The 57,671-nt window shown below is 26.4% G+C and carries 66 protein-coding genes, 1 pseudogene and 1 riboswitch (2 of these 68 only partly in view); of the genes and pseudogenes, 50 read left to right on the forward strand and 17 right to left on the reverse strand.

The genetic code is table 4. The annotated features are described in order from the left end of the window. From ACOBME_RS09260 to ACOBME_RS09335, 16 genes are all read left to right on the forward strand, one after another. Positions 1-150 carry the final stretch of a hypothetical protein gene (locus tag ACOBME_RS09260; protein ID WP_338963648.1) on the forward strand. Its footprint begins 189 nt before the window's first position, so only the last 150 of its 339 coding nucleotides appear in the window; its start codon lies off the left edge, out of view; the stop codon is at positions 148-150. 159 nt (positions 151-309) lie between these two features. Then, entirely contained in the window at positions 310-618 is a 309-nt protein-coding gene (locus ACOBME_RS09265; protein WP_338965885.1) for a hypothetical protein, read from the forward strand. Further along, positions 618-1,664, forward strand: coding sequence for a hypothetical protein (locus tag ACOBME_RS09270; RefSeq protein ID WP_419335026.1), 1,047 nt, complete (start codon positions 618-620; stop codon positions 1,662-1,664). The genes ACOBME_RS09265 and ACOBME_RS09270 overlap by 1 nt, the downstream gene beginning before the upstream one ends. Further along, positions 1,654-2,010 (forward strand): hypothetical protein, encoded by a 357-nt coding sequence (locus tag ACOBME_RS09275; protein ID WP_338965887.1) that lies wholly within the window; start codon positions 1,654-1,656, stop codon positions 2,008-2,010. The genes ACOBME_RS09270 and ACOBME_RS09275 overlap by 11 nt, the downstream gene beginning before the upstream one ends. A gap of 12 nt (positions 2,011-2,022) precedes the next feature. After that, complete coding sequence (locus ACOBME_RS09280) at positions 2,023-3,747, forward strand: hypothetical protein (RefSeq protein WP_338965888.1); 1,725 nt, start codon at positions 2,023-2,025, stop codon at positions 3,745-3,747. 51 nt (positions 3,748-3,798) lie between these two features. After that, entirely contained in the window at positions 3,799-4,356 is a 558-nt protein-coding gene (locus ACOBME_RS09285) for a hypothetical protein (RefSeq protein ID WP_338965889.1), read from the forward strand. 30 nt (positions 4,357-4,386) lie between these two features. Further along, the gene (locus ACOBME_RS09290) at positions 4,387-5,175 is read left to right on the forward strand and encodes a hypothetical protein (RefSeq protein WP_338965891.1); all 789 of its coding nucleotides are present in this window, start codon (positions 4,387-4,389) and stop codon (positions 5,173-5,175) included. 81 nt (positions 5,176-5,256) lie between these two features. Beyond that, positions 5,257-5,550 carry a hypothetical protein gene (locus ACOBME_RS09295; protein ID WP_419335029.1) on the forward strand — a complete coding sequence of 98 codons (294 nt, stop codon included), beginning with the start codon at positions 5,257-5,259 and terminating at the stop codon, positions 5,548-5,550. A 78-nt stretch (positions 5,551-5,628) separates the two neighbouring features. Beyond that, the gene (locus ACOBME_RS09300) at positions 5,629-5,865 is read left to right on the forward strand and encodes a hypothetical protein (RefSeq protein WP_338963243.1); all 237 of its coding nucleotides are present in this window, start codon (positions 5,629-5,631) and stop codon (positions 5,863-5,865) included. A gap of 507 nt (positions 5,866-6,372) precedes the next feature. Next, positions 6,373-6,594 carry a hypothetical protein gene (locus ACOBME_RS09305; RefSeq protein WP_338963241.1) on the forward strand — a complete coding sequence of 74 codons (222 nt, stop codon included), beginning with the start codon at positions 6,373-6,375 and terminating at the stop codon, positions 6,592-6,594. Position 6,595: 1 nt separating this feature from the next. Next, positions 6,596-6,733 (forward strand): hypothetical protein, encoded by a 138-nt coding sequence (locus ACOBME_RS09310; protein WP_338963239.1) that lies wholly within the window; start codon positions 6,596-6,598, stop codon positions 6,731-6,733. 2 nt (positions 6,734-6,735) lie between these two features. After that, complete coding sequence (locus ACOBME_RS09315; RefSeq protein ID WP_338963237.1) at positions 6,736-7,437, forward strand: kinetochore Spc7 family protein; 702 nt, start codon at positions 6,736-6,738, stop codon at positions 7,435-7,437. 1 nt (position 7,438) lies between these two features. Next, positions 7,439-8,329 (forward strand): recombinase RecT, encoded by an 891-nt coding sequence (locus ACOBME_RS09320; protein ID WP_419335031.1) that lies wholly within the window; start codon positions 7,439-7,441, stop codon positions 8,327-8,329. Next, on the forward strand, positions 8,314-8,778 hold the full coding sequence (locus tag ACOBME_RS09325; RefSeq protein ID WP_338963404.1) for a hypothetical protein: 465 nt from the start codon (positions 8,314-8,316) through the stop codon (positions 8,776-8,778). The genes ACOBME_RS09320 and ACOBME_RS09325 overlap by 16 nt, the downstream gene beginning before the upstream one ends. After that, complete coding sequence (locus ACOBME_RS09330) at positions 8,768-8,971, forward strand: hypothetical protein (protein ID WP_419333849.1); 204 nt, start codon at positions 8,768-8,770, stop codon at positions 8,969-8,971. The genes ACOBME_RS09325 and ACOBME_RS09330 overlap by 11 nt, the downstream gene beginning before the upstream one ends. Further along, positions 8,964-9,173 carry a hypothetical protein gene (locus ACOBME_RS09335; RefSeq protein ID WP_338963231.1) on the forward strand — a complete coding sequence of 70 codons (210 nt, stop codon included), beginning with the start codon at positions 8,964-8,966 and terminating at the stop codon, positions 9,171-9,173. Before ACOBME_RS09330 ends, ACOBME_RS09335 begins: the two co-directional genes overlap by 8 nt. Before the next feature lie 19 nt (positions 9,174-9,192). On the opposite strand, the gene ACOBME_RS09340 is transcribed toward ACOBME_RS09335, so the two are convergent. The 4 genes from ACOBME_RS09340 to ACOBME_RS09355 form a co-directional block, all read right to left on the reverse strand. After that, entirely contained in the window at positions 9,193-9,531 is a 339-nt protein-coding gene (locus ACOBME_RS09340; RefSeq protein ID WP_338963556.1) for a hypothetical protein, read from the reverse strand. Between the two features lie 73 nt (positions 9,532-9,604). Further along, a complete protein-coding gene (locus ACOBME_RS09345; protein WP_338963398.1) occupies positions 9,605-10,231 on the reverse strand; it encodes a hypothetical protein in 627 nt (208 codons plus the stop codon). A gap of 16 nt (positions 10,232-10,247) precedes the next feature. Continuing rightward, a complete protein-coding gene (locus ACOBME_RS09350) occupies positions 10,248-11,429 on the reverse strand; it encodes a hypothetical protein (RefSeq protein ID WP_338963396.1) in 1,182 nt (393 codons plus the stop codon). Continuing rightward, on the reverse strand, positions 11,419-11,994 hold the full coding sequence (locus tag ACOBME_RS09355; protein ID WP_419335033.1) for a hypothetical protein: 576 nt from the start codon (positions 11,992-11,994) through the stop codon (positions 11,419-11,421). Before ACOBME_RS09355 ends, ACOBME_RS09350 begins: the two co-directional genes overlap by 11 nt. Before the next feature lie 323 nt (positions 11,995-12,317). Between ACOBME_RS09355 and ACOBME_RS09360 the strand changes: the two genes are divergently transcribed. After that, a complete protein-coding gene (locus ACOBME_RS09360) occupies positions 12,318-13,280 on the forward strand; it encodes an IS1/IS1595 family N-terminal zinc-binding domain-containing protein (RefSeq protein ID WP_338963247.1) in 963 nt (320 codons plus the stop codon). Positions 13,281-13,304: 24 nt separating this feature from the next. Here ACOBME_RS09360 and ACOBME_RS09365 read toward each other — a convergent pair whose 3' ends face one another. The 3 genes from ACOBME_RS09365 to ACOBME_RS09375 all read right to left on the reverse strand — a co-directional run bounded on the left by ACOBME_RS09365 (position 13,305) and on the right by ACOBME_RS09375 (position 15,358). Then, entirely contained in the window at positions 13,305-13,508 is a 204-nt protein-coding gene (locus ACOBME_RS09365) for a hypothetical protein (protein ID WP_419335035.1), read from the reverse strand. A gap of 395 nt (positions 13,509-13,903) precedes the next feature. Continuing rightward, entirely contained in the window at positions 13,904-14,881 is a 978-nt protein-coding gene (locus tag ACOBME_RS09370; protein WP_419335037.1) for a hypothetical protein, read from the reverse strand. A gap of 15 nt (positions 14,882-14,896) precedes the next feature. Next, positions 14,897-15,358 (reverse strand): hypothetical protein, encoded by a 462-nt coding sequence (locus ACOBME_RS09375; RefSeq protein WP_419335038.1) that lies wholly within the window; start codon positions 15,356-15,358, stop codon positions 14,897-14,899. 323 nt (positions 15,359-15,681) lie between these two features. On the opposite strand from ACOBME_RS09375, the gene ACOBME_RS09380 reads away from it, so the two are divergent. Then, positions 15,682-16,503, forward strand: coding sequence for a hypothetical protein (locus ACOBME_RS09380; RefSeq protein ID WP_419335040.1), 822 nt, complete (start codon positions 15,682-15,684; stop codon positions 16,501-16,503). 88 nt (positions 16,504-16,591) lie between these two features. Then, a complete protein-coding gene (locus tag ACOBME_RS09385) occupies positions 16,592-17,071 on the forward strand; it encodes a lipoprotein (protein ID WP_338963381.1) in 480 nt (159 codons plus the stop codon). A 27-nt stretch (positions 17,072-17,098) separates the two neighbouring features. Here the strand turns inward: ACOBME_RS09385 and ACOBME_RS09390 are convergent, their stop codons facing one another. The 6 genes from ACOBME_RS09390 to ACOBME_RS09415 all read right to left on the reverse strand — a co-directional run bounded on the left by ACOBME_RS09390 (position 17,099) and on the right by ACOBME_RS09415 (position 23,873). After that, positions 17,099-19,486, reverse strand: a complete 2,388-nt coding sequence (locus ACOBME_RS09390; protein WP_419335043.1) for a hypothetical protein — start codon at positions 19,484-19,486, stop codon at positions 17,099-17,101. A 249-nt stretch (positions 19,487-19,735) separates the two neighbouring features. After that, positions 19,736-20,356 (reverse strand): hypothetical protein, encoded by a 621-nt coding sequence (locus tag ACOBME_RS09395; RefSeq protein WP_419335045.1) that lies wholly within the window; start codon positions 20,354-20,356, stop codon positions 19,736-19,738. 3 nt (positions 20,357-20,359) lie between these two features. Further along, on the reverse strand, positions 20,360-21,751 hold the full coding sequence (locus ACOBME_RS09400) for a hypothetical protein (RefSeq protein WP_338963376.1): 1,392 nt from the start codon (positions 21,749-21,751) through the stop codon (positions 20,360-20,362). Beyond that, positions 21,744-22,022, reverse strand: coding sequence for a hypothetical protein (locus ACOBME_RS09405; RefSeq protein WP_338963373.1), 279 nt, complete (start codon positions 22,020-22,022; stop codon positions 21,744-21,746). Before ACOBME_RS09405 ends, ACOBME_RS09400 begins: the two co-directional genes overlap by 8 nt. Beyond that, on the reverse strand, positions 22,022-23,482 hold the full coding sequence (locus tag ACOBME_RS09410; RefSeq protein WP_419333852.1) for a PBSX family phage terminase large subunit: 1,461 nt from the start codon (positions 23,480-23,482) through the stop codon (positions 22,022-22,024). Before ACOBME_RS09410 ends, ACOBME_RS09405 begins: the two co-directional genes overlap by 1 nt. Then, complete coding sequence (locus tag ACOBME_RS09415; protein ID WP_338963249.1) at positions 23,475-23,873, reverse strand: hypothetical protein; 399 nt, start codon at positions 23,871-23,873, stop codon at positions 23,475-23,477. The genes ACOBME_RS09410 and ACOBME_RS09415 overlap by 8 nt, the downstream gene beginning before the upstream one ends. Before the next feature lie 320 nt (positions 23,874-24,193). Here ACOBME_RS09415 and ACOBME_RS09420 point away from each other — a divergent pair, with 320 nt between their 5' ends. The 4 genes from ACOBME_RS09420 (at position 24,194) to ACOBME_RS09435 (ending at position 27,506) form a co-directional block, all read left to right on the forward strand. Beyond that, positions 24,194-25,177, forward strand: coding sequence for an IS30 family transposase (locus tag ACOBME_RS09420; RefSeq protein WP_338963245.1), 984 nt, complete (start codon positions 24,194-24,196; stop codon positions 25,175-25,177). Between the two features lie 408 nt (positions 25,178-25,585). Further along, a complete protein-coding gene (locus ACOBME_RS09425) occupies positions 25,586-26,068 on the forward strand; it encodes a hypothetical protein (RefSeq protein ID WP_419335046.1) in 483 nt (160 codons plus the stop codon). A gap of 15 nt (positions 26,069-26,083) precedes the next feature. After that, complete coding sequence (locus tag ACOBME_RS09430) at positions 26,084-26,740, forward strand: hypothetical protein (protein WP_419335048.1); 657 nt, start codon at positions 26,084-26,086, stop codon at positions 26,738-26,740. A gap of 496 nt (positions 26,741-27,236) precedes the next feature. Further along, positions 27,237-27,506 carry a hypothetical protein gene (locus tag ACOBME_RS09435; RefSeq protein WP_338965899.1) on the forward strand — a complete coding sequence of 90 codons (270 nt, stop codon included), beginning with the start codon at positions 27,237-27,239 and terminating at the stop codon, positions 27,504-27,506. Between the two features lie 123 nt (positions 27,507-27,629). Here the strand turns inward: ACOBME_RS09435 and ACOBME_RS09440 are convergent, their stop codons facing one another. From ACOBME_RS09440 to ACOBME_RS09450, 3 genes are all read right to left on the reverse strand, one after another. Continuing rightward, the gene (locus tag ACOBME_RS09440; protein ID WP_338963247.1) at positions 27,630-28,592 is read right to left on the reverse strand and encodes an IS1/IS1595 family N-terminal zinc-binding domain-containing protein; all 963 of its coding nucleotides are present in this window, start codon (positions 28,590-28,592) and stop codon (positions 27,630-27,632) included. 166 nt (positions 28,593-28,758) lie between these two features. Continuing rightward, a complete protein-coding gene (locus tag ACOBME_RS09445) occupies positions 28,759-29,721 on the reverse strand; it encodes a transposase (protein WP_419335050.1) in 963 nt (320 codons plus the stop codon). A 188-nt stretch (positions 29,722-29,909) separates the two neighbouring features. Further along, on the reverse strand, positions 29,910-30,872 hold the full coding sequence (locus tag ACOBME_RS09450; RefSeq protein ID WP_338963247.1) for an IS1/IS1595 family N-terminal zinc-binding domain-containing protein: 963 nt from the start codon (positions 30,870-30,872) through the stop codon (positions 29,910-29,912). Positions 30,873-31,119: 247 nt separating this feature from the next. Next, positions 31,120-31,290: riboswitch (cobalamin riboswitch) on the forward strand. Between the two features lie 399 nt (positions 31,291-31,689). Here ACOBME_RS09450 and deoD point away from each other — a divergent pair. From deoD to ACOBME_RS09570, 24 genes and pseudogenes are all read left to right on the forward strand, one after another. After that, complete coding sequence (deoD, locus tag ACOBME_RS09455) at positions 31,690-32,400, forward strand: purine-nucleoside phosphorylase (RefSeq protein WP_338965902.1); 711 nt, start codon at positions 31,690-31,692, stop codon at positions 32,398-32,400. A gap of 18 nt (positions 32,401-32,418) precedes the next feature. Beyond that, positions 32,419-33,042 (forward strand): deoxynucleoside kinase, encoded by a 624-nt coding sequence (locus tag ACOBME_RS09460; RefSeq protein ID WP_338965905.1) that lies wholly within the window; start codon positions 32,419-32,421, stop codon positions 33,040-33,042. A gap of 45 nt (positions 33,043-33,087) precedes the next feature. Then, a complete protein-coding gene (gene tkt, locus ACOBME_RS09465) occupies positions 33,088-35,073 on the forward strand; it encodes a transketolase (protein ID WP_338965907.1) in 1,986 nt (661 codons plus the stop codon). Positions 35,074-35,076: 3 nt separating this feature from the next. Further along, positions 35,077-35,697 (forward strand): bifunctional 4-hydroxy-2-oxoglutarate aldolase/2-dehydro-3-deoxy-phosphogluconate aldolase, encoded by a 621-nt coding sequence (locus tag ACOBME_RS09470; RefSeq protein WP_338965908.1) that lies wholly within the window; start codon positions 35,077-35,079, stop codon positions 35,695-35,697. A gap of 2 nt (positions 35,698-35,699) precedes the next feature. Further along, the gene (locus ACOBME_RS09475) at positions 35,700-36,281 is read left to right on the forward strand and encodes a hypothetical protein (RefSeq protein ID WP_338965910.1); all 582 of its coding nucleotides are present in this window, start codon (positions 35,700-35,702) and stop codon (positions 36,279-36,281) included. A 137-nt stretch (positions 36,282-36,418) separates the two neighbouring features. Then, positions 36,419-37,381 carry an IS1/IS1595 family N-terminal zinc-binding domain-containing protein gene (locus tag ACOBME_RS09480; RefSeq protein WP_338963247.1) on the forward strand — a complete coding sequence of 321 codons (963 nt, stop codon included), beginning with the start codon at positions 36,419-36,421 and terminating at the stop codon, positions 37,379-37,381. 332 nt (positions 37,382-37,713) lie between these two features. After that, positions 37,714-38,112 carry a hypothetical protein gene (locus ACOBME_RS09485; protein WP_338965912.1) on the forward strand — a complete coding sequence of 133 codons (399 nt, stop codon included), beginning with the start codon at positions 37,714-37,716 and terminating at the stop codon, positions 38,110-38,112. Between the two features lie 119 nt (positions 38,113-38,231). Further along, the gene (locus ACOBME_RS09490) at positions 38,232-38,978 is read left to right on the forward strand and encodes a hypothetical protein (RefSeq protein ID WP_338965915.1); all 747 of its coding nucleotides are present in this window, start codon (positions 38,232-38,234) and stop codon (positions 38,976-38,978) included. Between the two features lie 38 nt (positions 38,979-39,016). Beyond that, a complete protein-coding gene (locus ACOBME_RS09495) occupies positions 39,017-43,114 on the forward strand; it encodes an FtsX-like permease family protein (protein ID WP_419335054.1) in 4,098 nt (1,365 codons plus the stop codon). Between the two features lie 13 nt (positions 43,115-43,127). Next, positions 43,128-44,087 carry a lipoprotein gene (locus ACOBME_RS09500; protein WP_338965917.1) on the forward strand — a complete coding sequence of 320 codons (960 nt, stop codon included), beginning with the start codon at positions 43,128-43,130 and terminating at the stop codon, positions 44,085-44,087. Positions 44,088-44,279: 192 nt separating this feature from the next. Continuing rightward, positions 44,280-45,017: a hypothetical protein gene (locus ACOBME_RS09505; RefSeq protein ID WP_338965919.1), complete on the forward strand. Its 738-nt coding sequence runs from the start codon at positions 44,280-44,282 to the stop codon at positions 45,015-45,017. 151 nt (positions 45,018-45,168) lie between these two features. Then, on the forward strand, positions 45,169-45,585 hold the full coding sequence (locus tag ACOBME_RS09510; protein ID WP_338965921.1) for a hypothetical protein: 417 nt from the start codon (positions 45,169-45,171) through the stop codon (positions 45,583-45,585). Next, complete coding sequence (locus ACOBME_RS09515) at positions 45,585-45,812, forward strand: hypothetical protein (protein WP_419335056.1); 228 nt, start codon at positions 45,585-45,587, stop codon at positions 45,810-45,812. The genes ACOBME_RS09510 and ACOBME_RS09515 overlap by 1 nt, the downstream gene beginning before the upstream one ends. A 214-nt stretch (positions 45,813-46,026) precedes the next feature. After that, positions 46,027-47,784 carry an ABC transporter permease gene (locus ACOBME_RS09520; protein ID WP_419335058.1) on the forward strand — a complete coding sequence of 586 codons (1,758 nt, stop codon included), beginning with the start codon at positions 46,027-46,029 and terminating at the stop codon, positions 47,782-47,784. A 23-nt stretch (positions 47,785-47,807) separates the two neighbouring features. Next, positions 47,808-48,842, forward strand: a complete 1,035-nt coding sequence (locus ACOBME_RS09525) for an ABC transporter ATP-binding protein (protein ID WP_419335060.1) — start codon at positions 47,808-47,810, stop codon at positions 48,840-48,842. A gap of 253 nt (positions 48,843-49,095) precedes the next feature. Then, positions 49,096-50,149: pseudogene (ilvA, locus tag ACOBME_RS09530) on the forward strand (threonine ammonia-lyase). A gap of 80 nt (positions 50,150-50,229) precedes the next feature. Next, positions 50,230-50,604 carry a RidA family protein gene (locus ACOBME_RS09535; protein ID WP_338965935.1) on the forward strand — a complete coding sequence of 125 codons (375 nt, stop codon included), beginning with the start codon at positions 50,230-50,232 and terminating at the stop codon, positions 50,602-50,604. A 3-nt stretch (positions 50,605-50,607) separates the two neighbouring features. Beyond that, the gene (locus ACOBME_RS09540) at positions 50,608-50,790 is read left to right on the forward strand and encodes a hypothetical protein (protein ID WP_338965937.1); all 183 of its coding nucleotides are present in this window, start codon (positions 50,608-50,610) and stop codon (positions 50,788-50,790) included. A 137-nt stretch (positions 50,791-50,927) separates the two neighbouring features. Further along, complete coding sequence (locus ACOBME_RS09545; protein WP_338963247.1) at positions 50,928-51,890, forward strand: IS1/IS1595 family N-terminal zinc-binding domain-containing protein; 963 nt, start codon at positions 50,928-50,930, stop codon at positions 51,888-51,890. A gap of 131 nt (positions 51,891-52,021) precedes the next feature. Beyond that, positions 52,022-52,165 (forward strand): hypothetical protein, encoded by a 144-nt coding sequence (locus tag ACOBME_RS09550; protein WP_419335063.1) that lies wholly within the window; start codon positions 52,022-52,024, stop codon positions 52,163-52,165. Continuing rightward, positions 52,119-52,472 (forward strand): hypothetical protein, encoded by a 354-nt coding sequence (locus ACOBME_RS09555; protein ID WP_419335065.1) that lies wholly within the window; start codon positions 52,119-52,121, stop codon positions 52,470-52,472. Before ACOBME_RS09550 ends, ACOBME_RS09555 begins: the two co-directional genes overlap by 47 nt. Before the next feature lie 46 nt (positions 52,473-52,518). Next, positions 52,519-53,481: an IS1/IS1595 family N-terminal zinc-binding domain-containing protein gene (locus ACOBME_RS09560; protein WP_338963247.1), complete on the forward strand. Its 963-nt coding sequence runs from the start codon at positions 52,519-52,521 to the stop codon at positions 53,479-53,481. 46 nt (positions 53,482-53,527) lie between these two features. Beyond that, a complete protein-coding gene (locus ACOBME_RS09565) occupies positions 53,528-54,262 on the forward strand; it encodes a TSUP family transporter (protein ID WP_419335067.1) in 735 nt (244 codons plus the stop codon). Between the two features lie 8 nt (positions 54,263-54,270). Beyond that, positions 54,271-54,543 carry a hypothetical protein gene (locus ACOBME_RS09570; protein WP_338965983.1) on the forward strand — a complete coding sequence of 91 codons (273 nt, stop codon included), beginning with the start codon at positions 54,271-54,273 and terminating at the stop codon, positions 54,541-54,543. Positions 54,544-54,641: 98 nt separating this feature from the next. Here the strand turns inward: ACOBME_RS09570 and ACOBME_RS09575 are convergent, their stop codons facing one another. Beyond that, the gene (locus ACOBME_RS09575) at positions 54,642-55,112 is read right to left on the reverse strand and encodes a hypothetical protein (RefSeq protein WP_338965947.1); all 471 of its coding nucleotides are present in this window, start codon (positions 55,110-55,112) and stop codon (positions 54,642-54,644) included. A gap of 203 nt (positions 55,113-55,315) precedes the next feature. Between ACOBME_RS09575 and oppB the strand changes: the two genes are divergently transcribed. The 3 genes in view from oppB to oppD are tightly spaced (at most 26 nt apart) and all read left to right on the forward strand, a layout consistent with a single transcriptional unit that may run on beyond the window. Further along, on the forward strand, positions 55,316-56,560 hold the full coding sequence (gene oppB / locus ACOBME_RS09580; protein WP_338965949.1) for an oligopeptide ABC transporter permease OppB: 1,245 nt from the start codon (positions 55,316-55,318) through the stop codon (positions 56,558-56,560). A 12-nt stretch (positions 56,561-56,572) separates the two neighbouring features. Next, complete coding sequence (gene oppC, locus ACOBME_RS09585) at positions 56,573-57,565, forward strand: oligopeptide ABC transporter permease OppC (protein ID WP_338965952.1); 993 nt, start codon at positions 56,573-56,575, stop codon at positions 57,563-57,565. A gap of 26 nt (positions 57,566-57,591) precedes the next feature. Next, positions 57,592-57,671, forward strand: the start of a protein-coding gene (oppD, locus tag ACOBME_RS09590) for an oligopeptide ABC transporter ATP-binding protein OppD (protein WP_419335071.1). Its footprint extends 1,624 nt past the window's final position; only the first 80 of its 1,704 coding nucleotides appear in the window; the start codon lies at positions 57,592-57,594; its stop codon lies beyond the right edge, outside the window.

A 57,671-nucleotide genomic window follows, 5' to 3' on the forward strand; every position in this document is an offset into this window, starting at 1 on the left:
AAGAAATTTGAAGTTAATGATGTAATTCACATTAAAGGCTCTTTAACTAATATTTTTAGTCGATATTATAAAAATAATTTGTTAGTTATTAATAATTTAATTGAAATTGATAAAGTAGGTAGGTTGGATCGTGCATATCATAAAAAATAAGTAAACCTTGACAAATTAAGAAAAATAGTGCATCTATATGTACCAGGAGGAATTATTATGGCCAATATAATTAAAAAATTAAAATTAGATGATAAAGGTAATCCAATTTTAAATGATAAAAAATAATTTGAAATTGAAGAAGTTGATTTAGACTCTTTAATGGCAGATGAAATAAAAAAACAAGTTAATGAACAAGGTGAAAAATTAGCAGAAGAAAAAGCTAAAGAAATACCCACTAAACAATTAGAAGATCAAACTACTAAAACGAAAACTGAAAAAGAAGATCGTCTTGCAGTTCTTGAAAAACAATTTGCAGAAATTCAACAAGGAATTAAATGAAATCAAGGTGTAGGAGTTACTCAAGAAAATAAACAGTCTGATAACTTAAATGTTAATAATAATCAAGAATCAAATTCTTCAATGGGAATTGATTTACAATCATTCAAAATAGTGGGAGGTAGTGAATAATGGCAATTACATTAAATAATATTCAAACTTATTTTAAGGATAATTTTAAATTAAGTAATTTATATGGAAGATCTAAATATTCTGTTTTATTCCCTAATGAGTTGCAACAAGATGGTGGTGGATGAAAAGCCGAAGTTTACTTACCAATTATAAATGAATCAATAACACAAAAAGATTGAGATCCTAATTTAGGTTTTACGGAAACTTATGTTACAGAAGACTTTAAAAAAGTACAATTAGATCAAAATTTTACTGTTTATAATCGAATTGCTAATCAAGATAAATTGGCATCAAATTGACCAGCTAATAAATTAACAATTACTGATTCACAAAAAGCTAAAATTTTAGATAAATATATTATTAAAGTTTTATGCACAAACGTAGCAAATAAAATTACAAGTCCAATTAAAATTACAAAAGATAATTTTGTAACTGAATTAAAACGTTTACAAGCATTTGTTTTAGAAAATGATATTCATTTAGAAGATTGTATTATTTTTATTGATCCTGAAGTAGTAAGTGCAATGATTAATGCTAAAATTCAATATTCAAAAGCAACAATTGAAGGAACTTTGGCAACAATTACTTCCGCATTAGGATTTAATTTTGTTGAGGCTCCAATTAAACAGTATGGTCATTTAATGGTACCAATTGCACCACAAGCAATGGCATGAGTTCTTGCTATTGATGTGCCACTACAAGCGGGACAGTATACTCAAGGAAGATATTTGGGTCAGTTATTTATTGCCAATAATGAATTTTATTATGGTGAAGTTGTTCAAAATAAATTTTGATTTTCATATCCAGACCCTGATTATGTGCCACCATCATCAACAAGAGTAACAAGAAGTATTGAAAATGTTGAACAATTAGAAAATGCAAAAAGATTAGCCTTAGATTTAGTTCTTGAAGCTTATGATGGTGTCCCTTACACTAAAGAACGTAGTGAATATGTTAAAAAAATTAATGATGCAAATAAATTAGATGATGTATATAAAACTAAAGAAGAAGCATTTAAGTTTTTATACACTAAAAATGCCTCGTAAGATTTTAGATCAAAACTTAATAACGTATAAAAAACGGATTGTTTATCAAACGCCTCAAAAAGCAAAATCATTTTGAGAACTATTATTAGCGATGATTGGTCTACAAGTATTAGCAACAGTTTTAGGGTTTTTAACTGCTGGAATTGGGGCAGGAATAATTGAGGGTTTAGGTGCATCTCAGTTGTTTATTACAACAGGAAAAGTTTTTATTAGTGGAGTTACGAATTTTTTAGTAATGGAAACAAATGATGTTATCAATAACAATGTGAGTTTAAAAAATACGTTATTAAATTTGTCTTTTTGTAACATCAAAAGTAGGTTCACATCTAAATCGACAATATATTAGGAGGATATAATTATGGAACTTAATCAATTGTGAGAAATAACTTCATATAATGATTATTTTAATAATTGGAGAAGTACGGTAGGTCAATTTTCTAAATTAACGTCATATCAAAAATCTTTAGGATATGCGACTCCAGAGGAATTTTTTAACGCGCAAATGATTACCGCACAACAAATGGCCAATGAGAAAATTGGTAATATGATTGATAATCCTAATTGATTTAATTCACGTGATTTACCAGCAATTACACAGGAAAATTTAAAACGTTTTACTTACCGGGCAATGGATTATTTACCCGTTAACGATTATGTTGTTGTCGAAGATGATCGTGTTAATATATCAATTAGCAATGGTAGTCGAACTGATTCAACAGTTAAAACTCCTAAATTAACAATTGATGGTTTATTGGGTGATTTTGCATGAAGAGCTTGACGAGCAACCGGTCTAGAGCATCTATATTCAACTTATTTAGCAAAAAAGAATGAGACACCATTATTAGACCCGAAACAGTTTTATGACAAACAAGAAATTGATGCCTTCTTATTGGAAATAGATAATACAATTCAAGAAGAACATAGTTTTGCTGAAATTGAAACAACAAAAAACCGTGATTTAATTGTTAAAATAGAAACTGAATTAACATCCGAAATTAACCAAAAGCAAAATATTGCTGATCAAATTTTATATCAGCAAGCAACTGATGATGAAGGTCAACCAGTTGGACCTATTGAAAAACTAGGTCAATTTGATGAAATTTTAGAAATTAGTCGTTATCCAGCAAATGCCGTTGTCACAACTCCCGAAGGTAAAAAACGTGCAATTTTAAATCATAACATTTTGGGTGAAGTTAAAGATGCTATGGTTGTTCAGTCAACTTCTGATAGTGATTTAGTAAATGCAATTGGACGTGTTTGAGGATATGGTGTTGAAAATGATGTAATGCAAGCAAAAACTGATATCGCCAAAAATACAACTGATATTACAAATAACAAAAGTAATATTGGTGATATTACTCAATTAACGACAGATCAAAAAGATAATTTAACAAATGCTATTAATTCGACAAATGATAAATTTGATTTACTAAAGAATAATCTTTATAAAGATGTTACTGATTTTTTTAAGACAAAAGGTAGTTTATTAGATATAAATAAAAAGTATTTAATTGTTGCTTTTGGAATAATAAATAATAAAGAATTATATTTTTGAAATTTTGTTAAACCAAATTATCAAGAAGTTTCACCAGGAGTAAAAACTAGTCAAGACATTTTTTTATCGTCAGAGACTAATGTATCTTCAACTCAAGCTGGCGTTATTTCAATTAAAACATCTTGAGTTAGTATTAGTTTTCCAATTGATGGTGCAATTGCAAGAGAAGGTATCATAAGTTTAAGGGGAAATAACTGTACTTTTGATGTTACAAAAAGCCAAATGACTGATAGTAAAAATTTATCAGGTCAAATTTCAGAATTTAGTGTATATGAATATAATGGTCAAGGAATACCATTGCCAATAACATTTGATAAACCTATTTCAAATCAGAAAATTAATTTTACAATTCCCTATTGAGAAAAACAACATGAACTAGAATTAGCAGAAGAGGAAAGCAAACGATTAAAGAGAGAAAATGCTAAATTATCTGATATTAAGCCATTAGAAGACCAAATTAGCGAAATTAAACCTATTGTTGATGGATTTTTATACAGCAAAAAGATGAGCATCGAATGAAAACATTAGGGTTACATCCTTACTATAAATATTACAAAAAAATGAAGGAGATGACTCATAATGGCAGATACAAAATTTAATTTATTTGAAAGTTTAAATCCAAAACCCATTTTTGATGGCTTGAAGAAATTATTTAATGTAGGGCAGTGAAAAAATAAATATCTTGATGAAAGAGATAATCGACAAAAAGAACTAACAAATGAGTTGCAGTTATCAAAAGAAATTTGTGAGTTAAAAATTAAACGTCAAGCAATGTTTCGTTATTTTGGCCATGTTCCATATTTATCAATTTTCTCAATTTTATTAGTAGCTAGCCAATACAAATGATTTGGAGAGGGTTTATATCCAATTTCTGATACCCATAATTTTATTACTTTAAAATTTGGAGAATGGGGTGGTTACCCGGTGGAATATTTAGGAATTTGAGGAATTTGTAAAGTAACTAATAATCCATTAACTAGAAAATTATATATTGGTAAAGGTTTTCAACATCTTTATCGGTTACCTGCTTATTTGATTACAATACCAATTTGAACAATGTTCAATAAGAAAATTAAACAAAAAGAAGATTTATGAAATGAAAGAAAATTAAATTCATTGACAAATCAAGAAAAATAGTGCATCTATATGTACCAGGAGGAATTTAAAATGATCAAAAATAAAAAGCGTAAAATTAGAACTTTATTTGAAGGTCAAGATAGATATGCAGTAGTAACAAATTTATGAATAGCATGAAAAAAAAGAAATCCTACAGTAGTTTTAGAAAATAAAAGTATGGTTAATCGAATTGAAAATGCATTAGCTATGTTATCAAGTAATTTAAAATCAAATTATTGTATTAATAAAGGAGATAATGACGATTACAAAATTTTATTACCATATTATTTTGAGGTTACTAATCCATTAGAAAGTCCAGATGCAACTGACTATTATGAATATAAAGATATAGTTGTTAAATTAAAATCAAATTATGGTATTTTTACTGAAAATAGCTTTGAATTTAACCAAGATATAATTTCAAAAAACTATATTTATCAATTAGACTATAATAACTTTTCATTTCCGGAAATTAATAATTCGTTAGAAACTAGTTCGATTCCTTCCACAATGCCTTTAGATCAACAGTTAGCTAATGGTAGCTATTCAAAATACTTAGCTCATCGAATTACTAATTTAGATGAAGAAGTCAAACAATTATACTCTAGCTATGGTAGTGGCAAAATTGAATTTGATTCTTACAATGATAGTCTTACTAACAAAGGCGAATTCAAGTTACAATTTCCATCTTATATCACTGAATTATTAGTTAGTTCAATCCCGGGTTATGGATTATGAGAGTTTAAATTAACTGATGAATATAATGAGAAAGTTAAATTTGCAATTGGTTTATTTGATAGCACTGATCAATCTAGATCATTAATATCACTTATATTATAAGGGTTTTTATTTGCCAAAATCCACGAGCGCTCGCGCGTAATTTTATTGACTTTTTAAGAAAAATAGTGCATCTATATTGGCATGGAAACAAAAGAAATAATTAACTTAAATTGAGATGAACAAAACTGTAATTTTAACATTGACGCATTAGCTAAAATTTTTATTGCTAAATTTTGTGAGCCAATATCGAAATCAGCAATATTTAAAATTTTAACTGGGGCAAAAGGGTTTGGAAAATCTTATCTTATTTGTTTATTAGCGTTATTTTATACATGCAATTTTTTAGATTGAAATTGTCTACTGGCAAGATATACTTACATATCAGCCAAATATAACTACGATAAGAAAATGACAAGAGTTATTAATGACGTATAATGTACGATGAAGCTCCAAAAAACAACTCTTGTTAGGGTTGTTTTTTTATTTGAAATAAAAAATCCCTAAAAGGAGGTAATGATAATTAAACAACAAAAAATATGTGATGTTAATGATTGCTATAAAGCAGTATCATTCATTACCGAAGAATTTTTATCAAATAAAGTTTTATGAACTTGTGAAAAACATAAATATTTATTAAATAAAATAAAAGATAAAACACAAAAACAGTTTTATCAAAAACTAGAAAATTCAAAAATTATCTTTGATGATAAAACTGGTTCTTTTAAACTTTGATTTTATAAAACAACTTAATGCAGGGTGGAACAGTTATTTTAAATAACTAAGTGTTTTTTTCCACATAGGCGGTCTAGCCCAGCGGTAATCAGTCCGTAAATAATAGACGCTTTAACAAGCGATAGTCGTGATAAGTGCGGGGTCAACATCAAACGACAATAAATATTGAGATGGCCACTTTATAAATAAATTTGCGATAGATATTATCCCATTAGAGGATGACAGAGGTTTTAAAAACCACAAAGTCAGCATTAGGCTCTTCAAGGTGCAAGTGAATTTATTTTAAAAACTGAACGCTTTGACCTGAAATGGTGCGGATGAAGAGAGAGAATTCTCTGGCATTATCTTATAAAAACAACTGTCGATTATTAAACATTAAACAATAAAACATACCGCCACCGCTCACCCGCAGTGAAGCGGATGGCGTAGTAAATAAATAGATAAATACTTAATTATATAAATAACTCTCGCTTTGGCACTTTCACTTGGGAGTGAGTGCCAGCGAGTTAAAAATAGGAGGTAAATATGACAATCAAAAATCTAATATCAATATATATGTACAATGATTTTTGTATTAATATATTTGATAATAAAACAGGGCAAAAAGAAAATATTAATGATGATATTAATTTAATTAAAAATGAAGAAGCACATTTATTAAATCAAGAAATAACTTATTTTGATATTAAAGAACAAAAAGGAAGAAAATTAATAGAAATATTAATAGCAAAGAACGAGGTAAATTAGTATGTGAAAAGATGAAAATGGTTATGTTTATACTGAAGAAGATTTATTTAATATGGCATTAGAAGAATGTCATTCAGAAGAAAGTGCTTATGAATATATTGATAATTTAATTAATGAAATGGAATTAGAGGAAATTTAATTATGGCAGATTTAAAATTAAATAATGAAGTTAAAAATATTACGTATCCATTTTATTTAAAAGGAAATAATTTTAAAGAATTAAGTTTAAAAGCATTAACAATTAAAAAATGAATTGATGAAAATGGACAAGAATTAGCAGAATTTATATATCGACAACAAGCTTGATTAATAAATGGAGAATATAAATCACAATCACTAAAAGATTTAAAATTAGTAGTTTCAAAAATTGATTATATTTTTAGAGAACCATTAGAATTAATAAAATCTTTTAAAGATGAATTAAATTTTATTAGAAAAGATATTTTGAATTTAGAAAATAATATTAAGAATAATCATGATTCTTTAAAAAATAATGTTATTAATATTCAATTTCAAAAACAAAATGAAATTATTGAAACTCATAAAAAAGAACAATTTTTAGAAATTAAAAGTGTAGCAAAACAAGAGCAAGAATTAAAAATTATTACTAGTAATTTTCGGAAAGAAAAATTATTAATTAAAGATATTGAGGTTATTGGTATTAATGATGATTTTTTACAAAATGCTGATAAATTAGAACTTATTAATCTTATTAAAAATTATTTAGTTGTTGATGAACAAATTGTTAAAAATGAAATTAAAGATCAGTGAGATAGTAATAAAGATATTAATTTAATTGGGGTTAAAGGTATTAATTTTAAAATAAATAAAGGAGAAAAATAATATGGCAAATATTGTTGAATTTTTAAGAACAGATAAAGCAACAGAATGAATAAAAAGTAAATTTTCTAATGAAAATGAAATTGCAAGATTTAAAAGTAATATAGTTGCAATATCAAATAGTAATGAATTATTACAAAAAGCAGATCCAAAAACAATTATGACTGCTTGTTATCAAGGAGTTTTATTAAATTTACCAATGGAAAAACAATTTGGTTATGCTTATGTAGTTCCATATAATACTAAAATAACAAGAATTATTAACGGTCGCGAAATCCAAGAATGAATTAATCAAGCTCAATTTCAAATAGGTTATAAAGGTTATATTCAATTAGCACAAAGAAGTGGTCAATATTTAGATATGTCAGTATCAGATGTTAGAAAAAATGAATTAGTAAATTATGATCGTTTAAAAGGAACTAGTTTTAATTGAATTCAAAATGAAGATGAAAGAGAAAAATTACCAATTATTGGTTATGTAGCATACTTTAAAATGGTTAATGGTTTTGGAAAAACTTTATATATGACCAAAGAACAAATGGAAAATCATTTTATGAAATATTCTAAAACTTATGCTAAAAATAAATCATTTTATATTGCTAGTTTTGATGAAATGGCATTAAAAACAGTATTAACATCTTTATTAAGAAAATGAGGTATTATGTCTGTTGAATTACAACAAGCTTATAAATCAGATCAGGCAGTTATTACAACTAATGATGAAAAGATTTATATTGATAATGATAGCAATATAAGCATAAATAAGGGTCAAATTAGTAATGAAAATATATCAAGTGAAGAAGTGACAGATAATAATTTAGTTAAAGAAGAAGATATATCAAATGTAGTGCCAACAATTAATAATAACAACGATGAGGAATGAGCCACTTGATAAAAATAGGTATTGACCCATCAGGAACAGGTACTACTGCTATTGTTATTTATGAAGATAATAAATTAATTGAAAAATTAGAATTTACAAATAAAAATTGAAAAGAACAATATGAATTTATTAATGATAAATTGTTTGATTATGAAGAAAAAATTAATATTGAAGATTGTTTATATACATCTGCTAATGCTAGTAAAGATAGAGATGATTTATTAAGATTATTAGGAGCATTATCTGTTTATAAATATTTTATTAATTGAGTATCACCAAAAAATACTAAATCAGTTGTTAAAAATATGGAAAATTTAAGTAAATATAATGATAGTTGTATATGAAAATTTGATAAAGATACTAATTTAACTTATCAATATGGTAAAGGTTGATTTTATAATAATGAAAAAATAAGTAATCATTTACGAGATGCAATTATTATTGCTAATTATGAAAGTTAATATTATGAAACATTCATATAATCAAAAAACAGGAAAGTATTATTCTTGTCAAATTCGTAATGTTAATATTTACTTAAATAAAAATGAAGAAAAAGTTTGAAATGAATTTAATAACTTTACTTATTCGCAACGAATTGAATATCTTATTAACTTTTATATAACACATTATAAAGGAAATAAAGAATATGAATAATTATATTTTATGTTATCGATCTGAACAAGGTAATCGCCCTTGTAAAAACCCTCGTGGTGAATATATAATTGGGATTGATAAACAAGATGTAGATATTAATTCAACTGAATACTGAGAATATTATAAAAATAATTATGGAAAAAATAATTTAGTTATTTGTAAAGTTAAAAATTTAGACTTAATATTAGAAAATAAAAAATAACCAATTAAGGTTATTTTTTTTAAATACTATTTGTTAGTTTTTTAATAGCATCTTTTTGTGCTTGTTTTTTGTCATTTACTTTAACTTGTTTTTTAACATTTTTAATTTGACCTGTTTTTAATGCTAATTCTGTTGCATAATCAGGTCCTCGTAAATGTTTTTCGTGAGCAATAACAGCAGTTCTTAATTCTCTAATTTCTGCTTTATATTTTTTAATTTTTTTAGCAGATAATCCAAGAATACCAAGACTACCCATTCCACCAGCACCCGCTAATACAAGTAAAGCAATTACTATTTCATTACTAATTTCCATTTCTTTATTTCCTTTCTTATCCTTACTCAAACAGTGGCCATCCATTCTTTCAGAACAAAATAATTTATAAATTAAACTATATAACCACCCAAAAATATCAACCGCCCCTATATATAGTTTATTTTAAATTTAATTCTTTGTTATTTTCTTCTTGTTTTTTAGTATATTCATCTTGCATATTTTTAAATATTTCTTCTGTTATACCATCCAAATTATTTCATTGTTTTGATATTCTTGGTTGAATAACACGCGGATTAATACGGCAGTTCAAACAATGTCTTAAATGGTCTTTTTTTCATTTTGATTTATCAATTCAAATAATAATTAAAGAAATTATTAAAGTAATTAAAGGTAAAATTGTAAATACTAATCCCATTTTAGATATTTTTAATCGTGGAATATCAATTTTCATATCTACTTTTGGTTTACTACTAGCAACAAATATACCTTGAATTCCATATGTAAATAAAGGTGTTAGTAAAATAGCAATTCCATTACCTCAATATTGTCCATAATTATATCAATTAATATTATCTTTTATTGCATTAATCATGCCATATTCTAATCAACAATTTAATGCTAAAAATATCAATGTATAAAAACTAACTACTCAACTACGAATTTTATATTTTCTTTCTCATTCTCTAATATCTTTATGATTTCAATTATAAGTTGGAATAGGGTCTTTTTTAAATCAATTTCAAGGTAAGGCACCCTTTAATCAAGTTGTTTTATTTTGTTTCATTAATTAAAAATCCTTTCTAAATTAATTTTCTTTTAATTGTTAAATCTTTAATAACAATATTATTTGTATCATTTGAAATTGAGCCATCTTGCTTAATTGTTATTCTTTTATAAGAATTATCTGCTAAAAATGAAAATATTGATTTTTGTGATATTGTTTCAAAATAATATGTTACAAATTTATTAGCAGATGCATAATCTGTTATTGAAATTGATATTTTATAGTAATATTTTATTAAATCATAATCTGGAATTTTAAATGTTAATTTTTCGTTTGCTTCTGGATAATTAATTAATTCTCAATCATTACCAGTATTAATAGATATATCACCATTCCCCAATAATGAATTACCATTAATAGTTTTAATATTTGTACCACTTATTAATTTATCTTGTTTTAAATCTGAAACTTCAATCTCATCATTATCATTTTTAATGATAGTTTTATTATCAATTTTTATATCAGTACCACTACTTTGTTTTGCTTTTCAGACATTATTTTCATAATAAATCGTATTATTATCAAAGGGAACTATTAATTTAATACACTCATTATAATCAATTTTAGAAAAATCATTAATAGTAGGATAAGTAATATTTATTGAATTATCAGTTTGTAATCGTTCTTTTAATCAAAATAATAATGTTGGATAAAAAGTTTTTTTACTAATATGCTTATATTCTTCTTCTCATGGATGAGCATAATTATCTAAACTATAATTATAAGGTCTAGATACTGTTTTACTAGATATAATATCAATAATTTCACCTGCTAATTTTAAAGCATTTTTAACATCACGAGTAATATTTTCATTTGCTTCTGGGTCATTAGTTTGTGAATAAGCAACTCCACCTTGTGAAAATGAAGCACTACCAGTTAAATCATTAACTCCTTTTGGTAAATATCAATTTATAACTGCTAATAAACAAGCAGATTGAATATAACTTAATCATTTATCATATTCAATTAAACCAGTATTATCTTTTTTTACTCAAGGAAACAAATCTTTTTTATTAATTTTATCTGAAATTGTTCCACCTGATAATCTATCCATTCATAAACTAGTTTTTAAAATAGCATTATAAATTAAATTATCATTATAAGCAGATTGTTTACGATCATTAATAGGTTGTCAAAGTTTACTTGCTTTAACATCTTCAACTGTTATAAATAACAAATTACTTAAATTATTTTCCATATAAAACACCCCTTAATTGATTACGATATTTATTTTTTAAATTATTTGGTTTATAACTATTAACCTTTCTTTTGGTTTTATTAATTGCTTTAATAGATTTATTAACCTGATAAAATTTATTTTTAACTGGTGTTTTATATAAATTCTTAATATTTTTAACATCACTTCGGCGTTCTCGATATCATTTTTTATTATTAATTTCACCAGCAAAATTAAAATTAAAATGTCCAATCTTTAAATTATTAATAAACTTTTTAATTTGTTGTAATTTTTGAACTGTTGGTAATGTTAATTTAGTAGTTCCTTTGGGATATTTTTCTTTTAATGCTTGTGGTAATCGTTTTTTAATATAATTTCTTAAATGACTAGGTAATCATTTTCTTAATCAATAACGCCAAAATAAAGTCCCTGCATTAGAAACAGCATTACTTAATAATTTTCATATTTCAACTGGAACACTAGGATAAACATATGGACCATAAAATTTTGGATGTTTTGCTGTTTTTGTATATATTAAAATAGTTAAATTACCTGTTAAAGTTAACTTATTTGTAATATTAAACATACCACTATCAAGTCAACTACTATTTAAAGGCTGTCAATTAGTATTTAGATATTTTTCATTTTTAAATTGTTCTCTATTTTGAATATTATTATCTTTTTCTAATTGACTTAATATTTGTTGTATTTCTTTTTTATGACCTTTTTTAATTAAATCTAAATAAGTAAAAGGATTTAATCATTGATAAATATCTTCAACTTTACTTGTAATTTTATTATATTTATCAGTAATATAATTAATTGGTTTCTTTAATTTTGTCGAAAACTCTTGATATTTATAAAATATACCTAAAATTAGGTATATTTTTAATATATAGAGGTAAATAAATGATGAAAAAAATAATTACAGAATTAATAAATAGCTTAACAGATGATCAATTTTTAGAATTTTATGAAAAAATAAAACAACAAGCAGACTTAATTAAAAAACAAAAACGTTTAAATGAAATTGATCAAAAATTTAGAGATAAAGGCATTATATGTCCTAATTGCAAATCTTTTCATTGTGTTAAAAATGGTCATAATTCCGAAGGAAAACAAAAATATTTATGTAAAAAATGTCGTGCTAGTTTTGATGCATTTCGTCATCATTTTACTTATTGAAGTCATTTAAATTATGAACAGTGAAATTTATTAATTCAAATTTCATTGTTAGGACAATCTAGTAAAATAATTTCTCGTTTTATTAAAACAACCCCAAAAACCGCTTGATATAATCGACAAAAATTAATGCAATCAAAACAATTAGAAAATACACAGTTAAAATTTAAAAAATTAAATGGTCAAATCCAAATGGATGAAACATTTATTAAAGAAATTCATAAAGGCAATTTTAAAGATAAATTTGATAAACGAAAAACTCATCTCGATCCATTTTCAACTGATACCAAATGCTGTATTCAAATGGCAGTTGATAGCAATAATAATATTTTTGTTCAATCCACCAATACCAAAAGATTACAAAAACAATGGATTATTGAAAATATGAATAAGCAACTAATTAAAGAAAAATCAATAATTATTTCTGATATGCAACCACTATATTTATTAGTAGCAAAACAAACAAATTCTACTCTATATTCCACCAAAACTAGTACAAACCCTGATACTAGTTATCAAAAGTTAAATAAGATTAGTAAATTACAATCCAGTCTTAAAGAAGCCTTAATTCATTATCATGGTTTGGGTTTCACTAATATTCAAAATTATTTAAAGCTCTGAAAATGAAAATACCAACACAAAGGTTTAACACCAAACCAACAATCAACGGTATTATATTTTAACGTTTAAAAAATTTAAAGCAAAATCATAATCTTACACAAAATTAGTTTTCAAATTGTCATATTGATGATTTTTTTTATTTCATCAAGAGTTTTCGACAAAATTAAAGATTGGTTTTAATATTTTATTTTGAACTTGATTAACTCTATTAATTAAATTTACAAATTTACTTATTAAAGGTTTATTTTCTAAATTAGATACTAATAAAGTTAAAACGCGTAATATTAGTAAATTCATTGTTTATTAAGAATTTTTAATTACAACATCAATGGGGTTTGTTTGACCAGTAGCATTGTTTTTACCTTCAATTTGAACTTCAACAGTTTTGTCATTTTTAATATTAATTGGTCAATCTTCACCCTTAGCTTCAATAAAGTAATCATAATCATTTTCTGTTAAAAAATTATTTACCGCTTTTACTGATTTTAAAACAACATCTTTAAATTGTGGTTTTAATTGTTCTGCTGTTGTTTGAGTTGGATCGTCAACATGAATAGTTGGTTTATCTAATTTATTAATCCCACTAATATCAATTTTATTTGATGATGGAATTACATAATCAACAGGAACTCTAAATGTTTTATTAAGATTACTTTTAGCAGTATTAATTTCATCTTGGGTTGGCGCTTTTTCTAAAATAATTTTACATGTTTTTGGATATAAAATTGTTGGTGTTGCATATTGTACTTTACCAATTCATTTAGAGGGTTAGCAGTATCATTATCTAAAACTTGTTGAATAGTATCCATATTAATTGGATAAGCTCATACTTGTTTATTAATAATTAAACCATTTACATTAGTAAAATTATAACCTTTATCACGGTTAACTTGTCCTTTTGTATATGTTTTTTCTAAATGAAAACTTTTAGATACAGGAATACCCATTGCGGTATTTTCATATAATTCACCATTAACCATTGCTTTTAATTGGGCTTGTGAACCAATCACTTTTAAATACGCAGGTGTTAATCCTAAATAGGCTCTACGACCTAAAACCATAAACATTTTATCAGTTGGCAATCCAAAATATAAATTACTAATTTGATTTGTTAATTCAATCAAAGTTTCATTTAATGTAAAGAATGCCTTATTTGCATCATCAGCATTTTCTGCTGTATAACTACGAAATGGAATTACTTCATATTGACCATCTGCTAAACAATAATCATAAATAGCCTGAATTAATTCACATTCTAAATTAACAAATTTATTTTGTACAACACTAGAAATAGCATCAGCAATAACACCATTTTTAATATTTTGTTCTATTAATGCTAAGTCAAAAGCCTCATTCATTAATTTTAAATTAAATCTCTTATCAATCGGAACTGGAATTCTTGTTAATCCCATTGTTTGAGTTGCCCCACCATTTGGTAATGAATAATCATCTTGTCATACCACACGATGAGTTAAATTATATAGTGCTTGTCCTGCATTAGGTAATCAAGCAACTTGTTCTGCTGTTGCAGTAGCATACTGCATAATACTTGCATATTCATTATATAAAGGTCCACGCAATAAAGCATTAACAATATCAACATAGGCTTTTTGACCTGTTGTGTTACCTTGTAATGTAAAAGGTACTTGTGGCAAATTAATTGTTGCCATAATTTCACTCCCTTATTATCTAAGGTTTTTAAGTGTATAATCAGTTAATTTTTTAATTTCTTCTGGAGTATATGCTCCTTTTTCTTTAATAGTTTCAATTTCATCATTTTTATTTTCAACCGATTTTTCAATCATTTCTTTAATTAAATTAGTTGGTGAAACTGATGGTTGTTCTTCAACAAACAAATCAGGTTTTAATTCTTTTAAAGTTTGCATTTTTTCAGATAAAGAACTACCACTAACTTTTTCTAAATTAATTTTAATATCTTCAATTTTAGTAGATGGAACATCTTTAAATGCTTTTAATTCATCTAATTCATTAGATAATTTAATAAAGTCTTCTTTTGATATAACATCTTCGCGTTTTTGCACACTTTCTCTAATTTGTTTTGCTTCATTATTAAACTGATTTAAGATATTTTCAGCAATCTCTTCACTTAAACCTTGTTCTATTAATTGTTCTTTTGTAAGTGCCATTTTATAAACTCCTCTTTTTTTATTCTTGTTCGATTAACAAGTCAGCATAAACTCTTTTTTGATACAAAAAGATTAAAACTTATATTAATTATATACTTATAGTTTATAAATAAAATACTTTTTATAAACAAATACTAAACATAATTTATTATGTTGTTAATTTAACCCTTAAAACAATTAATAATAACTATTTTTCAAGATAAAATTTTAAAATAATTTCTAATTTTGCTTGCATATATATATATATATATATATACTGAAGGTAAATCTTGATAAAGAATTTCAATAAATAGTTTCAAGATAAGAAAAGGAGAAATACAGTAATGAAAAAATTACTTAGTTTATTAAGTGTATTAACTATTAGTGGAACTGCTGTACCAACAACAATTGCCGCTAGTCCTTATGAAAAAGAAAAACAATTAAATAGCGATATTAATTATTCAGAAACAAATAATTTAGAAAATTTAATTAGAGTTAAAAGACAATATGATAATATACAACGTATAGAACCAAATAACGGGACCCCATTATCATCTATTCAAGGTTTGGTCCTAAATTTAGGAAGAATAAGAATATATGACAATCGCGATGCTGTAGAAGGAGACCGGGCAATTTTAAATGCTTTTATTAACATTAATAGAAATATTTTATCTAGAGAAGTAAGAGATATTAACAATCTTTATGTTAGCGGAAGATCATATGGATCATACTCAGATACTTCAAGAGATTCTTGAGCACATATCTCATTGTTTGGTCAACAAGATACTCCAGTTTTGGTAACTTTTAATTTTCCCACAATAAGACATACCGAATCTAATATACAAATAATTCCGCCAAGACGCCAACAACAACCAATTAGTGAACCTGGATACAATTGAACTAGTAGATTAAACTTATCTACAACATATGTAAATAGAAATTTAGGTAATATTATTGATACAAAAGAAAGAACTATTATAGAATCTTTTTTATTTAATAATCAAAATTTTCCCACTGAATTAATAAATATTTTAAGAGTTTCAAATGTATCAAGAAGTAGTGCAACAATTTATGTTCCAGAAGGAAATTTGAGATATGAAGGAAATTTAATTGTTTTTTTTAGTACAAATCAAAATTCTTATTATGGTCATTTTGGTGACTTATAATAATTTAATAAAGTTAAATGGAAATAAATTAATGTTTTATTTCCATTTTTAATTAATTTAATAGACCTTAAAAGAAAGGAATTAAAAAATGAAAAAAATATTAAGCCTTTTAGGAACAATCACTTTAATTGCAACAAGTACAACAAGTTTAGTTTCTTGTAACACATCACAATATACTTATTCTGAAAAAGAATTAGCAGAATTAAAAGAAGAAAAAAATATAAATATAAAAACAAGTAATGGTGAAGATGGTGTTTTAGAATGAATGGCACCACAAGAAAAACCATTTAATAAGGTTGATAATAAATGATATTATGTAGTATATCGTGCCAATAAAAATATTAATTGACAAATTAAAAAAGTAAAAAATACTGAGAAAGGAAAAAATGAAATATTATTTAAAGATAAAGTAGGTATTTTATATCCTGCTAAAATTTTATCAGTTGAAAATTATGATAGTAAATATATGAAAAAATATTTTAAATCAGTATATCGTTGAAATTTAGATATTAACGAACCTGACTTAATAGTTAATAATAATGGTAATGTAAAAGTTAAAGATGAATAAAAAAGTGCATTTAGCACTTTTTTATTTTTATCTTGGTTTAATTGTAATTTTAATAGGATTATCACTGTTATTTACCATATTTAAAACACCCAAAGCGTTAAGGTCTATTTTTATATCTTTATTATTACCTCAATATTTTCAAACCCCTCAGTGTTCCATTTTATAGTTAAGTTCTTCTATTAAATATGCTGTTATTATTTTTGTAAATCTAATTTTTAATTTTACATCATTTGTATAATATGCTTGTAAATAAGTTTCAACTATTTTTTTATTATTTGGTAATGACACATCATAATCAGATAATTTTGTTGTTTGAAGCAAAAAATAAATATTTTCTTCATCTTTTGATGGACTATATTTATTAAAATAATTATTACCGGGCAAACCATTAGTATAAGCAGTAGAAAATGTTTGAATATAATTATTTATATTGTCAGTATATAAAATTATTATATTTTCAAAATTAACATTATCAGTTTGTGAAATACCCTTTTTTTGTAAAGTTATATTATTTAATGAACCTAAATCATAATTACAAGTAGTTTCACCAGCAGATAAATTAACATTTCTATCACGAATAAAATGTTCTATATCGGGTTTTAGACAGTTAACTTGTAAATTAGCCAGATTACTTATTTCTATTGTTTTATAAGAACTAATAAATTTATCTATACTTTGAATAGTTGGATCAATTTGTCTTAAATCAATTTCTAATTCATAATAACCATAGTTATAATTATCATTAAAAAGATTAGCACCATAACCAGTGCTTCCATTTTTAAAAGTTCCTTTTTTACATTGTGCTGGTGCTATAATTTTAGTTATTAATGCTTGTCCTGTTTTACCATCTCAAATATCTTGTGTATAAGGTTGATAGTTATATGGAACTGGTGGCAGAACATATTGTGGGTAATTAAATGTTGGTATTTCAAAGTCGTGTGGTAGTAAGAAACTAGTTTTATAATTAGTTGTCATATCGCGTAAATAATTATTTAAAGTACTTTTTGTTTTACCTCTAAAACTTCATACTGATAAGCGTAAATAATCTTCTTCATTATTAGTATATGGGTTATCAGCATAAAAGATAATTTCAAAATTACCTTTATATAATGCTTGGATTGAAAACATATCAATTATATAACTACAATTTGTACCATCTGGTGTTTGTAAGAATTCGCAATCATTATCTTTTTCACTATCACTAACTGGTGTTTGTGCATCAATTGCTTTGGTTTGTTCATTAATTAAATAAACTCGGTTAGTTTTAGGATTTAATTGTTTTAAATTATAAGTTGAATAAACTAATTCTTCGGTTGGTTTACCATCATTAGTTAAAACAGTCCCTTTAAATTTATCAGTTAATAAAGTAGTAAAACTAAAACTAGTAGCATTAGCACCAATCATAGCACCAATTTTATCATTTCCTTGTTCTCTAAATATTTCAAATGGTAAATAACCTTTACCAGCAGACTTATCACCTCAAAAGGCATCGTTATAAAAACTATAAACATTAGCACTCATAAAACCATTAAGTCATGGAAAATTAGGTCATTTATCATCTTGGGTAATTGTTAAATTTCCAATTCAGTCCCAAGGAATACCAAAAGAAACAAAGTTTAAAAACTTTCCAATAGCAGGTATAGTAAAAGGATTAAAGACTAATTTTTGCGTATAGTTTAAAGGTAATACGGTAATTTGGCGATTAATAAAATTATTCATATTTAAAATGTCTCAAACATTACACGAACCCATTTTATTATATTCAATTTGAACACTTCCAATAGTATTACCAAATTCATCTTTTCTTCTAAAATATGATGACGCTTGGGTACTAATAATATTATTAACAGTTCCACTATTTACTTTTACTTGATTTGGTGGAGTAATCATTCAACTTTTAGACCAATAAGGTTTAGAATTTGAATTTTCTTCCTTAATAGTTGTTCCAACAGTCGGATTGGTTGCTGTTGAACTTGCTTTATCTGTTATTACCATACCCTCATTATTTTTTTCAATTCAAAAATCAGACATTGATTGAATATGTTCTTTTCAATCTTTATATCCAGTAATAATAGTTGGTTGAATCCCTTGAATGTTATATCAACTTACTTCGGGTGATGCATAAGTATTTATTTTATCAGGTGGGGCAGGATACATGTTATACATTAATAAATCTCTTGAATTCATAACTTTTTTATTAAATTCACCTTTAATAATTGGTCGACCAATAACAGGCATATCAAAAAAGATAGGATTACCATAAAATTTAACTGCCATTGCTCTAACACCTGGGTCTTTTAATAAAACTTCATCTAATTCAACAATACCTTTATTTAGTTTTTCATCATAAGTTATTTTAGGAAAACAATAACCTTCACCTGGTGCTGATGTTTGAATAAATTGTCGTACTGCCAAACCACTATTACTAATTTTGTCATTAATACTTGAAAAGGTAATTTCTTGTCATAAAAAACTACCATCATAAGGTGAATAATAATTAATAACATTTGATGGATATAATCATTGTCTATCTTGGGGTGCAGAATTAATATCACCACCACCAATATTTAAACCACGGTCATTAAATACAGTATAAAAATTATAATAATCATTAATATTTAATTTATCTGCATCTTCATCTAAAATTAATAAAGTATATTTTCTTTAAGTTGATTGTTGTGTAAATACTTGTTCAAATTTGGCTTCACCAAATTGAATTGAACTTCTATCATCAATCATATAAGCATCTCAATATTTACCAACTTTAACTTCTTTTGTATAAAAGTTATCTGCTTTATTATCATTATTCATAAAATAACTTAATTTATATTGCTTTAAGTATTCTAGCATTCTATTAATATCATAAATGTTTTCACCATCAATTAATTTTCAATAAACATTATTATTTTCATCTTTTAATTTTATCGCAAAAGGTGTTTCATTATTTGCTCATATAGTTGAATTAATTGGTTGTTTATTAAAATCATCAATCGTTAATATATTAATTTCTTCACCTTTATATTTTTGCACTATTTTTAAACTATCTTGTCATTGTGCAATAGTACTTTCCATATTATCAAATATGCGTGAATAACTACCATAATCACTTGGTTTAGCATTATTAGGTTTTCAACCTGTTTCAGTATCAGGAATATATGAACTATAAACATTAAAAGGAAATACCATTCAATGGCGATTGTCTTTTATGTTTTCTCTAATATCTATTAAAGTATCATGGGCTTGTCTTCGTAATTCTTCGATAACCCCTGGGTTAATTCTACTCATTTTTTAATTCTCCTTAATTTCTGTTCTACCTTGTAAGGCATTTTGATTATTACCAGTTTCATCATATTCCATTAATTTATTATTATGTTCTATTTCTTTGGCTTGCATTTTATCTTGTCATGCTTCTATTTTTTCTAAATATTTTGCTGCCTCTAATTCATCAATATTTTCATATTCAGTAATTGCTCTTATTGGTTCCATTGTGCCATTATCTAATCTAGCAGTAATTAATTCATTTTGTCGCATTTGATCTACTAAACTAGCACTAACAAAATCAAAACCATAAGGTCTTTCACCAGTACCATCTCATAAACCGTAATATTTTAAAACGGTATCAAACACTTTTGTATAATATTGCTTACGATATGCTTGTAAATATGCTTGTTTTTCTAAATCTTTGGTTTTAGTTAATAAAGATTGTGTTTTATTTTGGTCATTATCTGATTTATCACCAAAAGGACTAGAAAAATGACATGCTAAATATACTTGTTCAATAATTGCTTTTTGGTCTTCCGTATATGTTTCTAAGGTTGGTGTTCCTTGTACTACTTGTAAAGATTGAGATAATTGACCATCTACGGCTGATTGACCTGATTGAATAAAAATATCATCAAAAGCATCTTGTAATACTTTTTTATTACCTTTGTTATAAGCAGTCATTAAATCATCATCTAATATTCCATATCAATGAGTACGATTTGCTCATCTTTCTTTTGATTTAATATTAAAACTATCTTCTAAATCAAATTGTAATTTATAACAATTTGCCATTGTAGGTAATGGGTTTAATGTAGTTGATGTTGATAAAAATAACGGATTAGGTTCATTAATCATTTCTCAAAAAGGAACTACGCCTAATTTATTTTTAAATTCTTGTACTAAAACAGGTTTAACATCATCTTTAATTTGTGTTTTACTTTGTCCAACAACTACTTCATTATTTTTAGGTCAACCTTTAATAACTATTTTATCTTTGGTACAAATTAAATTTAAAATAAAACCACTATCTGATTGATGATAATTTAATCAAATATCAGCACCTTGTTCAATTTCGTTTATTTTACTTACACGAGATGTAAAGTTAAAAGGATTAATTCATAAATCAATATTGCCATCTGATGTTTCTAATAAACCAAAAATAGTTTTGCCCATTAAACTTGCTGTTAATTCATTTTTATCTAATTTTTCTTTTATTTTATAAGTTTCATATCATCAATTTAATTTTTCTAAAATGTCTTTACGATGAGACTTAAATAAAATATCTTTACCATTAACTAATCGCATTTGATGACGAGCAATAATATTGGCTAAATTAATAGTTCAATCATAATTATAAAATTTTAAAACACTATTAATATCATTTAAGTTTGTTAAACTATGGAAAGTATTATTCATTGTTATTTTGCTCCTTTAATTTTAAAATAAGTGCATAATTAATAATATTTACTGTTAATAAACTAGGTTCATTTGCTAAAACTTGTACACATACTTTAACTTTTTGATATTTCTTAATATATTCGTTATATAAATTTAATTTACATATTGCGATATTATCTTTTTTTAATTCTTGACAAAGTCTTTTTTTAACTTGTCCACAAACAGACATATATGGTCTTTTTGCATTTATTACACGTTCATCATGTATTACATAAATATCTTTTTTCATTAAGTTATTCACTCCCTTTGTTGTCATAATTTATAATCTGCTGAACTATTATGTTTAACCATTGGTATTAATTCAAAGTGTAAAGCATAAAAATCACTATCAAATGTATCATCATATAAGTCTAACATTCGTTCTTCTCTTACATCAGGTTTATCTTCTCATTGAATTAATTCATATTGGGTTTTACTTACAGGACATTTTTCTCATAATCATTTTAATTGATTAGTATTTATTAACATGGTAAATGCTTCAATACGATGTTTTATTTTAAACTTCTGCTTTTGTGCTGGTTTAAAATGCATATATTGACCAAAAGAATAATTATATTTTTCTCTATTTAAACTTTCTAATGTTGCATAAGCACTATCATCAACATTAATTGATATACCTTGCTGGATTAAATTAAAATATTGATTTAATTGATTGTTGTAAAAATCTAATATATCTTTTACTTGTTCTAATGGTCCCTTAAATTGTTGAGTAGCATTTGAGTGTGTATATTCAGCAACTTTATAGGCTTTTTTATCAAATGAATTATATATTCAAAAACTCGCTGCTGTTGTATGTCCTTTTGGACTAGTAGAGTTTGCTAAGTCAACACCACCTAATAACTTAGTTGGTTGAATAATATCTGTTGCTTGCATAATATCAAGATATCTTGCAAAGATTGACCCACTAGTATTACCAGGCAATCCTCAACTTCATACTCTTGCTCTTTCAATATCTAATTGTTCTAATCTTAATTGTTCATTAACCTTATCTTGTGGTAATTCATAATTAAGTCTTCAACTAGAATAATGAATAATAATCTTCATATTTCATTTTTCAATATAGTTAATTTGTTCATATTTACTACGCATTATTTCTTCATTAAAAGGCATTAATTCATTACAATAACCAACAATATATCTTTTTAAACTTTCAGGGTTACATGTATTAATTGTTATTTTATTTTGATACCCACGAATAGCAAATTCTAAATCACTTAAATCTTTTTGTTGAAATTGGTCACATTCTTCTCTTCAATCAATTACTAATTTATATTTATTCAAATCAGCAAAAGCTTTTAATTTTTCTTTCCGGCTTGGTGAATGTAAACCTTTACAATATATTTTGCTACCATTTGATAAAGTAAAAGTAAAATTTGATAAGTTAATAGTATAAGGAATATGATTTTCATCTAACATATTTCAGATATTTTGAAATACACTATCTTTTAAATCCTTACTTCAATACATACTAGCAATGATACAAATTGGTTCTTTAATTAATAAACTAATTTTTAATAATTCACCAAACATTTTAATATTTGAAATAGTCTTACCACTATATCGTGTTCCAATTTGATTAATTTCATTAACTAACTCATATTTTTTAGCAAAGGGATATTTATTACCAATACTACTATTTTGTAATAATCAATAAGGAGTTTCTAACAAATAAGTAAAATGATTAAGCATTATTATCACTTTCTTTTTTAATATCTCTAATATCCGTTTGTAAATTAACAATTATTGGTTGTTGATTATTTAAGTTTAATTCTTGTTCTAACTGTTTTTCTTGCAGTGAATATTTATAATTAAATGCTCGTTGTCAATATAATTTAGCACCATCAGGTGATTTCATCATAAAGTTAATTATTTCACTTTCAATTCTATCAACTTGTTTTTCAAGTAAAGGAACTATCTTTTCGCTCTTGTAAGTTTCGTGCTTTCATCTGTTAGAAAGATTGAATTCATTGGTTAAATCATTCAAAGTATATGGTTTATTGGGTGATTTATTTTCTCAAAATTGCTCTATTTTACGATAAAAAGTTGCCAAACTTGCTTTATTTGGATTAAATTCTTTCATTTTTTACTCCTTTTTGCATATTAAAATTGCTATTATTTAATGAATATGATTAAATAAAAGAGTAAATAAAAACTATGAAAGAACCATCGCGGTTCTTTTTATTATTTATATTTTACATCAAAATAAAAAAAAGTAAATTACTTTACTTTTTATTTTAGTATACAAGCATATAGAGATAAATTGGAGCTTGTTACAATATAATTATATAATTAATAATATATTTGTCAATAATTTTAATTTAAAAAAATGTGAAAATTTATCTTTTTTATAAATTTAATGTATAACTATTTTTATAAAAGAATTGGAGGAAATATAGAGTAATGAAAGATTATACACATGTAAAATATGATGAACGAAGATTTTTTAAGGATTTATTTTTATCTGATAGTTGCAAAAAGAAAAATGGCACACTTAATTTATCTGAAATATCAAGACAAACAGGAAGAGATATTAATACTGTTAAAAGAGAAATTAATAGATTTACAAATATAGAAGATTATAATGCCCGTGAGGCACATGATGATTATTATAAAAAACGACAAAAGTGTATTAAAAAAATACCTACATTTACAGAAGAACAACAAGAATTTTTAAATTTACGATTTAATATTTTGGGTGATTCACCAGCAGAAATTATTCAGCGATTTTTAATAAAATTTGGTATCAAATTTCCTGCCTGTCTTAAAACATTTTATAAATGAATTTTTTTAGGTCTTTTGGGTTTGTTAAAGAAAAATTTATTAAATGGTGGTAGAAGAAATAGAACAAAGAAAAGACCTGATAATCGTGGGAAATTAGATGAAAGATTTAAATCAATATGAGATATTGAAAATAAAGAAACAGATGTTGGTTGATTTGAAATGGATACCGTAGTTGGAAAAGAACATCAATCTAGTTGTTTAGTTTTGACAGAGAAATCAAGTAAAAAATACTTTGCTATGAAATTAGAAGAACATACTGCTAATGAAGTTTTAGAAAAACTTAAACATATAGTTAGAATTAATGGTTTAGTTGGAAAAATTAAAGGAATAATAACCGATAGAGGAAAAGAATTTAGTAAGTTTGAAGAAATGGAAAAGATTACTGGTTCTAATGTTTATTTTTGTGACCCTGCTTCGCCTAATCAAAAACCATTAATTGAAAGACTAAACCGTGAATTTAGAAAACGATATGGTAGGGGGACAGATTTTAATCTTGTTACGCAACAAGAAATAGATTTAGTAGTCGATATTATAAATGAAAAATTAAGGCCCGTTCTTAATTGAAGAACTTCAAAAGAAGTATTTTTAGAGAATTTTAGATAAGTTTATTTGAAGTAATTTAATAAATTATTTTTCAGTGTGTTTAAATATGCCAAAAATAGGGTAAATTTAAAAATAATTTATTTTTTTAAAAAAATAGTTGCACTTCTTTTAAAAAGTGTTATTATTAAAATAACAAGAGATAAATTTGGAGCTTAGATTTACATAATACGTGATTTAGAAGAATATGTAGTCACAATCAAAGAAGCTATTTCAGAAAAAATAATAAAGAAAAAAGTTAGTGACACTAGATTTGAATATATTTGACCGAATGGCAGAATAATTAAAGTTGTTGGTTTTGACAACGGAAGTACTTGAGAAGGACAAGATGCATCAGTAGGGGAATATGCCTTTTTTGGTTTAGACGAGGTAATTCCGCTAGATGCAACAATTTTAGATGAAAACGAATACATGTATCGATTATTCAATATGATAATTCAAATTTCACGTGGGAAAAATATTGCAACTACAAGAGAAGTAGTTCCACAATTATGTTATTCAGATGATGATGTAACAATGGAATTACGAAAAGAACAGATTATTATTTTTGGCTTTAACAATCATAATGCTGATCATATTATTTATGAAACATTCGTCCAATCTATTTTTCCATTAACAGAGGAAGTCCAAAAAGAACTAGATGATAATGATATATCATATTTTAATGATCAAACTTTTATGAATGATATTGGTGTGACAGTTGTCAGAGGTACTACAAAAGTAAATAACAAAAATCTTAATCAAAGAGTATTTGATTTAGGAAATTGATTAAATGAAAATAAACCAGAAGTATATGATTCACTATTTCGTGGGGGAGAGCGTCAATTTAATCCTGAACGTTATAGTTACAAAAAAGACTTAATTACTGGTGCCAAATTTTTTAATCCAAAATAATTTTATTGAAAAGATATGAACAAATATTGATTTACTAAAATTAAAATTGGTGCAGATTATGCTGATAGTATAAAAGGGCAAGATGATGCCACTCAAATTTTAATAGGATTTGAATTTGATAAGGAAGAATTTATTGAAGGAATTTATATTCTTGAAGAACAATCAATATCAAGTACAGAATTTAAGGATATGACTGAAAAAGTTGATAGTATGGTTAATAAAATTAATAGTTGATCACAAATTTATCATAACTTAAAGGAAGACTTTAGTTATCGTATTGGGTATGATGCTCGTACAGTTGGCCATTTTGTTAGAAAAACACTACTTGAAAATAATGATTGAAAAAATATGGATTTAGATATTACAAGATTTTCTACTATTTTAGTTACTGGAACAAAAGGATGAAGTGTACAAGACCGACATTATAAATGAAAAAGATTATTAGCCGAAGGAAAAATTTATTTTAGTGAGAATTTAGATGTTTTTAAAACATTTAATGACAAAGAAATATTAGTAAAAAAGAATGGTTATTTATATCAAGAATTATTTAATTGTATTAATAATGAGAAAACTAATATTCGCGATGAAAAACCCGGTGTAAATAAATTGGATATGATAAATGCAGCTGAATGTTGTTTTAGCTATTTTAGGTTTAAATTATTTAAAAATTAAAAAAATAAGTTATAATTAATATGTAATAGGAGTTGATGTGAAATTAGTAAAAGTGAAAATAAGAATTATATTGACGAAAATTTTAAATGATTTAATGATAATAAAAATGAATTAATTAAAAAATATAATTTAAAAAATGAGGATATTGTTATAATTTCGGATAAAAAATTTGTAGCAAAATTTTCTAATTATGATGAAGCTAATATTTATTCATTAGAAAATTTAAGTGATAAAAAATTCATCGTTCAAAAAATTAGTGATTTAGATCCAAAAATGAATAATTTTGGATATGTGGTATTAAGTTTTTATGCCTAAAATTTGAACGTCACTTAAAAATAGAAGATTCGAAGTTGATTTAGTCGTTACTTCCATTTCCAACAAAGAAATTAATTTAAAGGATGGTTTTTTTGTAAAGCTTTAATAGATACCTGGTGCAACAAATTCTGTTATATCAACTAAAATTGTTGAAAAATTAAAACTTGAGTCAAGAGGAAAAATGAAAGTTTCTACTGGTTCTAATTCAGAAGATGAATTTTATACATATATGGTTGCTTTACATTTACCAATTGACCTTCAACAAGGAATAGTATCAACACCTGAGGGATTAAAATCTCGAGTATTCCCAAGTTCATTTGTAACTAAGATTACAATGGTTCACGGAAATGAACATATTTCCAGCCAAGGATTTGACGCAATAATTGGACTGGATGTACTTGAAAGTGGCCATTGTACTATTGCTGGCCCAAATATGGTATTATCATTCTAATTTAATTTATAACTGCCAAAAATCTTTAATTTTGTCGAAAACTCTTGATGAAATAAAAAAAATCATCAATATGACAATTTGAAAACTAATTTTGTGTAAGATTATGATTTTGCTTTAAATTTTTTAAACGTTAAAATATAATACCGTTGATTGTTGGTTTGGTGTTAAACCTTTGTGTTGGTATTTTCATTTTCAGAGCTTTAAATAATTTTGAATATTAGTGAAACCCAAACCATGATAATGAATTAAGGCTTCTTTAAGACTGGATTGTAATTTACTAATCTTATTTAACTTTTGATAACTAGTATCAGGGTTTGTACTAGTTTTGGTGGAATATAGAGTAGAATTTGTTTGTTTTGCTACTAATAAATATAGTGGTTGCATATCAGAAATAATTATTGATTTTTCTTTAATTAGTTGCTTATTCATATTTTCAATAATCCATTGTTTTTGTAATCTTTTGGTATTGGTGGATTGAACAAAAATATTATTATTGCTATCAACTGCCATTTGAATACAGCATTTGGTATCAGTTGAAAATGGATCGAGATGAGTTTTTCGTTTATCAAATTTATCTTTAAAATTGCCTTTATGAATTTCTTTAATAAATGTTTCATCCATTTGGATTTGACCATTTAATTTTTTAAATTTTAACTGTGTATTTTCTAATTGTTTTGATTGCATTAATTTTTGTCGATTATATCAAGCGGTTTTTGGGGTTGTTTTAATAAAACGAGAAATTATTTTACTAGATTGTCCTAACAATGAAATTTGAATTAATAAATTTCACTGTTCATAATTTAAATGACTTCAATAAGTAAAATGATGACGAAATGCATCAAAACTAGCACGACATTTTTTACATAAATATTTTTGTTTTCCTTCGGAATTATGACCATTTTTAACACAATGAAAAGATTTGCAATTAGGACATATAATGCCTTTATCTCTAAATTTTTGATCAATTTCATTTAAACGTTTTTGTTTTTTAATTAAGTCTGCTTGTTGTTTTATTTTTTCATAAAATTCTAAAAATTGATCATCTGTTAAGCTATTTATTAATTCTGTAATTATTTTTTTCATCATTTATTTACCTCCATATATTAAAAATATACCTAATTTTAGGTATATTTTATAAATATCAAGAGTTTTCTTTAATTTTGTCGAAAACTCTTGATGAAATAAAAAAAATCATCAATATGACAATTTGAAAACTAATTTTGTGTAAGATTATGATTTTGCTTTAAATTTTTTAAACGTTAAAATATAATACCGTTGATTGTTGGTTTGGTGTTAAACCTTTGTGTTGGTATTTTCATTTTCAGAGCTTTAAATAATTTTGAATATTAGTGAAACCCAAACCATGATAATGAATTAAGGCTTCTTTAAGACTGGATTGTAATTTACTAATCTTATTTAACTTTTGATAACTAGTATCAGGGTTTGTACTAGTTTTGGTGGAATATAGAGTAGAATTTGTTTGTTTTGCTACTAATAAATATAGTGGTTGCATATCAGAAATAATTATTGATTTTTCTTTAATTAGTTGCTTATTCATATTTTCAATAATCCATTGTTTTTGTAATCTTTTGGTATTGGTGGATTGAACAAAAATATTATTATTGCTATCAACTGCCATTTGAATACAGCATTTGGTATCAGTTGAAAATGGATCGAGATGATTTTTTCGTTTATCAAATTTATCTTTAAAATTGCCTTTATGAATTTCTTTAATAAATGTTTCATCCATTTGGATTTGACCATTTAATTTTTTAAATTTTAACTGTGTATTTTCTAATTGTTTTGATTGCATTAATTTTTGTCGATTATATCAAGCGGTTTTTGGGGTTGTTTTAATAAAACGAGAAATTATTTTACTAGATTGTCCTAACAATGAAATTTGAATTAATAAATTTCACTGTTCATAATTTAAATGACTTCAATAAGTAAAATGATGACGAAATGCATCAAAACTAGCACGACATTTTTTACATAAATATTTTTGTTTTCCTTCGGAATTATGACCATTTTTAACACAATGAAAAGATTTGCAATTAGGACATATAATGCCTTTATCTCTAAATTTTTGATCAATTTCATTTAAACGTTTTTGTTTTTTAATTAAGTCTGCTTGTTGTTTTATTTTTTCATAAAATTCTAAAAATTGATCATCTGTTAAGCTATTTATTAATTCTGTAATTATTTTTTTCATCATTTATTTACCTCCATATATTAAAAATATACCTAATTTTAGGTATATTTTATAAATATCAAGAGTTTTCGACAAAATTAAAGACTATTATCTTTAATTTTGTCGAAAACTCTTGATGAAATAAAAAAAATCATCAATATGACAATTTGAAAACTAATTTTGTGTAAGATTATGATTTTGCTTTAAATTTTTTAAACGTTAAAATATAATACCGTTGATTGTTGGTTTGGTGTTAAACCTTTGTGTTGGTATTTTCATTTTCAGAGCTTTAAATAATTTTGAATATTAGTGAAACCCAAACCATGATAATGAATTAAGGCTTCTTTAAGACTGGATTGTAATTTACTAATCTTATTTAACTTTTGATAACTAGTATCAGGGTTTGTACTAGTTTTGGTGGAATATAGAGTAGAATTTGTTTGTTTTGCTACTAATAAATATAGTGGTTGCATATCAGAAATAATTATTGATTTTTCTTTAATTAGTTGCTTATTCATATTTTCAATAATCCATTGTTTTTGTAATCTTTTGGTATTGGTGGATTGAACAAAAATATTATTATTGCTATCAACTGCCATTTGAATACAGCATTTGGTATCAGTTGAAAATGGATCGAGATGAGTTTTTCGTTTATCAAATTTATCTTTAAAATTGCCTTTATGAATTTCTTTAATAAATGTTTCATCCATTTGGATTTGACCATTTAATTTTTTAAATTTTAACTGTGTATTTTCTAATTGTTTTGATTGCATTAATTTTTGTCGATTATATCAAGCGGTTTTTGGGGTTGTTTTAATAAAACGAGAAATTATTTTACTAGATTGTCCTAACAATGAAATTTGAATTAATAAATTTCACTGTTCATAATTTAAATGACTTCAATAAGTAAAATGATGACGAAATGCATCAAAACTAGCACGACATTTTTTACATAAATATTTTTGTTTTCCTTCGGAATTATGACCATTTTTAACACAATGAAAAGATTTGCAATTAGGACATATAATGCCTTTATCTCTAAATTTTTGATCAATTTCATTTAAACGTTTTTGTTTTTTAATTAAGTCTGCTTGTTGTTTTATTTTTTCATAAAATTCTAAAAATTGATCATCTGTTAAGCTATTTATTAATTCTGTAATTATTTTTTTCATCATTTATTTACCTCTATATATTAAAAATATACCTAATTTTAGGTATATTTTATAAATATCAAGAGTTTTCGACAAAATTAAAGAGAGTTTTCGACAAAATTAAAGCCAAAAATTAATGGCAGTTTTTTATTTTAATGTTATAATTTTATTAACGGTATGAACTAAATTCTTAAATGTCTGTGGTTTTCACAGAAAAAGTTTAATTTTAACTTGCATTTTAAAATTAAACTTTATACTATTACTTTAACAACTTTAAAAAGCAATTTTGGATGTTACGGGAATTAGGTGAAACTCCTAGGCTGTCCCAGCAACTGTAAAGTGGATGAAAGCTAACATATGCCATTTAGAAGATAATTCTTGAGAAGGAATAGCGAGTAAAGTGAAACTGAGCCAGTAGACCGATCTAAAAAACATTGATATTTTATCAGTGCTGCCTTTATAGTTATTATCCCTGGGGTTGGATAGTTAATTATTTATTAGTGAAAAACTATTAAATAATAATTTTAAAGACGTCAAAAAGCGTTTTTTAGTTGTTAATTTAAAGCGATAATCCTATTAGGGCATTATTTAAAATAATAATAATTAAAAAATCTTTAAGTTTAATAAAACTAATTTTAAAATATTTTATAATTTTAATTTTTTATTAAATTAATTTATTAAATAAAAATAAAACTGTTAATTAAACATCACTTATACGAATATATTAAAATATTCCTTTTCGTTTTGTTTAAATTTATTTTTAAGAAAAAGCATTTTAAATAATAACCTCATTAATAGGATCGTTAGTCCAATAAAGGTACAAAAGGAAGGAAATAAAAAAATGACACCACATATTAATGCAAAACCAACGGATATTGCAAAAGTTGTTTTAATGCCCGGTGATCCGTTACGAGCAAAAGCAATTGCGGAAAAATATTTGACCGATTACAAATTAGTCAATGAGGTTCGAAATATGTTTATGTATACAGGAAAATATCAAGATATTGAAATTACAATTGCTGGAAGTGGGATGGGTTGTCCAAGTATTGGAATTTATTCCTATGAATTATTTAAATTTTATGATGTTGATTATATTATTCGCATTGGTTCAGCGGGTAGTTATAAATCAGAGTTTGAACTATATGATATTTTCAATGTTCGCGAAGCGTTTGGTGAAAGTAATTATGCCAAAATTGCTGCTAATATAGATTCTCATCTAATTCCAGCAAGTGAAAAATTATTCAATACGATTGAAGAGGTAGCGTTAAAGCAAGGAATCAAAACACATACTGGTAATGCCCATGCTGCTGATGTTTTTTATCGCTATGATGAGTCGTTATCATTTACGAAAGAACATAATCTAGATGTTGTTGAAATGGAATCATATGCCTTGTTTGCAAATGCAATTGTGACCAAAAAACAAGCAGCAACATTGCTAACTATTTCTGATAACCTTGTTACAAAACAAGCAGCTTCAGCAATGGAACGCCAAAATAATTTTATGGTAATGGTGCAATTGGCGTTAACAACGGCAGTGCAATTAATGAAATAACCTAACGGAGGAGAAGAAATGAAAATTGCTGTTTTTGGAACTGTTGGTGCTGGGAAAACAAAAGTTAGTGAGACGTTATGTCAACAGTTAAATTATAATTTATTTAAAGAACCCTTAGAAGAAAACCCATATTTTAATGATTTTTATCAGGACATGAAAGGATTTGCCTTTAAAATGCAAATTTACATGTTGACAACCAGAATTGAACAATTTTTTGAAATTGATAATTTAGAAGATACTGTTTTTGATCGCACGATTTTAGAAGATCCGGTTTTTGTTCGGGTTTCACATTTGTTAGAAATTATGAATGATGTTGATTTTAAAGTTTACAATCGTTTTTTTCAAAATGTTATTACACCAATTTTAAAACAAAAATTAGGGTTTGATGTCATTATTTATTTAAAAGTTTCAACACCAAAAGCTGTTGAACGGATTAATAAGCGTGGCCGCGTATTAGAATTAGAAACGCCATACCATTATTGGGAAAAATTAAATGAACAATATGAGGTCTTATATCATGAATTAAAGGATGATTATCATTTCATTGTTGTTGATGCTGATAACGATAATTTTGCAGAAAAAATGACCTTTATTATGCAGAAATTATTAATGATAGATAATAAAGTTCCTTGTTTAATTTAAAAATAATTATCGTTGATATTTTAAATTTATTAGGAGGAAAACGAAATGAAAGATACAAATAATAATATTGAAACAAAAAGCTTAAGTAATTTACGAATTTTAGGCTTAGATCCAATTATCTATAATAAAACTGGCCATCCAGGGATTGTTTTAAGTGCAGCGCCAATGATGCAAGCAATTTATTTAAACAATTTAATTGCTAATCCAGCTGTCCCCGATTGAATTAATCGTGACCGTTTTGTGCTATCGCCAGGACATGCGTCAACGCTTCAATATGCAATTTTACATTTTGCAGGTTATGATTTATCAATTGATGATTTAAAAAATTATCGCCATATTAATTCAAAAACCCCAGCGCACCCTGAATATGGTGTAACCCCAGGGGTTGATAATTCATCGGGACCATTAGGCCAAGGTGTTGGTTATGGCGTTGGAATGGCATTAGCAGAACAACATTTAGCCGCTAAGTTTAATAAACCAGGACACGACATTATTGATCATTATACTTATGTTTTGTGTAGTGATGGTGATTTACAAGAGGGGGGTGCTCTTGAGGCAATCCAGTTAGCTGGAGTATGAAAGTTAAATAAATTAATTATGTTGTATGATTCAAATGATTGTCAATTAGATACCAAGTGTGATGAAGTTTTAAAAGTAAATTATCAAAAATTTTTTGAAGCACAAAATTGAAATTATATTCGCGTTGATAATGCTGATGAAGATTTAACAGCAATTAAAAAGGCAATCACAGCAGCGCAAAAAAGTGATAAGCCAACTTTAATTGAGTGTAAAACAATTATTGGTTATGGGCATCCAAAACAAGGCTCACCAATGCATTCATCACCGTTTACAGCAGAAGAAATGCAACAAGTGCAAACCTTTTATGATTTTGAACATCCGCAATTTTATGTTGACCCAGATGTTAAAACTTATTGAAAGGATACTTTTATTAAACGCGGTCAAGAAACATACCAAACATGAGCAACAAAATTAAAAGCTTATCAAACTGCTTTTCCCGAGGAATTCAAGCAATTATTTGCTGCCCCGACTGTTGAATTTGATGCTTTTAAATCCTTATTAACAACTGATCAAAATAAAAAAGCAGGAACAAGAATTATTATGGGGGATGTTTTTAAATATTATCAACAAAAATGTCCTAATAATATGTTTGGTGGTAGTGCTGATTTGGGAACAGCGACAAAGATTATTGGTTATAATGGTTCATGAACAATTAAGACACCCCAAAATAATAATATTCATTTTGGGGTTCGGGAATTTGCCGCCGGGACAATTAGCATTGGAATTGAATTACATCAAGGATTAAAAGGATTTAATTCAACGTTTTTAATTTTTTCTGATTATATGAAACCGTGCATTAGAATGGCATGTATTCAAAATTTACCGGTTATTTTTGCTTTTTCACATGACTCAATTGGGGTTGGTTTTGATGGTAAGTCGCACCAGCCAGTTGAACAATTAGCAATGTTACGAAATTGTCCGAATTTAAACGTTTTACGTCCTGCTGATATTAATGAAGCAATTGGTTGTTTAAAACTTGTTGTTGAAACAAAAAAAACGCCTTCAGCATTAATTTTATCGCGCCAAGATACCCCTTATCAGTTAGCTACAACTTGTTATAAAAAAACATTGCAGGGAGGATATATTGTTGTTGAAGAAGACAAGACAAAACCATTAACGGCAATTATTATTGCAACAGGAACCGAAGTTCCAATTGCAATTAATGCGGCTAAGACAATGAAAGCAAATATTCGGGTGGTTTCAATGCCATCGGTTGAATTATTTGACCAGCAACCAATTGCTTATCAAGAAAGCATAATTCCAAAAGACTTTCTAAAAGTAATTGCGATTGAGTTTTCTAATGACTATGTTTGATACAAATTTGTTGGTAAAACTGGTTTAGTAATTGGTGTTGATGATTATGGTTTATCAGGAAGTGCTGATGCTGTTATTAAGTACAAATGCTTAGATCAAGACACGATTATTCAAAGAATTGAAAAATATTTAGGTTAAGTAATGAATGATTTACCCAAAATTTTAGAACAGAAAGTTTTTTATGTTATTCGTAATCAAGATTATAATGTTGCCCAGCAAATTTGTGAAATGTTAATCAATTTGCAAGTGACATGTTTAGAATTAACTTTTACAATTCCAAAGGTTGAATTATTAATTAAAGCATTACGAAAAAAACATCCAACAATTTTAGTTGGCGCTGGAACCGTTTTAACATTAGCAGAAGCAATCTTAGCAGCTGAAGCAGGAGCACAATTTTTAGTTGGCCCTGTTTTTAACCCGACAGTTAGTGAATTTTGTCATCGCAAAGGATTATTGTATATTCCAGGAGCAATGACCTTACAGGAAGTGACGAATATTGTTAATGCTGATTGAGAAATTATTAAGATTTTTCCAGCGACTTCTTTTAAATTAAATTTTATTCAAACTTTAAAAACCTTTTTTCCAACAAAAACATATATGGCTTCAGGGGGAATTAATTTAACAAATTTAAAAGAAGCAAAAACGCTAGGGTATGACTTAGTAGCGGTTGGGGCTTTTGTAACGGGTGATATTAATAATAAAATTTTTGAACAAGAAAAAATAAAAACAATAATTAGCACAATTAACCAAGAAGGAGGATAATAATGCAAGATAATAAAAAAGTAATTTATAATGCTGGAAGCATGTTTACTGAAGCACAATGAAATACCCGAAAAGTAGAAGGGGATCGGTTACGAGCAATGTTTCCTGATTTTATTATTGGAAATCCAGTTGATTTTGAAACAAATCAAACCGTCCGTCCAACTAATAAAGCAATTTTTGACTTAGATTATGCTGGTTTAACCACCGCTGATTATGTCATTTTTGAGTTAGATGGATGAGATTCTGGGACTCATATGGAATTTGGATTAATGGTCGAACAAGCAATTCATAATAAGAAAAAATATCTCTTCCCAATTATTTCTGATTTTCGAGTACAACAGGGAATTTTAAAAGGAGAATGTCCTGGTTTTGGCCTAAATGAAATGTTAACAGGGGCATTGTATCATGAACCGTTAAATAGTGGTAATGTTCCTCAAATTACTTTATGTAGTTCACATGCAATGGCGTGTGCAGCAATTAAAGCGATTGAAACTGGGGATGTAAAAGATTATCGCCAAAAATATGATATAAAAGAAATCTTTAAAGAAGATAAATTATATCATGGCTTTGATTGTCATATTTAATCCCGTTGTTTCAAAAAAATATTATTTAAATAAAAAGCAATATTTTATAAATTAAAGCTTTAATTTTGTCGAAAACTCTTGATATTTATAAAATATACCTAAAATTAGGTATATTTTTAATATATAGAGGTAAATAAATGATGAAAAAAATAATTACAGAATTAATAAATAGCTTAACAGATGATCAATTTTTAGAATTTTATGAAAAAATAAAACAACAAGCAGACTTAATTAAAAAACAAAAACGTTTAAATGAAATTGATCAAAAATTTAGAGATAAAGGCATTATATGTCCTAATTGCAAATCTTTTCATTGTGTTAAAAATGGTCATAATTCCGAAGGAAAACAAAAATATTTATGTAAAAAATGTCGTGCTAGTTTTGATGCATTTCGTCATCATTTTACTTATTGAAGTCATTTAAATTATGAACAGTGAAATTTATTAATTCAAATTTCATTGTTAGGACAATCTAGTAAAATAATTTCTCGTTTTATTAAAACAACCCCAAAAACCGCTTGATATAATCGACAAAAATTAATGCAATCAAAACAATTAGAAAATACACAGTTAAAATTTAAAAAATTAAATGGTCAAATCCAAATGGATGAAACATTTATTAAAGAAATTCATAAAGGCAATTTTAAAGATAAATTTGATAAACGAAAAACTCATCTCGATCCATTTTCAACTGATACCAAATGCTGTATTCAAATGGCAGTTGATAGCAATAATAATATTTTTGTTCAATCCACCAATACCAAAAGATTACAAAAACAATGGATTATTGAAAATATGAATAAGCAACTAATTAAAGAAAAATCAATAATTATTTCTGATATGCAACCACTATATTTATTAGTAGCAAAACAAACAAATTCTACTCTATATTCCACCAAAACTAGTACAAACCCTGATACTAGTTATCAAAAGTTAAATAAGATTAGTAAATTACAATCCAGTCTTAAAGAAGCCTTAATTCATTATCATGGTTTGGGTTTCACTAATATTCAAAATTATTTAAAGCTCTGAAAATGAAAATACCAACACAAAGGTTTAACACCAAACCAACAATCAACGGTATTATATTTTAACGTTTAAAAAATTTAAAGCAAAATCATAATCTTACACAAAATTAGTTTTCAAATTGTCATATTGATGATTTTTTTTATTTCATCAAGAGTTTTCGACAAAATTAAAGAATTAAAGGAATAAAATATTGCTTTTTTAGTGTTAAAATGTTATGACTTAATTGTGTCAAACATTTGATTACAAATTAATTATGGAAAACTAATTTACATCAATTGTTTAAATTGTTCTGACCCCGTTCTTTAACTAATATTGAAAAATAATAAGTAAAAAAATAGAGTAACAATAAGTTAAACTTTTAATTTATAAATTAGAAAATATTGAAAGGAGAATATTAAATATAAATGGATCAAAATTATATCTATTGAAATTCAGAAGGTTCTTTTGAAGGAAAAAAAACAGATAATCTATGTCGTGCTGGTTGTATTTTATCGATTGTTATATCATCAATTTTATTAGGGTTTTTTGTTCTTTGTGCATTATTAGCTTTTGTTATGACAACTGGTTACTTTGCTGGTTTTGGGGCAATGGCTGGAATTATGTACTTAATAATTGGGTCAGTTCAAATTGCCCCAATAATATTGTGCACCAGTGTTTTAAAGGGTAAAGCAGAATCACACATTGCTGCTGGAATTGTTTCGTTATTATTTTCATTTTTAATCGGTGGAATTTTAATTTTAGTGGGTAAATATGAAATCAATAAATCACGACCAATTATCATTAATCAACAACAACAAGATTAATGTTATTAAGGAAACTATCATTGTAAAATAATAGTTTTTTATTGTTATTTTAAGGTAATAAGGCTTATTTTATGCCATACATTATTTTAATATTAATGTTATAATAAAATCAGCAAAATATGATGAAAGTTATGGTGATGAAAATGAAAACAAATTTTATTACGAAATATCAAAGATTTATTAATGCTTTCTTTGTTATTTTTTTAGGATATATTTTTTTCTCATCATCTTTTTCAATTATTAATCTTGAAGATAATTATAGTTTCTTAAATATTGCATTAAATTTATTGTATTTGTTTTTATCAAGTATTATTTTTCTTTTTTTCACGGGAATTCTCGCGCAAATCTTAGTTAATTTTCAGCAAATTAAAAAAGAAACGCTTTCAACTTGAAAAGTAATTTTATATTCAAATTGGCAAATTATTATCTTATGATTAGGTAATATTTTCATAATTTCAAGTGTTTTATTTTTTGGTGAAACTTCATTAATGATGCAATTAAAAATAATAATTAGTTATAAAGCAATATATTCTTTTCTAGTTATTTTTTGTTATGTTTTTTATGCAATTTTTACGCTTAGTTTTATTGCAATGTTATTACTATTTCGTTTATATATTGGGTATTTAAAAAATATTAATGATGTTATTTTTTCTAGTTATCAAACATTTTGAGCAGTAACACTAACAAATGATGTTTTTTGTCAACAACAAAAATTATCATTTTCCCTTTTATTAATGTTATTATTAGGGTTTGCTAGAGATCGCTGATTTCTTAAATGTACTTGTCTTATTGATAATTTACGTAAAACCGAACTATTAACACAATTTAAAAAACAATCAACACCACCTCGTTTTATTTTTAATTAAATTCAAACATTAAAAAATAAGAGAAAGAGTGTGAAAAAATGCCTGGTTTTAAGTTATTATTTAAAAACAATTTTAAAAACACAGTTAAAAATAAAATTCAATTTGTTGGATTAGTTATTTTAGTGTTTTTAACTAGTTTTATTTTTACAATTATTGAAGTTTCAAAACAGCGTGTTGAAAATAATTATAATAATTTTATTTCAGAACAAGTAAGTAATCAACATGATTTTGTTATTAATTTTGCTCAAACTAATTATGTTAAAAACCCAAATGGGGGGATTGATCAGTTTGAAAATATTACTGATGGTAATTTACGACAAAATGCTATTTTAGAGTTTATTAAACAACAAGTTAATAATAATGATGAAAGTTTTTCTTATGATCGTGTTGAAGCACGAACATTTAGTTTGGGAAATAATAAAGTTATTAAAGCAGTAACATTAAATCCAAAACAAGCAATTGATCGGTTTATTGTTTCGGTTGGAATGCCAATTGCTTTTTATGAACAATATTGAGAATCAATTAATCGTGAAACAATGCACTGAATTTATTTAACGCCGCAATTTGCGCAAAAAAATCATATTAAAATTAATGATGTTATTCGATTACAAACAGACCGTTATGGAACAACAATTAAAGTTGCTGATAGTGAATTACAAAAAGTTAATTTAGCGCCATATGAACATCAAGATATCAATAAATGGTTACCAACATCACCATATAGTAATGAAAATTGATTTCGTGTAGTTGGGTTTGGTCAATCTGCTGATTATATTACACCAATTATTGATGCATCACATCCATTTCCAAATATGAATAACGAAGGAATTGCGTATTTAGATCCACGTTTATTTGGATTAGTTGAAACAGAAGTTGCTGATACAAAAGGACAACATTATCAAGTAACAGCCTTAGATTCAACAAGACAAGTGCTAATTCCAGAAAGTCAGTTAGATCGTGAAATTTATTATGTTGGAAAATTTAGTCAAACGAACAAGGATAATATTCGTAGTGTTTATAGTCAAACGATTAATAATTATATTAATAGTGAACAAGGCCAACATATTGGGTTACATTCATATTATGTTAAAACATTATCGACTGGTTTACCAGTTGCTACTTTTCTAACCGATCATCGTTATGAATTTGCTAAGCGGATTACTTATTTTACAACAACGTTAAATTCCTTTATTGGGGGGTCATATATTTTAATTACTGTTTTATTAATTATTTCCTTTTTTGTCCTAATCTTAGTGGTTTGTCGCCAAATTGATGCAACCGGACCACAAAACGGATTATTACGAGCATTAGGATATCGTCGTCGTGTATTAACACTTAGTTATATTTCTTATCCCTTAATGATTGCATTAATTGGGGGTGTTATTGGTTACGCTAGTGGAATTAGTGGCCAATTTACGATTAAATACTTATTTGGGACATATTTTAATTTACCATATGGTAATTTTGTCTTTGCACTACTAGCATTATTAACTTGTGTTTTGTTTATTTTTGTTTTATTAACTTGTGTCACAATGATTAGTGGAACAATCATGATGGTATCACGAACACCACTGCAATTAATTCGGAAAGAAAAAACGTTTTCAAATGGACGTTTAAAAAAAGCGGTTTATAAAATGTTTGCAATTCGGAAAACATTTGATGCTCGTTTTCAAGCGGTGCAATTATCAAATTCATTAGGAAAAATGGTTGGAGTTTCCTTAACAATGATTATTAGTACGATTATGATTACAATGTCGACAACAATTCCAATTATTTTACAAAACAATATTCGTTATTCATATGAAGGAGATAATTATAAAACATTAGTTGAATATAATAGTCCGATTTATAATTTACCAATGACCTTTTTAAAAACTTATGATCCAACGCAAAAACCGTGAGATAGTAAGAATAGTTTTTTACCAAATACTAATATGACAAGTTATTCAAACCAATATCTACGCGATTTTGTAACAGGGCAAATTAATCCCGAGAATTATACACCAACATATAATGCTGAAGATATGCGCTCATTACCATATTCTAATATTTCAAAAGAATTTTCAGAAAGTAAAAAACTGCAATCAAAGGATGCTGTTTCATCAAAAGCAATTTGTACAACATCATGAGGTGATTACAAGGATTTTGGTTTAAGTAGTTTAACAAAAACAACAATTGAACAATATTTACGAACAACAGAAACAGCACGCGAAAATATTAGTGCTTTAGAAAATTACCGCTTATTTTATTGAAAATATCGTGACACACTTGCTTTAAATATTAAAAGTGACAAGTATTTTGATAAAACCGGGAATATTAGTTTAAATGATAATTTAGAGCAAGAAATGTTCACGCAGAGTGATTATCAAAGAGATTTTTGACAAGGAAATGCTGTTATTGTGCTAGACAATAATCATTTTCGTCCAGCATTGGAACAACCATTGACAACATCGTTTTATGATGTCCTAGATTCAGGAACAGGAAGCGACTTTAATACTCGTTTAAAAAAACCAATGTATGATTTATATAATTGAATTTATGCTTATTTTGTTGATAATGTTAATCAATGTTTTATTCAAGGAGCTTATTCACGTTCACCACAAACAGTTCGTGTTAAAATGCAAGAAGCCTTTAAAACACCAAATAATAATTTTAATTTAACATTTGGGGTAATTCCTTTTAATCCGTTAACTGATGATCGTGGAACAATGGTTAATGCTGAAGTTAATAGTATTGATTTTAAAATGTATGGAATTAATCAAACCTTTAAAAATCAAGTATTAACTAATAAAAATAAAGAAGATTTAAAACAAAAATTATTTACATCAAATAATAACATTGTTCTAAATGAAACATTGGCCAAACGATTAGTAATTGCAGTTGGTGATACTATTGATCCGCGCATTATTCAAAAAGCATTACTAGCAAGTGATTCTGGTGTTACGGCGGATAGTATTTTACAAGGGTGAGATGCAAGTGAGGTAACGGGTGCTAGTGGTGCTGTTGGCAATGTTGGAAAACTAATGTTTAATGGTGATAATAACTATAAAAATAGTGTTTTAAAAGAAAACACTAATGAATATGTTTTAAAAAGTGGGATTGATATTACTGACCTCACTTTTACAAGATCAACAATTTTAAACGATAAAATTGTTAATGGAAGTTATACAATTACTAATCAAACTAATTCTTCACAATTTAAAGTTGTCGGGATTACAAACCAATTTGGTGCTGCTCGGGCTTGAATTAATGAGGAACGTGCACAACAGTTGTTAGGATATGATAAAACACGAGATTATTTATTACGCTTATTCTTAAATGAATGAAGTAATTCTTTTATTAAAAATAATAACACGTTATCAGCAGCAAATAAAACTAGTTTAAATATGTTAGAAGCGTTTATTCAACAGCATCCTGCCACAGCAGGGAATAAGCATTTATGAGATGAATTTGTTAAGTACTGAAGAACAGGACAAAGTAGTGTTGATTGAATTGCTGTGTTTCAAAATGAATATCCTATTTTTAACTATAAAATTTCAAATAGTAGTAAAGTTGATGATATTGAAGCAGGATTAGGAACAAGTCAATTATTTGGTGATTATAGTTTTTATGGATTAAATGGTGGTATTAAACCCGTAACAGGAATTTCTTATCCAGCATATTCAAATAGTACTTTTGGTACTTTAATGCCAATTGAACAAGCTAAAACAATTTTAGGAAACATTGCGAAAGCTGTTAATGGCGTTGTCTTCTTCATCATTGGAATTTCCTTTGTGTTAAGTTTTATGATTATTATTTTAACAAGTAATATTGTAATTGCTGAAAATCAAACAATTATTGCAACAATGAAAGTTCTGGGATATCGTAACCGGTATATTACAAAATTAGTTATTGGAATGTATATTCCGATTATTGTCATTATGACAATTGCCGGATTTGGTTTTGGTTGGCTCTTCTTAACGATTTCTAATATGATTTTAATTAGAATTGGGTTAGTATTGCCATTATTTATCAATATAATGATTCCAATTGTTGCAATTGGCAGTGGCTTATTATTATACTTTATTGCGTATTTAATTAGTTGATTTAATATGAACCGCATTAATCCATTAATTGCGATTATGAATGCGGATTAAGGAGGGGATTAGGATGAAAAAACTGTTAGCGATTTTGACAACTAGTGTTTTAACAATAACACCAGTGACGACAATTATTAGTTGTAATAAAAGTGATGACTGAAATAATATTCCAGTTGATCCACCAGTGTTACCATTAGAAGTAACTGGGTTTGAGGGGATTAATTTTAAAACAATTAATCCGCAAGATTCTAAACAAACAATTCCCAAATTATTAGAACAATTAGCCCAATTGTTTCAAGGATCAAAATGAAATTTTAATCAATTAGTTAAAAATTATAAATTTAATAATCAATCAAAAGCACCAAGTGAAATTGATTTATATCGAAATGGTAATTATGAATTAAATTTTAATGATGGTACAACAGTTAATACGATAAAGATTAATAAGACAGTAATAACTTCAAATCATCTTGCTGATAAGATAAAAAGTATTGATTTAGGTGTTATTGATGATGCTCGGCCAAAAACAATTTTAATTGCAATTGTTTTTAACAATATGCAACTTATTTCAGAATTAGATAAATTTGGTGAATTTTTTATTGGTGAACAAACACCCAAAATTTGAAATCAACAAATTAGTCAGGTACCAAACATTGTAGTTAATAAAGACCAAACTGAATCTATTTTAAAAACAGGAAAAGACCATTGAAGTGAACATGATGATCCAACGAAAGATTACTATGGTTCAATTACTATTCACTTTTCAGTTAAGACACCAGAACGTCCAGCGAAACAAGAAGATTTAGGAGCAATGAAATTAACGACAAATTTAGGAAAATTACCAAAAGTTACAATTTTGCAAACAATGATGATGTTTATTAGTGCTAACTTTGTTAGTCAGTTAAAACGATTAAGTGCTTTATTAAATGATTTATATTTAACGATTAATGATGATCAAAAGGGTGGAACAATTGTTGCTTATGATCACTCTAAATATTATACTGGTGAAGTTGAATTAACTTTTAATTAATTACCAAAAATATTTTAAAAAAAACCTTAATTAAGGTTTTTTTATTTTAAAAATATGATATAATATATTTTCAAAAATTATGGTATAATGTATATAGAAAAAACTGTTGTATAAGAAAACACTGTGATAGAAAAATATCAGGCTCTTTTATTAAAATATTATTTAAATTAATTATTTAAGGAGGTTTTTATATTGCCAAAAAATATTTTTTATATTGCGAAAGAAATGTGTAATAAATGTTGAACACAATTAATGCAAACAATAACAACCATTAAAAATAATGATATGGATAATATTAATGATTTAATGGTTTGCCAGTATCATAGTGAAAATGAAATTAAAGCAATTACGTCAAAGGCAATTCTTGCGATTAAATGTCGTAATAAGTTTTATGCCTTGTTTTGAAACCAAGATTTATTAAAATCTAAGGATGACTATTTTGAGGAAAATGATATTATGCCAGAACATGTTGCTGAGGTTTTAGCTTTTAATGAAAAGTTAGCAAGAGATATGATGACTGTTAAACAAGATAATAATTTATCTCATTTTAATAATGACATCTTAATGGGCTTTTCTGCAACTAATCAAGAACTTGCGATAAAAAATAAAGAATCATTGTCGTATCCAATTGCAAACTCAAACCAACAATTAGTACAAATTAAGAATTCAAAAAGAAAGATCCGGTATTGGGTATGAATCGTTCTTGTTATTTTATTATTAATATTATTAGCTGGTGGTGGTGCAATTGGATATGAATTTTATCGTATATCAACACGTAGTAGTATCATTAACTCGAACATTATTGGAGATGATGATATTAGCATTGGTGTTGATGATGAAGAACAAAATATTAAAGATAACAATGATGATCAGATTGAAGATAATAAAGATACTAAAGAGGGTCAAGACCAAGATATCAAAAGATATTAAGGATGACCAAGATAGCAAAGACAGTAAAGATGAACAAAACCAAGATAATCAGGACGAAAAGGAATTTCAAAAACAAATTCAAGATATTGATATTTCAAAGTATAGTTTTGATTTTACCCAAAATAACAATAATTTGATTGAAGTAGATAAAATGGACGTTAATTTAATTAAAGCAAAATTATTAGAATTAAAAGATGTTTCTGATTCATTACAAACCTTATTCAAAAATAATAACCTTAAAATAGTTTTAGAACAAGAATCATCAAATATTGTTAATTTACAATTAGATGCGACCGAAATAGAAGGTTATACTGGACAAGCGATTCTTCGTCTTGCTGTTAAAATTAAACAAGAAGTGCTTGATGATGCTATTAAAATTAATGGTGTTGCTAATTTAAATAAGGGGGCCAATAATGTTTATGAAACAACTACTTTTAAAAAACATTTTGAGCCATTATTAAAACTATATGATAAACCAGTTAAATTTAGCGTTGACACATGAACAGGATATTTACCAACATTGGGATTACCAATTGCTCTTTCCAAAAATCAAAAAAAAATATTTTAATGTCAGCTTTAAACGAAAGATATTTACCAACGCGTGAAATTGTTCAAATTCGTAAAAATGGAAATATTCAAAATTTACGTATTCATTGAATTTTTAGTAAAGAGAACAAGAAAGATAAAATTATTGACCTTGTCCCATACTCTTGAGAACAACCCTTTGATCAATCGCACTTTCAATTAGATTTTAAATATAGTTTAAAAATTAAATATACAAATAATATTGCCTAAAAGGCAATATTATTTATTTTTTGGTCATTATGGTATTTTTCGCTGCAGTAAAAAAGCAGTATCAAAAATCATGAAAATGTTATATAATATATATGTATAACAAATTATTAAAAGATTTGAGGGGTTGTAGGTGGCGAATAGAGTATTAAGATCAGGCAAATCAAATTTATGATGGTCGTTGATTTCTTTTTCAATTTTTAAAATACGCCGTTCAATGGCGGTTTGAGTTCTTTTTATTTTATCAGTTGTCTTATTTGGGGCAGTTGCTATTACTTTATTTTCTTCTTCAAAAAATGTTTATGAGTTTTTTAAGAATTTTCAGTATGGCGTTTTTATCTTTAATAATATTTTGTTATTGCTATTTATTTTATTAGTAATTATTAAAATTTTTGGTCGTGAATTTGAAGATGGAACATATTTGTTATTAATTTCAAAGCCATATTCACGATTTGTCCTGTTCTTATTAAAAATAATTGCCCTTTGAATTTTAATTCTTCTTTTTTTAGGAACAATTATTCTTTTTGCTTTTGGGATTGGTTATTTAGGTAATATTTTTAATAAGGATCCCCAATATTTACAAGTTTATCAAAATTTATTATTAAAATTATTTCTTTATTCAATGGCATTATCATTTTTTGCTTCAAGTGGGATTTTATTTGCGGTAACATTTTTAAACTCACAAGTTGTTTTACTAATTGTTGTTATTTTCTGTAGTTTGTTTCTAGTTGGTGGGATGCCATATTCATTAATTATGAGTTTAGCAAAAACCGTTGAATTAACATTTGCTAATGATAGTATTACTCAAAACTATCCAGTTCCAATTATTAAAAGTACAATTAATTTTAAAAAGAATCTTAAAAAAGATTTAATTAAATATCCTCATTTAACTAATGCGATTTGAAACTTTTATGATGAATGAAGTTATAGTGATTTAAATTTAGTCTTTAAAAATGATGACTACAAAGATATTACTAGTGACCCAGCATTACGTGTTAGTCGCTTAGATTTTTATAAAAATTTAGGATTAACTGTTCCTAAAACAGAAGAATTTGAAATCAAAAAACTTAAAGCATGAGATTCATCAACAAGATATCTTTATGATAATAAGCTTGAAGATCTTAAAACAATTATTAATAATGTTGGAGCAGCGAGCGGAAATGATGTTTCAATGAAAGTTAATTTTGCAACAGATTATTTTTTCAAATCAGAACAAGAATTAGATCAAAATGACCCCGTTCAAAAAGAACTTGCTGATTACATGGCAGTTGTCTCAAAGGCAGCGGGTTCATGAACAAATTATATTACAATGAATCTTTTTAGTGGGACATCGTTATTTTACTTTAATCCCACTGCTTCCTATTATAGTTTATCAACGACAAATGATAGCAAATTAGTAACAGTTGATCGGACATTATCGGAAGAAAATTCATTTAATCCAACGGATGTTTTTCGTCAAGAATGAGATAATGAATACAAAGGAACATTGTCCGATTATAATAATGGTAGTGATTTTAGAGATTGGGTCTTAGATTATTTTGATTCACCAACCCTGTTTGTTCTTCGTGAAATTGAAATTAATATTTTAAAGAAAATAATGGATTATAAATTACTTGAAGAACAACCAATTAAAATTAACAATGAGTGAATTAAATATGATAACCTAATGAATACTTATGGTTTAATTTCGAAGTTTAATATTATTGAACATTGAAACCAAATTTGAACCGCTTCGTTAAACTTCACGCCATATTGATTTGAACCATTACAGCGGAGTAACATTGACTTTGAGGTTCAAAATAACTATTTAATGAGTTATCAAGATTTCCGTCTAGCCTTAGGGGCTGATAAGAAAATTGATGTTTACCCAGCACCATTTTTGAACATTAGTTTAATTCAATATATCTATCTCGGTTTATCGTGTCTTTTCTTAATATTTGCTTATTTAATCTTACGCCGTAAAAATATTACTTAAAAGTTGAAAGGGGATGCTAAGAAATGAATAATAATGCATTAGTAGTCAGTGAAGTTGCAATCTCATCACGAAATTTTACTAAAAAATTTAAAAATAGTGTTGTTGGTCCTTTTAACTTTAATGTTGGACGGGGAAAATTACATGCAATTTTAGGAGCTTCTGGTAGTGGAAAAACCGTTTTCATTAAGTCTTTAATTGGTGGGTTAAAAGGTTTTAAAGGTGATATCTCTATTTTTGGTAAAAAAGCAACCAAACTTGGAATGAAAAAAATGATTGGTTATGTACCAGAATTTATTACTTTTCCAGAAAACATTAGTTCTTATAACTTCTTAAAATACATGGGAAAAACAAATGGTTTGCGTGGAAGATATTTACGGGAACGAATTGAATACTTAATGAAGTCATTAGAAATTTGAGAACACCGTGATAAAGATGTTAATTCTTTTTCATCGGGGATGAAAAAAAGGGTAATGATTATTCAAGGAATTATTCATGATCCAGAAATTTTAATTTTGGATGAACCAGAAGCAGGATTAGATATTAATAATCGAAAAAAAATTATTTTTTATTTAAAACAATTAACCCTACGTGGAAAAACAGTCTTTTTTTCATCACATTTACTAGATGAAATTAAAGAATATATTGATGAATTTACAATGGTTATGAATGGAACCCAAATTTATAGTGGTCAATTAGCGGCTTTTAATATTAAAAACAGTTATTATTTTGTTACTAATAATCCACAGGCTATGATGCGTTATTTTAACTCTAATCGGGTACCAAATTGATATGATAAGACCAATAATTATTTAAATTTTGTTTTAAATTCGCCGTTACATTTATATTATGTTACTCAGTATGCGTTAAAGAAACGGATTAAGATTGTAAAAATTAGTGAAGTTGAATTTTCATTTGATTTCTTACTACAAAAATTAAATATTACTTTACCACCTAATATGACAACAAATCGAAAATTACGAAAAAAATCAAATCAAAAAAGTCAAAAATTTTTACCAGGTCCTGGGGTAGGTCCTGGACCGGGGGGATACGGTCGTTAGGGAATGATAAAGTGTCATAAATTACAGTAAATTATGGTAAAGTACAACCAAATTAAGAAAATATTTTTATAAGAATTGAAAAATTTAAGAATATTTTTTTTTGTATAATTAAATTAGGCTCAAACAAATTCGGAGAAAGAAGGAACAATATATGTAATATGATATTTCAAGAGAACGAATTGAAAATACATATAACAAAATTAAAAACCACATTATCAAAACTCCAGTAATTTATGCAACAAAATTAAGCAATATTACTGATAATGAAGTCTATTTAAAATTAGAAAACTTACAACGTGCTGGTTCGTTTAAATTACGAGGAGCGTTATCAAAAATGATGGCTCTTGAACCAGCGACAATTAAAAAGGGCGTTATTGCGGCAAGCGCTGGGAATCATTCACAAGGAGTTAGTTTTGCAGCTAACTTATTAAAAGTTCCAGCGACAATTGTGATGCCAAAAACAGCTCCAATTAGTAAAATTAATGCAACTAAAAATTATGGTGTAGAAGTGATTTTGCATGGTGATTTTTTTGACGATGCCAATCAAAGAGCATTAGAGATTGCAAAAGCAGAAGATAAAGTATTTGTTCATGCTTTTAATGATCCTGATGTTATTATTGGTCAGGGAACAATTGCAATAGAAATATTAGAAGAATTGAAAGATGTTGATTACATTCTTGTCCCAATTGGTGGGGGGGATCCTTTCAGGAATTGCAAGTTATGTCAAAGCTGTAAATCCCAATTGTAAATTAATAGGTGTACAAAGTCAAAATGTTCCAAGTTATTATGAAGCAAGGAAAAGCAATAAATCGTTTTCAGTTCACGGTAAATTATCAATTGCCGATGGAATTGCGGTTAAACAAACTGGTGATATTACCTTTAGTATTTTAAATAAATATGTTGATGATGTTATCCTTGTATCAGAAGCAGAAATTGCTGAAACAATTTTATTTTTATTTGAAAATTGTAAAATTGTCGCAGAATGCGCAGGGGCAGTAACCACGGCCGCAATGCTATTTAATAAACTAAATGTTAAAAACAAAAAAATTGTTTGTGTTTTATCAGTGGGAAATATTGATGTGACAACTTTCTTAAATATTACAAACCGAGCTTTAATTAATCAGCGGCGTAGGGTTGTTTTAAAAATTGATGCACCACTAGGGAAAGGACATTTAACAAAGATTACGAATGTTGTTGATTCTCATGGTGTTCAAATTCATAAAATTTCTGATTCACAATTAGAAAATAGTTTAGAAATTAATCGAGAAATTATTCGATTAGTAGTTGATATTAATACAAAAGCTTAATTAGGAGACATTGTTATTGACTTAGAGAAGTTGGGATATACTGTGATGGAAAAAGAATTTATTGATTCAATTATAAAATAATGGAATTAATCTATACTGATCAAGCACCCAAAGCAGTGGGTCCATATTCTCAAGCAGTAAAACTTTCAAATGGCTTTTTGTATATTTCGGGACAATTAGGATTTGATCCGAAAACAATGGTGTTAGGCGCTGATATTCAAAGTCAGGCTAGCCAAGTTCTAACAAATATTGCTGCGATTTTAACAGCCGCAAACTATCACAAAAATAATGTTGTTAAAACAACAATTTTATTAAAAGATATTAACGATTTTTTTGTTGTTAATGAAGTTTATGAAGCATTCTTTGGTTCACATAAACCGGCAAGAAGTACATTTGCGGTGAAAGACTTACCAAAATCTGGCCTTGTTGAAATTGAAGTTATTGCCTTTAAATAACATGTGGAAAATCAAACTCAAGTAGAAAAAATTATTAAGAATGAGAATGATTTACTTCATCACACAGAAAAAATTTATCAATGAACTGATCGGCAAGGGGAATTAAAAGCGTTTTATAAACAACAAATTTCGTTTTTAAAACAAGCACTTAAAAAAATAATCTTACCAAAGCTGATTTTGAATTAAAAGAAAAATATATTAAAGAAGCTTATCATTAATATTGCCAAAAGATTCAAGAATATTCTTTAATTTTGTCGAAAACTCTTGATATTTATAAAATATACCTAAAATTAGGTATATTTTTAATATATAGAGGTAAATAAATGATGAAAAAAATAATTACAGAATTAATAAATAGCTTAACAGATGATCAATTTTTAGAATTTTATGAAAAAATAAAACAACAAGCAGACTTAATTAAAAAACAAAAACGTTTAAATGAAATTGATCAAAAATTTAGAGATAAAGGCATTATATGTCCTAATTGCAAATCTTTTCATTGTGTTAAAAATGGTCATAATTCCGAAGGAAAACAAAAATATTTATGTAAAAAATGTCGTGCTAGTTTTGATGCATTTCGTCATCATTTTACTTATTGAAGTCATTTAAATTATGAACAGTGAAATTTATTAATTCAAATTTCATTGTTAGGACAATCTAGTAAAATAATTTCTCGTTTTATTAAAACAACCCCAAAAACCGCTTGATATAATCGACAAAAATTAATGCAATCAAAACAATTAGAAAATACACAGTTAAAATTTAAAAAATTAAATGGTCAAATCCAAATGGATGAAACATTTATTAAAGAAATTCATAAAGGCAATTTTAAAGATAAATTTGATAAACGAAAAACTCATCTCGATCCATTTTCAACTGATACCAAATGCTGTATTCAAATGGCAGTTGATAGCAATAATAATATTTTTGTTCAATCCACCAATACCAAAAGATTACAAAAACAATGGATTATTGAAAATATGAATAAGCAACTAATTAAAGAAAAATCAATAATTATTTCTGATATGCAACCACTATATTTATTAGTAGCAAAACAAACAAATTCTACTCTATATTCCACCAAAACTAGTACAAACCCTGATACTAGTTATCAAAAGTTAAATAAGATTAGTAAATTACAATCCAGTCTTAAAGAAGCCTTAATTCATTATCATGGTTTGGGTTTCACTAATATTCAAAATTATTTAAAGCTCTGAAAATGAAAATACCAACACAAAGGTTTAACACCAAACCAACAATCAACGGTATTATATTTTAACGTTTAAAAAATTTAAAGCAAAATCATAATCTTACACAAAATTAGTTTTCAAATTGTCATATTGATGATTTTTTTTATTTCATCAAGAGTTTTCGACAAAATTAAAGAGAATATTTAAATTTAAATTATTCATTGGCAATGTGAGAATATCAAGAAACAAATAAATTAAAAAGTGATTTAGACCATCAATCATTACACCAAGAATTTAAAACAAAAATTGCTAGTGTTTTGCACGATGAAACTGAAACAAGTCAAGTTAAAAAAACAATTAAAAAATATTAAAACAGAACATAATATGATGAAACGAAGTTTAAGTGGGCGCACAATTGCTATAATTGCCGTGACCTTAACATTATTGTTATTATTAGCTAGTTTATTAGTAAATTACTTATTTTATTTTAAAATTGTTAATGATGGCCAAAACTTCACTTTTACTAATAAAAACCATTTAACAGCCTTTATTTTTATGTGTGTTGGTATTATTTTAATTTTAGGATTTTTAGTTTTTATTATTTATAATACAACAAAACGAATTTTTTTAGATAAACAAGAAAACTTTAATTTTGTCGAAAACTCTTGATATTTATAAAATATACCTAAAATTAGGTATATTTTTAATATATAGAGGTAAATAAATGATGAAAAAAATAATTACAGAATTAATAAATAGCTTAACAGATGATCAATTTTTAGAATTTTATGAAAAAATAAAACAACAAGCAGACTTAATTAAAAAACAAAAACGTTTAAATGAAATTGATCAAAAATTTAGAGATAAAGGCATTATATGTCCTAATTGCAAATCTTTTCATTGTGTTAAAAATGGTCATAATTCCGAAGGAAAACAAAAATATTTATGTAAAAAATGTCGTGCTAGTTTTGATGCATTTCGTCATCATTTTACTTATTGAAGTCATTTAAATTATGAACAGTGAAATTTATTAATTCAAATTTCATTGTTAGGACAATCTAGTAAAATAATTTCTCGTTTTATTAAAACAACCCCAAAAACCGCTTGATATAATCGACAAAAATTAATGCAATCAAAACAATTAGAAAATACACAGTTAAAATTTAAAAAATTAAATGGTCAAATCCAAATGGATGAAACATTTATTAAAGAAATTCATAAAGGCAATTTTAAAGATAAATTTGATAAACGAAAAACTCATCTCGATCCATTTTCAACTGATACCAAATGCTGTATTCAAATGGCAGTTGATAGCAATAATAATATTTTTGTTCAATCCACCAATACCAAAAGATTACAAAAACAATGGATTATTGAAAATATGAATAAGCAACTAATTAAAGAAAAATCAATAATTATTTCTGATATGCAACCACTATATTTATTAGTAGCAAAACAAACAAATTCTACTCTATATTCCACCAAAACTAGTACAAACCCTGATACTAGTTATCAAAAGTTAAATAAGATTAGTAAATTACAATCCAGTCTTAAAGAAGCCTTAATTCATTATCATGGTTTGGGTTTCACTAATATTCAAAATTATTTAAAGCTCTGAAAATGAAAATACCAACACAAAGGTTTAACACCAAACCAACAATCAACGGTATTATATTTTAACGTTTAAAAAATTTAAAGCAAAATCATAATCTTACACAAAATTAGTTTTCAAATTGTCATATTGATGATTTTTTTTATTTCATCAAGAGTTTTCGACAAAATTAAAGCAAGAAAACCTTTTCAAAATTTCAACAATTTGTTTTCTTGGTAGTTTTACTGATACGATTGGGGTTGGTAGCTTTGTGGTAACGGTTGCTGCTTTGAATGCAACAAATAGTGTTCCAGATGTTAAAAAGTTACCAGGAACATTAAATGTTGGTTTAACAATTCCAAATTTATTAGCTGGAACCTTGTTTGTTAGTGCAATTCAAGTTGAACTAGTAACCTTAGTAACTTTAGTGATTGCCGCTATGATTGGGGCTTTTTGTTCCGCAAAGATTGTTAATAAAGTTAATAAAAAATTTGTCGCTTTATTCGTGGCAGTGTCCTTAGCGGCGGCTGGAATTTTAATGATTTTAGGCCAAGTTGGACTATTTAATACTGTTGGAACAAAAGGACTTAGTGGTTGAAAATTAGCTGTTGGGATTATTGCGTTCTTTATCATTGGAGGATTACAAAGTTTTGGCGTTGGATTGTATGCGCCAGCTTTAGCGATCGTGTCATTATTAGGAATGGAAACAATTATTGCTTTTCCAATTATGACGTGTGCTGCTGGTTTTGCCTTGCCAACAACCGCATGAACATTTCATTGTGATAATAATTATAGTCCCAAAGTGGCCTATGGTCTTTTAATCGGTGGTGTTGTGGGAACTGTTACTGCTTTCTTTGTTGTTTTTGTTGGAATTTAGGGGTTAAAATGAATGATTTTACCCATTACTTAAAATGATTTGCCGTTGGGGTAATGTACTATGCGGCATTTATGTTATTTAAGAAATACTTAGCTTTACGGAAAGAAAATGTTAACGTAAGTAAGGCACAAACCGAAAATTATTATCAGAAATATAAAGAGCAATTTAATGAAATGCTTCTCGAAAAAATGGTCAGTATTAGTTGAATGCATACTGATGATATCTTAAAAGAACAGTCAAAAATGAAGATATGTAATGTTAAATCATTAGTATGAACTTAAAAACCAACTTTTAAGAATTATGGATTAGCTTTTTAATTATAAATTTAGTTTTAAAAGCCTTGCTTGTAATAGCAAGGCTTTTTCTTTTTAAAAAAGAATTAGACAGTAAAGAAAATAATTAGGGAAGAAATTAATAAGATGGCGCCAATAATTAGTAAAATATTACGAATTTTTTTAATGTTTGCTTCTTCATCAGTTAACGTTGGTTGATAACGGCGACGGTGATCATTAAAATAAGCAGCAGCCGTTTTATTTTTATATCATCCCAAGATAAATCAAATTAATAGAATAACAACTAAAAAACTAACAACAATTCATTCGGTTTTTTTAATGTCTTTAAATGCAAAAATACCGAGCAAAAAACTAAAACCAATAATAATTGCACTAATTAACACCGCAATCAAACAATGAAATCAAGTAATTTTTTTTAGTTTTTGATAAGTTTCTAATTTTAAAGTGTGATTTTGATATGTCTCATCAACAATTTCTGCCACCTCTTTTTGGTGGTTTTTTTTTTGCTCTTGTTTTAATTTATGTAATTGTTTAAAAACATTCTTCTTTTTTGCCATTGGATCCCCCTTATTAATATTTTTTAAATTTATTATTAAATTATATTGTATTTTTTACAAAAGTAAAATATAATAATATAATATAAAATTATATTTTGTATCGAGCACATTATTTGAACGAATTATTTTAAGTACATTATTTTATTAAAAATTTAAAAAAGGGACATTTTATTTTTACTTAATATAAGGAGGGGAAAAAATATATGAAAGGGATTAACAAGAGGAAAAATATTTCCGAAAACAATATTTTAGTTGCAAAAGAGTATGACCAAAAGTTTAATAATGTTGAGTTAGATTATCAAGGGGCAGATAAACGAACATCATGACTGGTGGAGATGAAATATCGAACTAGTATCTTTAATCATCATCGTCGTGAATTTTTTAATCGTTTTCCATTATTAGGTTATTCGTTAAAACGAATCTTTTTTGCCATAATTACATTATTATTAGCAATTTGTGTTATTTTTATTTTATTACGATTAGTAACACCAGATGATATTTATATTTCTGATATTGATATTAATAAATTAAATATTCTTCCTGGAACACCAGAATATAATAATTTATTAGAACAAAGAATGAAAATCTTTGGTGTATATGGTTCAATTTGAACCCAATTAGGGACATATTTATATAATATTATACCGTTTTTTAAAAAGACAATTATTGTTAACAGTGCTTTTGATCCCGTAACGGGACAATTGGTTGGAGATAAAATTACAACATTCTTTTATTTAGGGGTTGTTTTTTCAACAGCTGTTGCCCAACCGGGGGAATTAGTATCAGAAATTTTTGCCAGAGCAATTCCGTATTCATTTGCTTTTGGTTCAGTTGCTGTGTTATTAGCTTATTTAATTGGCGTTCCCCTAGGAATTATTTCTGCTAAAAATAAAGAACGTAGTGTTGATAATACGATTAATGCCGCTTCAATTATCTTTTTAGCAATTCCTCCCGTTGTTTTAGTGGTGGGCGTTTATTTGATTTCAATTAATGCTTTTTATGCTCATGGGTTATTTAGTTCTGGAACCTTTGATACTAAGTTTTGGCCAGTTTTTGCGATTTTTCTAATGATTACCCCGCCAATTGTGATTAACACAAGACGGTATGTTATTGATGAAATGACCGCTGACTATACTAATTTTGCCTTATCAAAAGGGATGACTAATCGTTACATTTTTTATATTCATATTTTCCGTAATGCCGGAATTCGAATTTTTCGATTATTGCCAACTGCTTTTGTCACAACTATTTTTGGGGCCAGTATTTTTGCCGAACAAAACTGATCAATTCCGGGGATGAGTAAATTTATTGTTTCTGGAGTTGGAAATAAAGACTCTTTTGTTATAATGGGATATATTCTCTTAACAGCAACTTCTGGAATTATTACTAGTTTATTAGCAGATATTATTATGGCGGTCTTAGACCCCCGTGTTAAATTAACAAAATAAAGGAGGAACAAGATGATGAAAAGAATTACAGATGAAGAGTTATTTGATTTTCAAAACTATGATGTTGATAATTTAGATCTAAGTTTATTTGAAATTGTTGGTCCTCAAATCGAAGAAAATGAACGAATTTCAACAAAATCATATAGTTATTGAAAAGTTGTCGGGAGAATTTTAATTGCTAAAAAAACATTTATTATTTGTTTACTATTATTAGTTGCGATTGTGTTATTAACCGCAATTGTTCCAATTGGAAAAGTTGCTAATCCATTAACAGCTAATTTACCAATTCCGAATTATCAACAACCGTTAGCACCAAATGCAACTTATTTATTTGGATTAGGAATGAATGGGGAAAATTATTGAGATAAAATTTGGATTGGAATGCGGACTACATTATTATTTACTTTAATTATTGCCGTAATTCAAATTTTATTAGGAGTTATTATTGGTTCAATTTGAGGATTTTATAAAAAATTTGATATTTTATTTATTGAAATTACTAGATTTTTAAATTTGGTACCAACTTTAATTTTATGATTAATTATTATCTTTGCTTTAGGGAAATCGATGATTGTAATTATCTTTGTTGTATCCTTGACGAGTTGGATTACTTTAGCGGAAGTTATTCGTGTTCAAATTATTCTAGTTCGTAATACAGAATACAATCTTGCGTCAAAAATGTTAGGAACATCAGGACCAAAAATTGTTACAAAAAATATTATGCCTCGTATTTTGCCATTAATTATTCAAACTGCATCATTTGCCGTGCCAATGGCGATTGCAATTGATTTAACTTTAAATTACTTTAATTTTGGCTTTATTCAAGGACGAGAAAATACAACATTAGGATTTATTTTAAATGAAGTGTTAGCGTCAAGTAAATGACAAGATTTTCCACATTTATTAATTATTCCCGTTTGTTTCATTGCCGGAACATCTGTTTTATTTTTCCTATTTGGGAAAGTATTTGCTGATTCCCTAGATCCAAAAAACCATTATAAATAAAAAAGTATTAAAGGAGATATCGTGTTATGAGGAAAGAAATTGTAATTTCAATTAAAAAATTAGTTATAAAGTTTAAAACGAGGTCGAATGTTTTAACAGCAATTCG

It is taken from the genome of Spiroplasma endosymbiont of Sarcophaga variegata (assembly GCF_965178695.1).
Taxonomy (GTDB): domain Bacteria; phylum Bacillota_I; class Bacilli_A; order Mycoplasmatales; family Mycoplasmataceae; genus Spiroplasma; species Spiroplasma poulsonii.